59 protein-coding genes, 1 tRNA gene and 2 pseudogenes (2 of these 62 running past the window's edge) are annotated in these 57,125 nt (G+C 42.8%); 55 read left to right on the top strand and 7 right to left on the bottom strand.

The genetic code is table 11. The annotated features are described in order from the left end of the window. The 4 genes from SM122_RS02500 to SM122_RS02485 form a co-directional block, all read right to left on the bottom strand. Window positions 1–98 carry the 5' end (the start) of a hypothetical protein gene (locus SM122_RS02500; protein ID WP_229042362.1) on the bottom strand. Its footprint begins 667 nt before the window's first position, so 98 of the gene's 765 nt are visible here — the first part of the coding sequence; the start codon lies at window positions 96–98; its stop codon lies off the left edge, out of view. A 74-nt stretch (window positions 99–172) separates the two neighbouring features. Next, window positions 173–415 carry a type B 50S ribosomal protein L31 gene (locus tag SM122_RS02495; protein ID WP_023023047.1) on the bottom strand — a complete coding sequence of 81 codons (243 nt, stop codon included), beginning with the start codon at window positions 413–415 and terminating at the stop codon, window positions 173–175. Window positions 416–576: 161 nt separating this feature from the next. Then, window positions 577–1,149 (bottom strand): lantibiotic ABC transporter permease, encoded by a 573-nt coding sequence (locus SM122_RS02490; RefSeq protein ID WP_155169120.1) that lies wholly within the window; start codon window positions 1,147–1,149, stop codon window positions 577–579. A gap of 96 nt (window positions 1,150–1,245) precedes the next feature. Further along, window positions 1,246–2,190, bottom strand: coding sequence for a DHH family phosphoesterase (locus SM122_RS02485; RefSeq protein ID WP_155169122.1), 945 nt, complete (start codon window positions 2,188–2,190; stop codon window positions 1,246–1,248). Window positions 2,191–2,338: 148 nt separating this feature from the next. On the opposite strand from SM122_RS02485, the gene SM122_RS02480 reads away from it, so the two are divergent. The 17 genes and pseudogenes from SM122_RS02480 (at window position 2,339) to SM122_RS02400 (ending at window position 15,293) form a co-directional block, all read left to right on the top strand. Beyond that, window positions 2,339–2,608 carry a TIGR04197 family type VII secretion effector gene (locus tag SM122_RS02480; protein WP_173018882.1) on the top strand — a complete coding sequence of 90 codons (270 nt, stop codon included), beginning with the start codon at window positions 2,339–2,341 and terminating at the stop codon, window positions 2,606–2,608. Window positions 2,609–2,625: 17 nt separating this feature from the next. Continuing rightward, the gene (locus SM122_RS02475; RefSeq protein ID WP_155169124.1) at window positions 2,626–2,985 is read left to right on the top strand and encodes a DUF3958 family protein; all 360 of its coding nucleotides are present in this window, start codon (window positions 2,626–2,628) and stop codon (window positions 2,983–2,985) included. Further along, window positions 2,975–4,957: pseudogene (locus SM122_RS02470) on the top strand (DUF3114 domain-containing protein). The gene SM122_RS02475 and the pseudogene SM122_RS02470 overlap by 11 nt, the downstream one beginning before the upstream one ends. Continuing rightward, window positions 4,878–5,525, top strand: coding sequence for a hypothetical protein (locus SM122_RS02465; RefSeq protein ID WP_229042363.1), 648 nt, complete (start codon window positions 4,878–4,880; stop codon window positions 5,523–5,525). The pseudogene SM122_RS02470 and the gene SM122_RS02465 overlap by 80 nt, the downstream one beginning before the upstream one ends. A gap of 95 nt (window positions 5,526–5,620) precedes the next feature. Beyond that, window positions 5,621–6,298 carry a hypothetical protein gene (locus SM122_RS02460; protein ID WP_229042364.1) on the top strand — a complete coding sequence of 226 codons (678 nt, stop codon included), beginning with the start codon at window positions 5,621–5,623 and terminating at the stop codon, window positions 6,296–6,298. 97 nt (window positions 6,299–6,395) lie between these two features. Beyond that, a complete protein-coding gene (locus tag SM122_RS02455; RefSeq protein WP_229042365.1) occupies window positions 6,396–7,094 on the top strand; it encodes a hypothetical protein in 699 nt (232 codons plus the stop codon). A gap of 162 nt (window positions 7,095–7,256) precedes the next feature. Then, window positions 7,257–7,700, top strand: coding sequence for a flavodoxin (locus SM122_RS02450; protein ID WP_003007049.1), 444 nt, complete (start codon window positions 7,257–7,259; stop codon window positions 7,698–7,700). A 63-nt stretch (window positions 7,701–7,763) separates the two neighbouring features. Continuing rightward, window positions 7,764–8,036 (top strand): chorismate mutase, encoded by a 273-nt coding sequence (locus tag SM122_RS02445; RefSeq protein ID WP_155169126.1) that lies wholly within the window; start codon window positions 7,764–7,766, stop codon window positions 8,034–8,036. 46 nt (window positions 8,037–8,082) lie between these two features. Then, complete coding sequence (locus SM122_RS02440; protein WP_155169252.1) at window positions 8,083–9,246, top strand: chloride channel protein; 1,164 nt, start codon at window positions 8,083–8,085, stop codon at window positions 9,244–9,246. A 123-nt stretch (window positions 9,247–9,369) separates the two neighbouring features. Next, window positions 9,370–9,717, top strand: a complete 348-nt coding sequence (rplS, locus tag SM122_RS02435; RefSeq protein ID WP_003003254.1) for a 50S ribosomal protein L19 — start codon at window positions 9,370–9,372, stop codon at window positions 9,715–9,717. 43 nt (window positions 9,718–9,760) lie between these two features. Then, window positions 9,761–9,832: transfer RNA gene (locus SM122_RS02430), tRNA-Arg, on the top strand. Between the two features lie 459 nt (window positions 9,833–10,291). Beyond that, entirely contained in the window at window positions 10,292–10,846 is a 555-nt protein-coding gene (locus SM122_RS02425; protein ID WP_031575747.1) for a hypothetical protein, read from the top strand. A gap of 69 nt (window positions 10,847–10,915) precedes the next feature. Then, the gene (locus tag SM122_RS02420; protein WP_031575749.1) at window positions 10,916–11,338 is read left to right on the top strand and encodes a hypothetical protein; all 423 of its coding nucleotides are present in this window, start codon (window positions 10,916–10,918) and stop codon (window positions 11,336–11,338) included. Between the two features lie 174 nt (window positions 11,339–11,512). Continuing rightward, complete coding sequence (locus SM122_RS02415) at window positions 11,513–12,226, top strand: DUF6572 domain-containing protein (protein ID WP_229042370.1); 714 nt, start codon at window positions 11,513–11,515, stop codon at window positions 12,224–12,226. Window positions 12,227–12,697: 471 nt separating this feature from the next. Then, window positions 12,698–13,666 carry a DUF6287 domain-containing protein gene (locus SM122_RS02410; protein ID WP_324737766.1) on the top strand — a complete coding sequence of 323 codons (969 nt, stop codon included), beginning with the start codon at window positions 12,698–12,700 and terminating at the stop codon, window positions 13,664–13,666. 169 nt (window positions 13,667–13,835) lie between these two features. Continuing rightward, window positions 13,836–14,327, top strand: coding sequence for a hypothetical protein (locus tag SM122_RS02405; protein WP_003007074.1), 492 nt, complete (start codon window positions 13,836–13,838; stop codon window positions 14,325–14,327). A gap of 153 nt (window positions 14,328–14,480) precedes the next feature. After that, on the top strand, window positions 14,481–15,293 hold the full coding sequence (locus tag SM122_RS02400) for a PrsW family glutamic-type intramembrane protease (protein WP_070589127.1): 813 nt from the start codon (window positions 14,481–14,483) through the stop codon (window positions 15,291–15,293). Window positions 15,294–15,332: 39 nt separating this feature from the next. On the opposite strand, the gene mnmE is transcribed toward SM122_RS02400, so the two are convergent. After that, a complete protein-coding gene (mnmE, locus tag SM122_RS02395) occupies window positions 15,333–16,706 on the bottom strand; it encodes a tRNA uridine-5-carboxymethylaminomethyl(34) synthesis GTPase MnmE (protein ID WP_037607860.1) in 1,374 nt (457 codons plus the stop codon). Window positions 16,707–16,868: 162 nt separating this feature from the next. Between mnmE and rpiA the strand changes: the two genes are divergently transcribed. The 9 genes from rpiA to SM122_RS02350 all read left to right on the top strand — a co-directional run bounded on the left by rpiA (window position 16,869) and on the right by SM122_RS02350 (window position 24,886). Beyond that, window positions 16,869–17,540, top strand: a complete 672-nt coding sequence (gene rpiA, locus SM122_RS02390; RefSeq protein ID WP_070589125.1) for a ribose-5-phosphate isomerase RpiA — start codon at window positions 16,869–16,871, stop codon at window positions 17,538–17,540. A gap of 248 nt (window positions 17,541–17,788) precedes the next feature. Continuing rightward, a complete protein-coding gene (locus SM122_RS02385) occupies window positions 17,789–19,000 on the top strand; it encodes a phosphopentomutase (protein ID WP_003003757.1) in 1,212 nt (403 codons plus the stop codon). Between the two features lies 1 nt (window position 19,001). Further along, window positions 19,002–19,547 carry a DUF1697 domain-containing protein gene (locus SM122_RS02380; RefSeq protein WP_024056193.1) on the top strand — a complete coding sequence of 182 codons (546 nt, stop codon included), beginning with the start codon at window positions 19,002–19,004 and terminating at the stop codon, window positions 19,545–19,547. A gap of 12 nt (window positions 19,548–19,559) precedes the next feature. After that, window positions 19,560–20,369, top strand: coding sequence for a purine-nucleoside phosphorylase (locus SM122_RS02375; RefSeq protein WP_070589124.1), 810 nt, complete (start codon window positions 19,560–19,562; stop codon window positions 20,367–20,369). A gap of 4 nt (window positions 20,370–20,373) precedes the next feature. Beyond that, on the top strand, window positions 20,374–21,606 hold the full coding sequence (locus tag SM122_RS02370; RefSeq protein WP_241672468.1) for a chloride channel protein: 1,233 nt from the start codon (window positions 20,374–20,376) through the stop codon (window positions 21,604–21,606). Beyond that, window positions 21,603–22,316: a type 1 glutamine amidotransferase gene (locus tag SM122_RS02365; protein WP_324737765.1), complete on the top strand. Its 714-nt coding sequence runs from the start codon at window positions 21,603–21,605 to the stop codon at window positions 22,314–22,316. The genes SM122_RS02370 and SM122_RS02365 overlap by 4 nt, the downstream gene beginning before the upstream one ends. Window positions 22,317–22,676: 360 nt before the next feature. Continuing rightward, a complete protein-coding gene (gene deoD / locus SM122_RS02360) occupies window positions 22,677–23,387 on the top strand; it encodes a purine-nucleoside phosphorylase (protein WP_003007097.1) in 711 nt (236 codons plus the stop codon). Beyond that, complete coding sequence (locus SM122_RS02355) at window positions 23,387–24,154, top strand: hypothetical protein (RefSeq protein ID WP_031575783.1); 768 nt, start codon at window positions 23,387–23,389, stop codon at window positions 24,152–24,154. Before deoD ends, SM122_RS02355 begins: the two co-directional genes overlap by 1 nt. Then, window positions 24,155–24,886, top strand: a complete 732-nt coding sequence (locus tag SM122_RS02350) for an NAD-dependent protein deacylase (RefSeq protein WP_023917976.1) — start codon at window positions 24,155–24,157, stop codon at window positions 24,884–24,886. A gap of 38 nt (window positions 24,887–24,924) precedes the next feature. Here the strand turns inward: SM122_RS02350 and SM122_RS02345 are convergent, their stop codons facing one another. After that, window positions 24,925–25,833, bottom strand: coding sequence for a LysR family transcriptional regulator (locus SM122_RS02345; protein ID WP_003003594.1), 909 nt, complete (start codon window positions 25,831–25,833; stop codon window positions 24,925–24,927). 241 nt (window positions 25,834–26,074) lie between these two features. On the opposite strand from SM122_RS02345, the gene SM122_RS02340 reads away from it, so the two are divergent. The 25 genes and pseudogenes from SM122_RS02340 to SM122_RS02220 all read left to right on the top strand — a co-directional run bounded on the left by SM122_RS02340 (window position 26,075) and on the right by SM122_RS02220 (window position 49,627). Continuing rightward, window positions 26,075–27,511, top strand: coding sequence for a DUF6688 domain-containing protein (locus SM122_RS02340; RefSeq protein ID WP_049506512.1), 1,437 nt, complete (start codon window positions 26,075–26,077; stop codon window positions 27,509–27,511). Between the two features lie 185 nt (window positions 27,512–27,696). Then, window positions 27,697–28,503, top strand: coding sequence for a dihydroorotate dehydrogenase electron transfer subunit (locus tag SM122_RS02335; protein ID WP_324737764.1), 807 nt, complete (start codon window positions 27,697–27,699; stop codon window positions 28,501–28,503). A 10-nt stretch (window positions 28,504–28,513) separates the two neighbouring features. After that, window positions 28,514–29,452 carry a dihydroorotate dehydrogenase gene (locus SM122_RS02330; protein ID WP_155169144.1) on the top strand — a complete coding sequence of 313 codons (939 nt, stop codon included), beginning with the start codon at window positions 28,514–28,516 and terminating at the stop codon, window positions 29,450–29,452. Window positions 29,453–29,628: 176 nt separating this feature from the next. After that, window positions 29,629–30,321, top strand: a complete 693-nt coding sequence (gene pyrF / locus SM122_RS02325; protein ID WP_155169146.1) for an orotidine-5'-phosphate decarboxylase — start codon at window positions 29,629–29,631, stop codon at window positions 30,319–30,321. 391 nt (window positions 30,322–30,712) lie between these two features. Then, window positions 30,713–31,345: an orotate phosphoribosyltransferase gene (gene pyrE, locus SM122_RS02320; protein ID WP_003007111.1), complete on the top strand. Its 633-nt coding sequence runs from the start codon at window positions 30,713–30,715 to the stop codon at window positions 31,343–31,345. Between the two features lie 142 nt (window positions 31,346–31,487). After that, the gene (locus tag SM122_RS02315) at window positions 31,488–32,087 is read left to right on the top strand and encodes a hypothetical protein (RefSeq protein ID WP_155169148.1); all 600 of its coding nucleotides are present in this window, start codon (window positions 31,488–31,490) and stop codon (window positions 32,085–32,087) included. A 55-nt stretch (window positions 32,088–32,142) separates the two neighbouring features. After that, complete coding sequence (locus tag SM122_RS02310) at window positions 32,143–32,634, top strand: DUF3592 domain-containing protein (protein ID WP_023917987.1); 492 nt, start codon at window positions 32,143–32,145, stop codon at window positions 32,632–32,634. 148 nt (window positions 32,635–32,782) lie between these two features. Beyond that, window positions 32,783–34,285: a glycosyltransferase family 39 protein gene (locus SM122_RS02305; protein ID WP_155169150.1), complete on the top strand. Its 1,503-nt coding sequence runs from the start codon at window positions 32,783–32,785 to the stop codon at window positions 34,283–34,285. 130 nt (window positions 34,286–34,415) lie between these two features. Continuing rightward, window positions 34,416–35,069 (top strand): uracil-DNA glycosylase, encoded by a 654-nt coding sequence (locus SM122_RS02300; protein ID WP_021153111.1) that lies wholly within the window; start codon window positions 34,416–34,418, stop codon window positions 35,067–35,069. A 9-nt stretch (window positions 35,070–35,078) separates the two neighbouring features. After that, window positions 35,079–35,543 carry an NUDIX hydrolase gene (locus SM122_RS02295; RefSeq protein WP_003003493.1) on the top strand — a complete coding sequence of 155 codons (465 nt, stop codon included), beginning with the start codon at window positions 35,079–35,081 and terminating at the stop codon, window positions 35,541–35,543. Window positions 35,544–35,554: 11 nt separating this feature from the next. Beyond that, window positions 35,555–36,823 carry a dihydroorotase gene (locus tag SM122_RS02290; protein WP_195327119.1) on the top strand — a complete coding sequence of 423 codons (1,269 nt, stop codon included), beginning with the start codon at window positions 35,555–35,557 and terminating at the stop codon, window positions 36,821–36,823. 14 nt (window positions 36,824–36,837) lie between these two features. Beyond that, a pseudogene (locus SM122_RS02285) lies at window positions 36,838–37,624 on the top strand (GDSL-type esterase/lipase family protein). Next, entirely contained in the window at window positions 37,593–38,225 is a 633-nt protein-coding gene (locus tag SM122_RS02280) for a YpmS family protein (RefSeq protein WP_324737763.1), read from the top strand. The pseudogene SM122_RS02285 and the gene SM122_RS02280 overlap by 32 nt, the downstream one beginning before the upstream one ends. 508 nt (window positions 38,226–38,733) lie before the next feature. Beyond that, on the top strand, window positions 38,734–40,296 hold the full coding sequence (locus tag SM122_RS02275) for a 2-isopropylmalate synthase (protein ID WP_324737762.1): 1,563 nt from the start codon (window positions 38,734–38,736) through the stop codon (window positions 40,294–40,296). A 12-nt stretch (window positions 40,297–40,308) separates the two neighbouring features. After that, window positions 40,309–41,346 carry a 3-isopropylmalate dehydrogenase gene (leuB, locus tag SM122_RS02270; protein WP_155169158.1) on the top strand — a complete coding sequence of 346 codons (1,038 nt, stop codon included), beginning with the start codon at window positions 40,309–40,311 and terminating at the stop codon, window positions 41,344–41,346. Window position 41,347: 1 nt separating this feature from the next. Further along, a complete protein-coding gene (locus tag SM122_RS02265) occupies window positions 41,348–41,626 on the top strand; it encodes a DUF1294 domain-containing protein (protein WP_155169160.1) in 279 nt (92 codons plus the stop codon). Window positions 41,627–41,650: 24 nt separating this feature from the next. Then, window positions 41,651–43,033 carry a 3-isopropylmalate dehydratase large subunit gene (leuC, locus tag SM122_RS02260; protein WP_155199560.1) on the top strand — a complete coding sequence of 461 codons (1,383 nt, stop codon included), beginning with the start codon at window positions 41,651–41,653 and terminating at the stop codon, window positions 43,031–43,033. 11 nt (window positions 43,034–43,044) lie between these two features. After that, the gene (gene leuD / locus SM122_RS02255; protein ID WP_070665884.1) at window positions 43,045–43,635 is read left to right on the top strand and encodes a 3-isopropylmalate dehydratase small subunit; all 591 of its coding nucleotides are present in this window, start codon (window positions 43,045–43,047) and stop codon (window positions 43,633–43,635) included. Window positions 43,636–43,733: 98 nt separating this feature from the next. Then, the gene (locus SM122_RS02250; protein ID WP_155169164.1) at window positions 43,734–44,519 is read left to right on the top strand and encodes an L-threonylcarbamoyladenylate synthase; all 786 of its coding nucleotides are present in this window, start codon (window positions 43,734–43,736) and stop codon (window positions 44,517–44,519) included. A 99-nt stretch (window positions 44,520–44,618) separates the two neighbouring features. Continuing rightward, window positions 44,619–44,984, top strand: a complete 366-nt coding sequence (locus SM122_RS02245; RefSeq protein ID WP_257738659.1) for a hypothetical protein — start codon at window positions 44,619–44,621, stop codon at window positions 44,982–44,984. Window positions 44,985–45,040: 56 nt separating this feature from the next. After that, window positions 45,041–45,451, top strand: a complete 411-nt coding sequence (locus tag SM122_RS02240) for a hypothetical protein (protein ID WP_272106621.1) — start codon at window positions 45,041–45,043, stop codon at window positions 45,449–45,451. Window positions 45,452–45,819: 368 nt separating this feature from the next. Next, window positions 45,820–46,593, top strand: coding sequence for an SDR family NAD(P)-dependent oxidoreductase (locus SM122_RS02235; RefSeq protein ID WP_272106622.1), 774 nt, complete (start codon window positions 45,820–45,822; stop codon window positions 46,591–46,593). After that, window positions 46,593–47,735 carry a glycosyltransferase gene (locus SM122_RS02230; protein WP_272106623.1) on the top strand — a complete coding sequence of 381 codons (1,143 nt, stop codon included), beginning with the start codon at window positions 46,593–46,595 and terminating at the stop codon, window positions 47,733–47,735. Before SM122_RS02235 ends, SM122_RS02230 begins: the two co-directional genes overlap by 1 nt. Next, on the top strand, window positions 47,728–48,384 hold the full coding sequence (locus tag SM122_RS02225; protein ID WP_272106624.1) for a hypothetical protein: 657 nt from the start codon (window positions 47,728–47,730) through the stop codon (window positions 48,382–48,384). Before SM122_RS02230 ends, SM122_RS02225 begins: the two co-directional genes overlap by 8 nt. Beyond that, a complete protein-coding gene (locus SM122_RS02220; protein WP_272106626.1) occupies window positions 48,344–49,627 on the top strand; it encodes a glycosyltransferase in 1,284 nt (427 codons plus the stop codon). Before SM122_RS02225 ends, SM122_RS02220 begins: the two co-directional genes overlap by 41 nt. 82 nt (window positions 49,628–49,709) lie before the next feature. Here the strand turns inward: SM122_RS02220 and plsY are convergent, their stop codons facing one another. Then, entirely contained in the window at window positions 49,710–50,354 is a 645-nt protein-coding gene (gene plsY / locus SM122_RS02215; protein WP_031576989.1) for a glycerol-3-phosphate 1-O-acyltransferase PlsY, read from the bottom strand. Between the two features lie 187 nt (window positions 50,355–50,541). Between plsY and parE the strand changes: the two genes are divergently transcribed. The 4 genes from parE to SM122_RS02195 form a co-directional block, all read left to right on the top strand. After that, window positions 50,542–52,491 carry a DNA topoisomerase IV subunit B gene (gene parE / locus SM122_RS02210; RefSeq protein WP_003007156.1) on the top strand — a complete coding sequence of 650 codons (1,950 nt, stop codon included), beginning with the start codon at window positions 50,542–50,544 and terminating at the stop codon, window positions 52,489–52,491. Between the two features lie 56 nt (window positions 52,492–52,547). Further along, a complete protein-coding gene (locus SM122_RS02205; protein WP_201090139.1) occupies window positions 52,548–53,366 on the top strand; it encodes an aminoglycoside 6-adenylyltransferase in 819 nt (272 codons plus the stop codon). A 174-nt stretch (window positions 53,367–53,540) separates the two neighbouring features. Beyond that, window positions 53,541–55,994 (top strand): DNA topoisomerase IV subunit A, encoded by a 2,454-nt coding sequence (parC, locus tag SM122_RS02200; RefSeq protein ID WP_324737761.1) that lies wholly within the window; start codon window positions 53,541–53,543, stop codon window positions 55,992–55,994. 175 nt (window positions 55,995–56,169) lie between these two features. Beyond that, window positions 56,170–57,125, top strand: the 5' portion of a protein-coding gene (locus tag SM122_RS02195; RefSeq protein WP_118095110.1) for a branched-chain amino acid aminotransferase. It continues 67 nt past the right edge of the window; the window shows 956 of its 1,023 coding nt (coding positions 1–956); the start codon lies at window positions 56,170–56,172; its stop codon lies off the right edge, out of view.

Genomic DNA, 57,125 nt, shown 5'->3' with positions numbered 1-57,125 from the left:
GCTGTTTCCTTCTCAAAACGAACCAACGGAATGGAAGAATAATGGTGGTAGGGTTTTAAGGAAAGATAAGTCCCCAATGTTTCTGTGATATAGTGCATTTCTCTATTGTAAGATAAGAAAGGAAGAACTCAAAAAAACCACTCCCGAAAGGGAAGTGGTTCTGTGTTGGTTCTTATTTGAGACCGTATTTTTTGTTGAAACGATCCACACGTCCATCTGCTTGAGTGAACTTTTGACGTCCAGTGTAGAATGGGTGTGAGTCTGATGAAATTTCAACACGGATCAATGGGTAAGTTTCACCTTCGAATTCAACTGTTTCGTTAGAGTACTTAGTTGAACCGCTGAGGAACTTGTAACCAGTAGTAGTGTCCATGAAGACAACAGGGCGATATTCTGGATGGATATCTTTTTTCATTTTGCAATATTTCCTTTCTGCCATGGTCTCTTTCCGAGCCATAGATTGTTACTAAGCTAGTTTACCAAATTTCCAGGATCTTGACAAGTATTTTCACTAATTTTATTTAAATTAATGATCAAAAAAATCACCCTGGCTAAGCCAAGGCGATGATGATCTTATTATTGTTCAGATTGATTTGGATCTTTTGGTGCTTCAACTGGTTGATCAGCTTGTCCCTCAGTGTGTTCGTGTGATTCTTTTTTGATTTCATTTACAGCAGTTTTTACAGTAGAAGTTGTCACGCGTCCAACTGATTGGGCAAATCCTTTACCAGATTCGGCAAGTTCTTCGAATGTTCCTTTAGTGATTTTACCACCTGACATCGCCAAGAGACCAGTTACAACAATAGCGATGCTTGCAATCAAAGTAAGGATTAACCCAAAGCCGATTGAAACCAATCCACCTAACTCAGAGGTAAACTCACTTCCATTGAAGGTTGCAAACAATGAAACCAATGTAGAAATAAAACCTGCAACAATGATGATAGTTGAAAAAGTTTTATTTAAAGGGGTATTGATGTTATTCAAGCAGGCAAGAACGATAGAGCCAATAGAAAGGACGATTACAATCCATCCGCTATTTTGGATTCCAGAAATGCTAATAACTCCAAAGACAGTGGTATACCATGGCAAGAAAGTACCAAGAATTGCTACCGCAGCAGAGATAATGATAAACAATCTATTTTTTTCCATAATAGGTCTCCTTAAAAATTGTATTAGCTTTATTTTACCATAAGAAAGATCAAATGAAAACCCCGTGACCAAGATAAAAAGGCTGAGAAATCGTTCTCAGCCTTCGTTCGTGCGAGCCACTTCTTGTAGCTCTTTGTAGATTTGGTCGTTTTCTTCGAGGGAGTAGGAGTTGGCTCCACTAGCTAGTGGATGGCCACCACCATTATGACGTTTGGCAATCTCGTTGATCACTTTTCGTTTGCTACGCATCCGGACACGGAAGTGACCGTCGGCCTGCTCGACAAAGATAGCCCAAACAGACACGGTATCGATGCGTCCAGGAGCTCCGACAATTGCAGCAGTCTCTGAATCCCGTAGATCGAATTTCTTTAAGAGCTCTTGTGTCAAGGTAACACGCGCAGCACCATGTTCATCGATCTCAAGATGGTCATAGACATAGCCTTGAAGCTTAGCAGTTTTGAGATTGATCGTATCCATCTGACGAGCAAGTGCTGTAAAATCAAAGGGAATGCTTCGAAGAGTTGCAGCGATCTCAAAAGTCCGAGTCGAAGTAGCAGGATAAAGGAAGCGACCTGTATCGCCAACAATCCCAGCATAGAGGAGACGCGCAGCACTAACCGGGAGTTCGAGATCCAATTCTTTAGCAAAAAGTGCAATCAGCTCACTGGTAGAGCTTGAGTCTGTATCAACCCAGAGCAGATCGCCATATGCATCGTCATTTGGATGGTGGTCGATCTTGATCAGGAAATCACCAGTCATATAGCGTTTGTCATCGATTCGGGGAGTATTGGCTGTATCACAGACAATCACTAAAGCCCCCTCATAATCCTCATCCTTGACCTCATCCATCTCAGCAAGCCAAGTCAAGGTCGGTTCATCATAGCCAGTTGCCAAGACCCGCTTTTGAGAGAAGTGCGCACGCAGGAGATCTCGCAAGCCCACTTGGCTCCCAATCGCATCCGGATCCGGATTCTGGTGACGGTGGATAATAATTGTGTCATAAGCTTGAATCTTTTCAAGAATGTCATTCATTACGTTCATACATTACCTCGTTTTCTTAGTCAATTTTAACATAAGAAAGGCCCATCCAGCAAGCGTTTATCACTATGTAGGAACTATGGAAGCGGTTTTACAGAAGTTCAATATTTTGGTAGAATGGATGAATAGATTGAGTATGGGAGGGACTAGGATGATTGAAATTAAAAGTAATGCTGATACGGCGCAAGAGTTAGCGGCTTCTTTAAAAAGTAGTGGGAATGCACTTTCGGGAGTTGCATCAGCTTCAAAAGATGAACAAACCAAACTATCCGGTAATGATGCTGCCCATCAAGCCATTGATACTGCTAAAACCAAAGCAGAAGAAATTGCAGCAGCGATTGAATCAATCGGGACCAACCTACAAAGTGTTTCAACTGGATTTACAGAAGTGGATCAAGCGACTGCTGCGAGCATGCAATAGGTTGAAAGAGTAGGAAGATGGATTACGATCAACGACTGTCAGAATTAAGAAAAAAAGAAGACCAACTTTTCCAGAAAGAAAGGGCCATTATAAAAGAAACAAGAAAGTTGGAAGAGGATTTGAACCGCTTTGAAGCGTATAGCTATGATGCACACCGTTTTTTATGGAATGTATTTGAATCTTATCCTTCCTCTAGAAATTTTTTTGACCACCTTCAGGAGGAAGCCCTTCATGAATCGCAAAAAATTTCAACTAGTTATTTGGAAGAAATAGATGAATTAGCTATCCAAAAAAGAACAATCGAAGATGATTTAAATGATATTTATCACGAACGAAAAAAACTAAACTTTGAAAAGGAGTGTGACGATGGGAATTGAAGTTTATCGAGGTAGTTTGGATAGTCAGGCTACTAGCACAGGGACGATGGTTGAGCAGCAACTGAAAGCCTATGAGGCACTAGAAAGATCATTAACCCAAATAGAAAACTCAGCCTCACGCTTGTCTGGACAAGCTTACGACTCTTTTAGAACCTTTGTGACAAGTGTTGTCAAGCCATTGAAAGAGGCCGGGATAGCTTTAGCGGATGCGACACAAGAAAGTGTGAAAAAGCTCCCAAAATCCTATCGCTCTGAGGTGGCTGATGAGGACTTATAGGAAGAAAAGTTGGTTTCTGATATTGAACAGTGTGATCGGATGATTGCTATGTTTCATGCGGAGATTAATGAAATTGCAGCTAGTAAATCGACTAGTGCTGGAGATTTTCAACGCTTGCAGAGATTACAGCGACTTCAAGGCTTAAACGTATTAGATGGTATTGTAAAAGCTGCTAGAAATAAACTACAAGAAAAATTAAACAAACTAAGAGCGTTTAATGCAACGTCACCAAGCATCTTCTGGGAAATTGATGTTTTAGCCCAAGCTATTCAAATAGCTGTCAATCAAATTAACGTAGCGTGGGATCCAAATACGGGAATGTATTCTATTCCAAAGGATTTATCCTGGTCTGATCTCGTAAATGAAACGATTAAGAATAAAGAGTTTGAAAATGAATATTTGCCAACGAAACCAAAGGATGTATCAGCGTTCGAATATAACCAATTTCTCACGGGATTACGTGAACAATCAGTGAACCTTAAAGAAATAGATGGTTGGGATAAGGATGCCATCAAAGGTTATGTCAAAGGCGTTTCAAAAAGAACAGCAGATATCAAGACAGGTAGCGAGTTAAATGCAAGGAGAGATGCTTTATATGCGGAAACCAAGGAGATTGGATCTGATATTTATACAGAGATGTATGCTAGTAGTAAACTTGATTCGAAAGCAAAAATAGAACTTGTTCTTAAGCAATTAGGTGCAGAAACGGATGGTAATCAGTTTATGCATTTGACAAGCAAGACTCATAAAATTTCAGAGAACCTACCACCACACGGTGATTTCAACATGTATTTCAGACGTGATGTTGTAAAAGCATTCGGTGATAAACATCTTAATTCATTGAAAGATAAAAAACTTACTGATGAAGAACGCAATAATGAACTAAAGAAAATTAGTCAAAAAGAAATTGCATTGCGGCAGCAAGTCCATTTCTTCCGTTATTACTTGGATCGTCAAGCGATTTACTATATTCGCAGTCATTACGAAGGAGCAAATGATTACGAAAAACTGTTAGCATATGGTAAAGAAAATAATATTGAATTTGATTATACAACTGGCTCTAACTACCATAACCGCTTCACTCCAAAAGATGGCTTCAAACATCCCTATAATATGAAGGTTCAAGTACCCAAAGGCAATTCATCTAAAGGGAATGATTTAAACAATGCTCGGATGGTGGAGTTTATTGTGAATATGGATACCGGCGAGTTTGATAGCCAATGGGATGCCTATGACAAGCACAAACTTCCAAATGGTCGCTATGATTCCAACCCAGATCATTATTCTGAAGAAGAATTAAGAGAAATTGCAAATACGGAGTCCTTTAACTATGGTCCTTCAAAAGGTGATAATTCTGATGTTACTAAGTTTTACGAAGGTAAACATGGAATGCTCGATGTGGATGGCACTCCTGAGCCAGCTACTCGAACTGAAGCAAAAAAACTATTTCGCTATGAAGATGATTTGGGTAAAACAGATGAAAAAACTGGTCATGTAGGTCAATTCGCGGATATTGTAAAAGGAGGAGGACATGAAGATTATGAAGCATGGCAACGTAATACAAAAGGAATGTCAGAAAAAGAAAAAATGGAAGAGTATAATAAATATAAAAGTTATGCTAGTGGCATTAAGCCTAGCGATCGCGGGTATAATAAGTATACTCGTAGCCCTGAGTACATCAAAGAGCATAAGTGATACTCATTCAATATTAATAAATAAACGTTATATTGAGACTCAAAGTATTTCAGATAATGATAAAAAATTATCAATCAGTGCGGGTTTTGATTTAAAAGATAAAGAATTTTTTTATTACCATGGAGCTGCAATAAAAAATAGTAAATTGTATGGTGGTAGTCAGGAATATAGTGCTGCGGAGTATTATAAAAGAGCTTTGGATATTGAGCTCACTTCAGCACTTTTAAATCACCACATTAATATTGAAGATATAAAAGATTCCAACTATCAAATCACTCGTTCAACTGATTCATTCATCAATAAAAAATTATTAGATGAAAAACATCCGCCAGAATTTGAAGGTAGATATTCTATCAAGGATAGTCAATTTTCCAAAGTTCGTATCACCTACAACAAAGAGTTTCTACCTACTAAAATTGAGTGGTACTATAAGGGTGAAGAAGGGCTAAAATGGTACACTTGGCGCACGTATTCATACCCATTTAAGAATAAGGCTGAATTTAATAAGAAGCTTGATGAAGAAATCGAAACTATTAAAGAAATTCAAGAAGAAAATGAGGGTGATTGACCTGTTATTGAAATAAAGCTGAGCTTATTTAGGGCCCAGCTTTATTGTTAGGAAGACACTTCCTTTTAGGTATATATTTTGTTAGAATGAGAGAGATGAAACACATTAAAAGATTAACAAGCAAATGGGAATTATTGTTTCATTTGCCAAAAATAATGATGGCAATTCTTGCCCTGTTTTTTATAAGTAGTTGCAGTAACAATCGATCAGCATTGAATGTTTTAAAGAAAAAGCAATTTGTTATGATCAAAATGGGAGATCCTACCGAAGAGCATTTTGAGGTTGGGTTGGATCTTGATAAAAAGGAATATTACTATAATGATGAAACGGCAGTGAAAGACGATACAGTTTATGGCGGTTATAAAGCAGACTGGGATCGTAAACAGTATTACAAATCTGCGATAAATGAAGAACTCTCATCGGTATTATTGAGCAACAAAATTACTACTGATGAAATAAAGAAATCTAACTATCAAATTACGAGCTCACCAAAAAGGTTTGTGGACGATAAATTGATGAAAGAAGAGTATCACTCAGAATTTGAGGCGATTTATTTAAATAAAAAACGTCAATTCACCAAAGTTCGTATCACCTACAACAAAGAATTTTTACCAACCAAAATCGAGTGGTACTATAAGGGTGAAAAAGGTCTGAAATGGTACACTTGGCGCACGTATTCATACCCATTTAAGAATAAAGCTGAATTTAATAAGAAGCTTGATGAAGAAATCAAAACTATTAAAGAAATTCAAAAAGAAAATGAGGGTGATTGACCTGTTTTTGAAATAAATCTTAGCTTATTTAGGGCTCAACTATTTTGTTAGGAAGACATTTCCTTTGGATTAGATATGTTGTTAGAATGATGTGGAAATGATGAAAGAAGTTAAAAAGAGACGATTCAGTTTAAAAGTTTTTCTAGTTGCTTTGATTCTTGTAGTTGTTGCTGGAATTTTCATAGTTGTTCAAAGAGGTAAGATTCAAGAAGATTCAAAATCGATATTAGAACAACAGCGGTTTATTGTTGTGGATAGCTCGATAAATGGAAATTTATATAAATATAATTTTGAAAACGGATATGATCTAAAGAATAATAATTTTTATAGTATCACACAAGTCGTAGTAAAAAATGGTAAAAAATATGGCAGTTATTCGGACGAAAAACCATCTGATAGGTATCATAGAAACTTATACCGAAATGTCACTTCCGCAATTCTGAATTTAAAGGTTCCAAAAGAAGAGATCGAGGAGTCAAACTTTATCATTGAACGAGATCCGAAATCTCTAATCACTAAATCACAAGTGAAAGGAAAAATGACACCTGGATTTGAGGCTAAAGTTTTAGATAAAGAAGACCAATTTACCAAAGTGCGGATCACCTATAATCGAGATTATTTACCGATCAAACTTGAATGGTATTTTAAAGGGAAAAATGGGTTGAAGTGGTACACCTGGAGCCGTTTTTCATATCCATATAAGACTGAATCTGAATTTAATAAAAAACTAGATGAAGAAATCCAGCGTATTAAAGATATTAAAGAGGAGTACGAGTTGGAGAAGAAAAACGGATAATAATTGAACGATTAAAGCAATTCAAGAAGAAAACGAGGGTGATTAGGTTGAATCGGTCCAAATTCTTGAAACGTGTCCCTTCTTTCACCTTATCGGGAAAGGTTTCGTGCAAAATGCTTGAAAAAGTGGTATAATACGGGAAATAGATTTTGGGAGGAAATTATGACTGTAGCGAAGATTGTTTTTGCTAGTATGACCGGAAATACTGAAGAAATTGCTGATATCGTAGCGGACAAATTCCGTGATCTTGGTGTCGAAGTAGATGTGGATGAGTGTACAACTGTGGATGCGGAGGACTTCCTTGATGCGGATATCGCAGTGGTAGCGACTTATACATACGGTGATGGAGAACTTCCAGATGAGATCCAAGATTTCTACGAAGATTTGGCTGGCCTTGATCTCAAAGGCAAACTTTACGGTGTTGTAGGATCAGGTGATACCTTCTACGATGAATTCTGTAAAGCAGTTGATGATTTCGACCGTTGCTTCGCTGCGACTGGTGCTGAAAAAGGTTCTGAGTGTGTCAAAGTTGATTTGTCTGCAGAAGACGAAGACATTGAAAAATTAGAAGCCTTTGCAGAAGAACTCGTAGCAAAAGCAAATTAATGACAAAGAGGCTGGATAGATGGATTACAGCCTCGATTTATATCCAAAATAAAGAGGAGACACATGGATTTAGATCAGATTCGTAAGGACATTGACCAGATCGATCAAGAGCTTGTAGCCTTGCTGGAAAAACGGATGGTTTGTGTCAGTCAGATTGTAGAATATAAGGAGCAGCAGGGCCTACCTGTGCTCGATCAGGGAAGGGAAAGAGAGGTGCTAGAGAAAGTCGGCTCTCTTGTGACGGATGATCAGTATCGCACGACTATTCAATCCCAGTTCCAAGATATGATGAAGCGCTCGAGAGACTTCCAAGAGGAGGTGAGGGTGCGTGACTAGTCTATCTATCAAGCAAAAAGCACAACAGTATGTGGTCCTAACAGGGATGGCTCTTTTCATTGGTCTCTTGGTCGGTGCCATTGACATGATTTTTGGTCAAGGTCTTCTCCTGATCGGGGATTTCCGAAGCCAGCATTGGCCCTTGATTCTTTTTCTGGCCTTAGCGGGGCTTGTCATCGTTTATCTTTATAAACGTTTTGGTGGCAAGGCTTCAAAAGGAATGGGCCTCATCTTTGATGTCGGACACGTGCGTGAGGAGAAAATCCCCTTGGTCTTGGTGCCTTTGATCATGCTGACGACCTGGATGAGCCACCTCTTTGGTGGTTCGGTCGGTCGGGAAGGTGTAGCGGTCCAGATCGGAGCGACCCTTTCGCATCGTTTTGCCCGTCATATCAAGATTCCAGATGCTTCGCGTATTTTTCTCATGACCGGGATGGCAGCTGGTTTTGCGGGGCTCTTTCAGACGCCACTCGCAGCAACCTTCTTTGCTCTCGAAGTCTTGACAGTTGGGGAGTTGCAGTTGATGGCTCTCTATCCTGCGCTCATCGCCTCAATAGTGGCTAGCTTCACCTCTCATGCCCTTGGTTTGGAGAAATTTGCTGTGCCACTGAGAGAAACGCTGAGCTGGACACCAGAGACCTTGATCAAAGTTGCCCTTCTTGGATTAGCTTTTGGACTCGCTGGGAAACTCTTTGCAGTTAGCCTTTCCTGGTTGAAGAAAACAGTCGCGAAAGTACTGCCTAATCCTTATATTCGGATTGCCCTTATAGGGGCTGGACTTAGCTTGGTCCTCTTGACCCTCCAGTTCACCAAGGTCGGCACTTATAGTGGACTTGGAACCAATCTGATTGATGTGGCTTTTCATCAGGGTAGTGCGCAGAGTTATGACTGGATCTTGAAGCTCCTCTTTACCGTGGTGACGATTTCAGCTGGTTACCAAGGAGGAGAAGTGACCCCGCTCTTTGCGATCGGAGCTACGCTTGGAGTCTTTCTTGCTCCTATGCTGGGCTTACCAGTCTTAGTCGTGGCTGCTATCGGATATGCTAGTGTCTTTGGCAGTGCGACGACGACCTTGCTCGCACCGATCTTAATCGGAGGAGAAGTCTTTGGCTATGCCAACCTGCCATTCTTCGTCATTGCTTGCGCTATCGCCTATTGCCTGCCAAAAGAGTGGAGCATTTATTCCGGTCAAAAAGTTGCGAAAAAGTAGAGAAAAGAGCTTTACAAACCTGAAATTATCTGATATGATAGTTTCTGTGCGTAATGGAAGCACAAAAATACAGTTTATCCGCTGAGGGAGGTCCCTCAAGATTGACGAAGATAGGAGAATAAAATGAATCCATTAATCCAAAGCTTGACTGAAGGTCAACTTCGTACTGATATCCCTGCATTCCGTCCTGGTGACACTGTTCGTGTACACGCGAAAGTTGTCGAAGGATCTCGTGAACGTATCCAGATCTTTGAAGGCGTTGTTATCGCTCGTAAAGGTCAAGGACACACTGAAATGTACACTGTTCGTAAAATCTCTAATGGTGTCGGTGTTGAACGTACATTCCCAGTACACACTCCACGTGTAGAAAAGATTGAAGTTGTACGTTACGGTAAAGTACGTCGTGCGAAATTGTACTACCTTCGTGCATTGCAAGGTAAAGCAGCTCGTATTAAAGAAATCCGTCGTTAAGACGAACAAGGAGGCGGGAGTGATCTCGCTTCTTTTTTTATCGGTCCCCTTAGTTCAATGGATATAACAACTCCCTCCTAAGGAGTAGTTGCTGGTTCGATTCCGGCAGGGGACATAAATAGAAAAGAACACTGAATCTTCAGTGTTTTTTTGTTGGTTTATGCAAGGATGGTTCTTGGGGAAAGTTCTTGTATGGTATAATAGTGGAAAACGTAACATTGTCTTTTAAGGTAATTCTATCATGTTGGAATACCAAATTAAGAAGATTATGAGTGCTCTGCAAGTTTAGTCTAAAAGGGATATAAGAAAAGGAAGGAAAATGAAAATTTCTAGTCCAAGGTCTATCATCACTTTTGATTATGAAAATGGTAATGTTTTAAAAGCAAAAGGGAGAATTGTTGATTGATGGAAGTTTTACTGTATATAGGTCAAGTATACAGAATTGTGAGGCATCATTCAACCACATTCGTATCACACAGAACGAGATTGATAAACTTGTCGAGGAAGTGCAGTCCATGATGACTGAGCAAACAATGCATCTCGAATTTATCTGAGTTAGAGTAGGAGAAGGATGATGAAAATCGATTACGGTGAACGGATGGTCATATGGGAGTGGGATGGTTGTGTAATAAAGATAGAACAACCAGATATCATTCATGCGGAATATAATAAAGATGAGAACATTGTTATCGTCTATAGTGGAGAAAACTTTGTAAGCAAAATCATTTTCTACTTTAGTTTAGAAGGAAAATTGTTAGGGCAACAAAATATACTAGAAGGAACCCTAGATTGGAATCATAATGGGAAGCATCAGATTAGTTTTCATCATTTACATTATCTTCGCTTTAGCCCTAAATATCAGCGAATCTTCAGTATATTTCGCTCATCCAGCGATTTTGACGTTCCATCAGAACTAGAGGTTTATAATTTAGAAGGTGAGAAAATCGACCAAATTGAATCTCCTGCAGGATTTACTATGCTATATATTTCTGAGATAAGTAAGAAGAAACTGGGAATTGTATGCGAGGCTCTTAAAGAGGATTGTTTTGATAAATCTGGTCGAAGAGATTTCTATTTTAATTTGGAGTTAGAAACTAGAAAATGGGTAAAAGATGGCATCGCCTATTGAGGATGAGAAAAAGAAGCCTGATTTTATGATATTCTGGTTGAGAAAATAACTTGCACTAGGAGAATACAAATGAAACCAACAAAACTAGAATGGGAAGATGTTACCAAGTTTGAAGAGGTAAAAGGATACGGTCAGCATATATGGAGAGATGAGGACAAGTATTATTTGGTTTTAGAAGAAGGAACCGTAGTTTCTTGGTTAGTTGTCTATGAATTACCAAATGAGCTGTTTGCCTTATTAGATAGTGGGGAAAGAACGCTAAGCGAAGTATCTTGGAAGATTAAACACGATTCTTGGCCACCGTCAGAAGAAGAAAAGAACGAAATTAGAAAAGATAGAGCTAGAAAAAAGCCAATTGTGCTGATTTCTAACCGTAAAAATCAGTTGCTTTTTAGTAACAAAGAACTTGAAATACTTATTCCCAAAGCGGAACAACAATGGATAGAATCAATGGGTAAACTTCCAGATGATTATGTATCACCATTGAAATAGACAAAAAGAAATAGTATGACAACAGAAATTCAACAATACAAAAATTGTACGATATTAAAAAACAAGAATGATTATCAGATCCTGTGGAGTAGAGGGAAAGAAGTGCTTAACTTTCCCATTAGCCAAAAATTAGCAGAACGTGTTTCAAAATCAGAAAAAGATGCTTTAGAAGTAATGTTTTATTGTGAACATCATCGTTGGCCAAAGGCAGATGAGTTAGATGATTATAATCATTCCAATACGATTGTACATAGAGGCGATGGATTTGTTGTATATGAAACAGATGGTTATTACGAAATTAGCTTCTTTAAAGAAGTTGGAGGAGCTATGGGCCCAGAAGTATGCTATCCCATTACTAAGGAACTAATGGATAAAGCATTTCAATCTTCTAGGGAAGCATATGAGGTGATGATTTATGCCGAAACAGGGCACTGGCCCTTAAGTAAGCAAGATGATATTGATAGAAACTATATACGTAATCATCCTGAAACTATGCTACCAAATATAGAAGATCAACGTGAGTTGTTTGATGTTGAAGAGTTTAAAGCTCTTGTAAAAAAAACTATTGTTTCAGAACTAGAACCTAGCGAACTTGACGCTATTGGTATAGTTGATAATCATTTAGAGCTTCTTCTGGTGGATTCAGTCGGCTGGCAGGAAGAGATAGAAGCAGTCCATCTGGAAATTCTGCAAGAAAAACTCAATAACTATATCTACTTCCTCGAAAGCAAGCAATATGTGGATAGATATGGCGATAGCTTTGATAAAAAAGTCATTCATATCACCTTCCAATGTTCTCCATCGGATAATGGACTATCCTTTCTCACCGCTGTTCAGAAAGTATTGCAACCGACAGATATGAGCTTGAAGGTAGAATTACCGGAGTAAAGAACAACTAAGAAGAATAAAATTAATCAATTTATGAGGGATAAATAATATTAAAGCGAAGGTCAGTCAAAAAATAAGATGGCTAAAAAGTAGACCAAAAGTAGACCAAAAGTAGACCAAAATTTTCTAAAAGCCTATTTTATATTTCGGCAGGGGACAGAGATAGAAAAGAAAACACTGGCAGTTGAACTGCATCCCAAAAGTTAGATTTTTTCTGTCTAACTTTTGGGGAGTAGTTCACTTATGACAGAGTGTTGACGTTTTAGAGCTGTGTTATTTCGAATGATCCCAAAGAAAGAAAAACAAGAAATGATGGTCTAGGAGCTCGATATATTGAGCTTCTTTTTCTTTAGAAATTCAAATAATAATTTTACAGACTTTTATGTCATTAATTTATTTTCCCCCTCCGCTTTTTCTTTGACTCTCCTTTCTTATTTTTCTAAAATAATAGGTATGTGAAGGGAGATTGATATGAAAAAAGGTTTGGTAATTGTGCTTTCTGCTTTGGTCTTGGCTTCGTGTGGTCGTCCCCAGAGGACGGTGTCGCCTAAGAGTTCGGATACCAAGCAGACCAGCACTTCGGAAAAGAAACAGTCTGGTATGGATTTGAAAGCCATTAAGGCTAAGGACTACTCGAGTATCAAGGGGACTTGGATCGATGGTCGTGGCAATGAGCTGGTTTTTGATGACAAGGGCTTGGTCAGCGAGGATGTTGAGCTTGATGCATCGAGCTTTAAGCAGAAGGACCAGATCGCTGAGATGACGGTTAGTGCCAAGTCGGGTGTTGGTGGCTACGGTCTCTTGCTCCTTCCAAAAGGTCAGAAAGCGGGCAAAGACGATGCTTCGGATAAGTCTAAGGATCGGATCTGGGCTGGTCAGTCACCGGCTTATGGCGATGATGACAATTTCTACTATCGCAAGAAAGAGCAACCGAAAGATCGGGAGCAAGTAGATACAGACGATAGCAGTAGTACGTCTAAGACGAGTAAGGCCAAAAAGTGGAATACTCGATCGGATAGCGAGGTTAAATCTTCGAAGAAGGCAGACCAAAATGATTATCCAGGCTACACTGATGCTCAGGTCGAAGCTGCGCGTGTCTGGGCTTATGTGATCAAGTCTGTACCAACAGAATTGAGTATTAATGAGAAGAGTGCTGGTACAAAAATTTACTTTGGTGGGCTAGGAGTGGATTATCCAAAAGATGTGCGTCAGTTGTTTACTCCTATTTCTGCAGAAGGTCATGTGACTTATGCATCCAACGGTGATGGAACAGTGACGATCTATCCTGTTCCGAGTCATTGGCAACAGTCTGCAGATGAACTCAATAGTGAAGAGTTTATGACGCAATTTACCCAAGGGATCTTGGATCATGCGGAAACAGTGACATTGCCAGATGGGGATCCAGATATGATTCGCCAGATTCTAGCAGTACTTAAGTAAGAGAGATTATGGTAGAATAATATTAGATAATAATTTTTTAAACTATTAAAGTTCTAATGACCTATTAGGTTATAAGATTAAAGGTTTGGAATATCTTTTACAGGAAGCTTATGCAATTTTGGTCAATTACAGGTCGTTTTCTACTTGTAAAAATAAAAGGAGAAAATCTATGAAAAAAACTATGTTTGCAACAATGACCATTCTCTCGCTATTTCTGTCATCGTGCGCGCAAAAAGAAGTGAAGAATGAAGACAAAAAAGAGCAGTCTACTGAACAGAATGTAAAAGATTCTACAAAGGAAAGTAAAGAATCAGTGGTCAAAGGGATGAATCAAGCCCCTACCTCATTGGTTGGAAATGAAAAACCTAATGTAGTATTTGCTTATATGCTTCAAAATCAAATCAATGGCGAAATTGAGATGGCGAAAGTGTATTATAATGAAGAGTATGTGATCCTTGTCTTCTCTGTATCAGAAAATATGCTATCTTTAGCAAATATAAATCCAAAAGATTATTGTAAGACGCTTTTTGATTTAAAAGAAGAGATAGTAAAGCAATACAATGCAACTCAAAACAAACCGAGCAGTATAAAACTTAAAATATATGATAAAGATGAGAAGCTCTTGGCGACGGAGGAAAATGGAGCGTTGGTGATTAAGTAACTAAATTTAGTCAACCATTTGTCGCCATCTACGTTTTATATTTTTCTCACTAATCCACATTTATTGTTTTTTTAAGCTGATCCTGTTACAATGATAGTACTCGGAAAAGACTGGGCTTCCAGCCTTTTTCATTTCACTTTAGAAAGGTCTTTTATGAAACGCAAATCGATTTTGTTTCTCTATTTACTCTTGCTAGCGATTGGCTTGGCTTATGAGACCCAGTCACTGACAGAAGGCTGGATGTCTGGTAGCCAGTACGGGATTGTGGGACTTTCAACCTTGATCCTTTTGGTCTATGCAATTCCTGCTGTCTGGGCTCTCTTTCATTTTGCTAAGAAGTGGAAGTTATCTTGGGTACCGGTTCTCTTTTCTTTATTAGGTGGGGGCTTTGTTGCCGGTTGGTTGTCTAGCTTTGCCAATACCTATTTCCATGACATGATTCAAGCGATCGCTCCAAATAGCGACTTTTGGAACCAGTACGAGAGTGCCATCGCTGCGCCACTCTTTGAGGAACCCTTTAAGTTGATTCCTATCTTCTTTGTCCTCTATTTGTTCAGTGTTCGTCGCCTCAAGTCGATCTTCCTCTTGGCGATTGCCTCTGGTCTTGGTTTCCAGATCGTCGAGGACTTTGCCTATATTCGTCAGGACCTGCCGGAAGGTTTCTCTTACACGGTGTCAGGGATTCTCGGCCGTGTGGCCAATGCACCCATGTCTCACTGGGTCTACACAGGTCTTGTCATGCTAGGGCTCTTCCTAATTGTCCAAGCAAGCAGAGGACGCAAGGATTTACGTCTAGCAGGCTGGGGATACTTAGTAGCTGGGTTTGGACTTCATTTTGTAGGGAATTCACCATTCTCACAAATCGTGACCGAGTTGCCGATTGCGATTCCAGTCTTGAATGCTACTGGGCTCTTCCTAATCTACCAAGCTTATCAAACCGTCGAGCGATTAGAACAAGCAAAATAAAACAAAAAATGCGTATGTGTGGAAACATACGCATTTTTGTTATTTTCCAAGACAGAACTGGCTGAAGAGTTGGGTGATGAGCTCATCTGGAGCAGCATCCCCTGTGATTTCTCCGAGGATTTCCCAGGTGCGGGTGAGGTCGACTTGAAGCAGGTCGACCGGCATACCGAGAGCCAAGCCCTCGTTGACCGCTTGCAGGCTTTCAACAGCTTTTTCGATGAGGGAGATGTGACGAGCGTTAGAAAGATAAGTCGCATCTTGCTCAACCAGCCCAGCATTTTCGAAGAAGAGGGCGTTGATCCGGTCTTCGATTTGATCGATGTTTTGATTTTTCAGAACGGAAATCTTGATATGATCTTCCGGCAGTTGGTCGATTTCGATCTTCTCTGGAAGGTCAACCTTGTTGAGGAGGATGATGCGGTTGCTATCTTGAGAGATCTCAAGGAGCTGGCGATCTTGATCGGTCAGGGGTTCGCTAGCATTGAGGACCAGGAGGACCAGATCAGCTTCCTTGAGGGCTTTTTTCGAACGTTCGACACCGATTTGCTCGACGATGTCTTCAGTCTCCCGAATCCCAGCCGTATCGACCAGTTTGAGGGGAACCCCATTGATGTTGACGTATTCCTCGATGACGTCCCGGGTGGTTCCTTCGATATCGGTCACGATGGCTTTTTCCTCGCGAAGAAGATTATTGAGGAGGCTAGACTTGCCGACGTTTGGACGACCGATGATAGCAGTAGAGATCCCTTCACGCAAGATCTTACCGCGACGGGCAGTCTTGAGGAGATTGGTCAAGAGGGCTTCAAATTCACTGGTCTTTTCACGGATGATCTCAGTGGTTGCTTCTTCGACATCATCGTACTCCGGATAGTCGATATTGACTTCGACCTGGGCCAGGGTATTGAGGATCTCTTGGCGCGTGTTGTTAATGAGGTCAGACAGGGAACCATCTAGTTGCTTCACGGCGATGTTCATGGCCTTGTCGGTCTTAGCGCGGATAATGTCCATGACGGCTTCGGCTTGGGTCAAATCGACCCGACCGTTCAGAAAGGCCCGCTTGGTAAATTCACCAGGTTCAGCTAATCGAGCTCCTTCGCGGATGACCAATTGTAGTATTTCATTGGTTACGGCAATCCCGCCGTGGGTATTGATCTCGATGATGTCCTCACGGGTGAAGGTTTTCGGCGAGCGCATGGCCCCCACCATGACTTCGTCGAGAATCTCGTCCTTATCTGGATCCACGATATGACCGTAGTTGAGCGTGTGGCTCGCTACCTTGCTTAAATCTTTCCCCTTGAAGATCTTTTGTGCAATGGCAAAGCTGTCTGTCCCGCTCAAGCGGACGATCCCGATAGCCCCCTCACCAAGAGGGGTCGAGATGGCAGCAATAGTATCAAATTCTTTAGTAATCATGTCATTTCTCTTTTCCTGTAGATTCATCTCTATTCTATCGTAAAGTCAGCGGACGGGCAAGGTTTTGCTTTTAGAACTAAAACTTGGAAAGGTTTTCAAATAATTAGTGAAATCTATTACAGAATATGCTATACTGTAATAGAATATAAAAGGAGGTCTATGATGGTAAACCTAAAAGAACAGGTAGGAATTAAAGCGGCTGAGTTTGTCAAAGACGGCATGATTGTCGGTCTTGGTACAGGGTCAACTGCTTATTATTTTGTGGCTGAATTGGGTCGTCGCATCAAAGAAGAAGGCTTGCAGATCACAGCTGTCACAACGTCGAGTGTGACCTATGATCAGGCTGAAAGTTTAGGCATCCCGCTCAAGGCTATCGACGATGTCGAAGTGGTCGATGTGACAGTGGATGGCGCAGATGAAGTGGATCCTCAATTGAATGGGATCAAAGGTGGCGGTGGTGCTCTCCTCATGGAAAAGATCGTCGCAACCAATTCTAAAGACTGCATTTGGATCGTGGATGAATCTAAACAAGTTGCAACTCTTGGAGCTTTCAAGCTTCCAGTGGAAGTAGTGCAATACGGGGCTGAAAATCTCTTCCGTCACTTTGAGCAAAAAGGTTACCTTCCTGCTTTCCGTCTCGCGGATGATCAACGATTCGTCACTGACCAAGGCAACTTCATCATTGACTTGGACCTCAAGGTGATAGAGGATACAGAAGCTCTGGCAAATGAACTGGATCACACCGTAGGCGTCGTAGAGCACGGTTTATTCTTGAACATGATTTCAAAAGTGATTGTAGGGACACCAGATGGCCCAGTCATCATCGAAAAATAGAGAGTGGGACAGAAATCGGTAATTCGTTAGAATTCGATTTCGTCGTCCCACCTCCGCACAGTTGAGTAGGGCTGTAAAAGCTGATGAAATTAGCGTAGTAGAGCCCACTCAACCACTGCGTCTTGCTCGACAATCCAAAAATAATTGAGAGGCTAAGACTTTTGTCCCAGCCTCGGATCAAACAACGGCTCTCTTCTTATAGGGATATGGTATAATATAGCTAGTTTAATAAAGGAAAGAGGCAGTATATGTCAAAATTTAAACGCATGCACTTAGTTGTGCTGGATTCAGTTGGGATCGGTGCTGCACCAGATGCCAATAACTTTGTCAATGCAGGAGTTCCAGATGGAGCATCTGATACTTTGGGACACATCTCTAAAACCGTCGGCTTGAATGTACCAAACATGGCGAAAATCGGTCTTGGAAATATTCCTCGTGAAGTACCATTGAAGACTGTGCCAGCTGAAAGCAACCCAACTGGCTATGCGACAAAATTGCAAGAAGTCTCTCTTGGGAAAGACACCATGACTGGTCACTGGGAAATCATGGGGCTCAACATTACAGAACCTTTTGATACCTTCTGGAATGGTTTCCCTGAAGAAATCTTGACTAAAATTGAAGAATTCTCAGGACGTAAGGTCATCCGTGAAGCCAACAAGCCTTATTCTGGTACAGCGGTCATCGATGACTTTGGACCACGTCAAATGGAAACTGGTGAATTGATCATTTATACATCAGCAGATCCTGTCCTTCAAATTGCAGCTCACGAAGACATCATTCCTTTGGATGAACTCTACCGTATCTGTGAATACGCTCGTTCCATCACTTTGGAACGTCCAGCTCTTCTTGGTCGAATCATTGCCCGCCCTTATGTTGGAGAACCTGGAAACTTTACACGTACAGCCAACCGTCGTGACTTGGCTGTTTCACCATTTGCGCCAACTGTTTTGGACAAGTTGAACGAAGCGGGTATCGATACTTATGCAGTTGGTAAGATCAACGATATCTTCAACGGAGCTGGTATCAACCACGATATGGGCCACAACAAATCAAATAGCCACGGTATGGATACCTTGATTAAGACCATGGGACTTCCTGAGTTCCAAGAAGGCTTCTCATTTACCAACTTGGTAGACTTTGATGCTCTTTACGGTCACCGTCGCAATGCTCATGGTTATCGCGATTGCTTGCATGAGTTTGACGAACGCTTGCCAGAAATCATCGCTGCGATGCGTGAAGATGACCTCTTGATGATCACGGCAGACCACGGAAATGACCCAACTTACGCTGGTACAGACCATACGCGTGAATACATTCCATTCTTGGCTTATAGCCCATCCTTCAAGGGCAATGGTGTGATTCCAGTTGGACATTTCTCTGATATCTCTGCGACAATTGCAGAGAACTTTGGTGTTGAAAAAGCCATGATCGGTGAAAGCTTCTTAGACAAATTGAACTAAGATGACACGCTTCGCTCTCCTCGTAAGAGGGATCAATGTTGGCGGGAAAAACAAGGTCGTGATGGCAGAGCTTCGAGAGGAGCTCCAAACGATCGAGCTGGATGGGGTAGAGACCTACATCAATAGTGGCAATATCTTCTTTGAATCTGCTGGTTCTAAAGCAGAATTGGTGGATTTGCTGGGACATTTCTTTTGTGATCACTATCCCTTTATCCAGTCTTTTTCTCTCTTTTCAGCTGAGGACTATGCGCAAGATCTCGCTGCTTTACCAGCCTGGTGGCAGGAGGATCTGGCCCGCAAGGATGTTCTCTTTTACACAGAAGGCCTCAATCAGGATGCTATCTGGGAGCTGGTCTCCTCTTTTTCGCTCGGTGATGAAATCATCCATCGTGGGAATCTAGGGATTTACTGGGGCAAATACTCAGAAGAGACCTACACAAAGACCGCTTACCACAGACAAGTCCTCAAGATGCCGGATTACCGCCTGTTGACCATTCGCAATGCCAATACATTTGACAAAATTGGCCAATTTTTAAGGAAATCATAAAGGAGATATGCAATGACATTATTAGCAAAAATCAATGAAACAGCTGCTTTTTTGAAAGGCAAAGGAATGGAAGCACCTGAGTTTGGCTTGATCCTTGGATCAGGTCTTGGAGAACTGGCTGAAGAAATCGAAAATGCCGTCGTAGTAGACTACTCTGAAATTCCAAACTGGGGTCGTTCAACGGTTGTCGGCCATGCTGGTAAATTGGTCTACGGTGATCTTGCTGGACGTAAAGTCTTGGCCCTTCAAGGTCGTTTCCACTTCTACGAAGGAAACCCACTAGAAGTGGTGACTTTCCCAGTTCGTGTCATGAAAGTATTGGGTTGTGAAGGGGTTCTTGTCACCAACGCTGCCGGTGGTATTGGCTTTGGTCCTGGTACTTTGATGGCTATCACTGACCACATCAATATGACAGGTCAAAACCCATTGATCGGTGAAAACTTGGATGACTTTGGTCCACGTTTCCCAGATATGTCTAAAGCTTACACACCTGAATACCGTGAGACAGCTCATCAAGTAGCAGACAAATTGGGTATCAAATTGGATGATGGGGTTTATATCGGTGTGACTGGTCCAACTTATGAAACTCCAGCTGAAATCCGTGCGTATAAGACACTTGGCGCAGATGCTGTCGGAATGTCAACCGTTCCTGAAGTCATCATTGCAGCGCATTCTGGCTTGAAGGTTCTTGGTATTTCATGTATTACCAACTTTGCGGCTGGTTTCCAAGAAGAGCTCAACCACGAAGAAGTAGTAGAAGTGACAGAGCGCATCAAAGGCGACTTCAAAGGATTGCTGAAAGCGATTCTTGCTGAACTCTAATCCAATGAAAGTACGACTCCAAAGGCTGCCCTACGGACTGAGGTTGCTTCTAGCCACCTTATCATTAGGGATCGGGACAGGTCTGGTCGGAATTGCCTGCCATTATCTGCTAGAAGGGGTGCAAGGGCTGGCCTTTGGCCAAGCTAGTTCGGATTTGCTCCAACAATTTCAAGAAGCTGGAGGTCTCCGTAGATTTTTGGTCTTATGTGTGACTGGGTGCTTGGCAACTGGCTTCTGGTATGTCCTGCAAAGGCGTTATCAGATCCTGTCTATTCGTCAGCAAATGGACTTAGCTGGAGACAGGGAACCAGCGCCCTTCCCCCACCTCCTTCATGCAGGGATGCAGGTGGCAATTGTTGGAGCAGGCGCATCGGTCGGAAAAGAAGGAGCCCCACGAGAGGTCGGGGCTCTTCTAGCTGGTCGTTTGGCGAAGGGGTTCTCACTTGCTCTCAAAGAGCGAAAAGTCTTGATCGCCTGTGGGGCCGGAGCTGGTTTGGCTGCGGTCTATCAGGTCCCCTTTGCCAGTAGCTTGTTCGTCTTTGAGACCTTAGGACTCACCTACAGTTGGCAGAATCTTCTACTGGTTTTGACCAGTACTTATCTGGCCACCTGGGTCGCTCAGCCCATCGTTGGTCAGGGAGCCGTTTATCACCTGTCCGCAGTTTCATGGTCGGCTAGCGGCTTCTTACAGGCTATTGTGATTGCTTTCTTAGTCACTCCCTTGGCTCTGGTCTTTGCTTTCCTCGCCAAGCGGGCTAGTCACAAACGGCGGAAGGATTGGACGATTCTTTGGGCTCTTCCTCTAGCCTTTCTAGTGCTGGGGAGCCTAGTAGCTTTTTTCCCTATCTTTATGGGAAATGGCCAGGTACTAGCGCAAGCCCTCTTGTCTAGTCAGCCGATTCCTTATCTTCCACTGAGTCTTGCAGTGAAGGGGCTTCTGGTTTATCTCCTCTTGCGCAATGGTGCTTATGGGGGTACCTTGACACCATCATTTGCCCTTGGGATTGGTTCTGGCTACCTAGTGACCTTGCTTTTGACAGTCCTTGGGATTCATCTGGATCCTGCTCTAGGGATGTTACTAGGAGCGACAGTCTTTTTAGGGACGACCCTAGAAGCTCCTCTGACAGCCATTGCCCTGAGCCTTGGATTTACAGGCCAAACTTGGAATTTGACTATTCCGCTTGTACTTGCGGCTGGTCTGTCATACGTGATTCGAAAGAGATGGGAGAAGAAATGATGAAGGTACATTTTGTACTGCATGAAACCTTTGAAGTGCCGGGCGCTTATCTAAAATGGGCACAGGAGCGTGGCCATCAAGTGACCACGACTAAAGTCTATGAGAATGAAACCTTACCAGAGTCAGTGGATGAGATTGACTTTTTGATCGTCATGGGAGGACCTCAATCACCGGATGAAAATCGGGAAGCTTTTCCATACTACGATCCTCAGGCAGAGATTGAGCTGATTCAAAAAGCCATCAAGGCTGATCGTTATATTGTTGGCGTCTGTCTTGGTGCCCAGCTACTGTCTGTCGCCTATGGAGCGAAGTATGAGCACAGTCCAGAACGTGAGATTGGGGTTTATCCAGTGACCTTGACGCCTGAAGGACTCACAGATCCACATGTCGGTGAGTTTGGAGCAACTCTTGAAACTGGCCACTGGCATGGCGATATGCCCGGATTGACAGAAGATGCTGTCGTTCTTGCGACTAGTCAAGGGTGTCCACGTCAGATGATTCGCTTCAGTCCTAAACATTATGCCTTCCAAGCTCACTTGGAATTTGATCCAGAAGCAGTCAATCTCTTGATTGCTGCTGACGGTGAAGCTGTTTTGGAAGAACAAAGTCAAAAATTGACTTTTGTTCAAAAACCTGAAGCCATTCGTGCTTACGATTATCGAGAAATGAATGCCAAACTCTTTGCGTTTTTGGATTCATTAACAAAATAAATAAAAAAAGAAAGGATGGGTTTACCGTATTCGCTGAACTGAATACGGGCGGAGAACTGTGTAAAAAAGATAAATCCTTCTAGATGCGGTGCATCTTTGTCGGATTTCCTATTTTTACTTTGCCTCTTTCACGCCTATTCTAAAAAAATAAAAAAGAAAGGTAGAGCATGTGTTCTAATTTGAACACGAGCGGAAAGCTCTCCTAATTACTCAATAAAAAAAGAAAGGATGGGTTAACCGTATTCGCTGAACTGAATACGGGCGGAGAACTGTGTAAAAAAGATAAACTGTCTAGCATCTGCGATGCGTCGTCAGTTTCCTATTTTTACTTTGTTCTCTGTCGCCCTTTATATCTTAATTATGTCTATCCATATTGCTGCTAAGCAAGGTGAAATTGCTGATAAAATTCTCCTTCCTGGAGATCCTCTTCGTGCGAAATTTATCGCTGAGAATTTCCTTGAGGATGCTGTATGTTTTAACGAAGTCCGTAACATGTTTGGTTACACGGGTACTTATAAAGGTCACCGTGTTTCTGTCATGGGTACTGGAATGGGGATGCCATCGATCTCTATTTATGCGCGTGAGTTGATTGTCGACTACGGCGTGAAGAAATTGATCCGTGTGGGAACGGCTGGTTCTTTGAATGAGGATGTGCATGTTCGTGAATTGGTCTTGGCACAAGCTGCTGCAACCAACTCAAACATCATCCGTAACGACTGGCCTCAATACGATTTCCCACAAATCGCTAGCTTTGATCTTTTAGACAAGGCCTACCACATTGCCAAAGACCTTGGCATGACGACTCACGTCGGCAATGTCTTGTCATCAGATGTTTTCTATTCAAACTATGGTGAAAAGAATATCGAGCTTGGTAAATGGGGTGTCAAAGCTGTAGAAATGGAAGCAGCAGCTCTTTATTATCTTGCTGCTCAACACCATGTCGATGCGCTTGCGATCATGACTATTTCAGACAGTTTGGTCAATCCAGATGAGGACACAACTGCTGAAGAACGTCAAAATACTTTCACAGACATGATGAAAGTCGGTCTTGAGACCTTGATTGCAGACTAATGGCAAAATTCCTTCATGATGAATGGCTCTACGATCTCCAAAATTATCACTACAGCCGGGCTCTGCGCTCTATCAAGCAGCAGGAAGAAGTACCGGATTTGTTGGTGAGCTTACTGCAGTTAATGGCGGAGCGTCGAGAGCTCAATATCCAACCCGTCATGAATCAAAAGTTGAGAACCGAGTTGCTAGAAGCGACTGGTTTTCAGCTTTTTTGGCATGAAAATCCAGAAAATGAACAGTTGGCCAACTACCTTTATGATCTCGAAGCGAAGTTGAGAAATGAACAGATTATCGACTTTGTTCGTGCCGTTAGCCCAGCCATCTACCGGATTTTTATGCGATTGATTCAGTTGAAAATTCCTGATATTACAAACTATATTCATAACTCCAAAGAGTCCAGTTATGACCGTTGGAAGTTTGAGAGCCTGCATGCGTCCGACAATCCTATCCTGCAGCAATTCCACAGCGAAAGTGTGGTCAATTCGTCCAGTTTGACGGAGTTGATTGTGCAGTTGGATTTGCCAGATAGCGTCAAAGTTGCGGCCCAACAATTGCGGGAGTTAGAAAAATCAGTTCGCAACCCCCTGGCTCACTTGATCAAGCCCTTTGATGAAGAAGAGCTCCATCGGACGACGGGTTTCTCTTCTCAGGATTTTATGAAGAATTTGATTGACCTTGCAAGCTACACAGGAATTCATTATGATCAAGCTAACTTTTATTTTGATCAGGCCAATGCTGTGATGGAAGAGCTACTAAAGGAGAAGTAGATGGATAAGATTGCTCAATTACAGGAGATGATTGACCAGAGTCAACGGATCGTTTTTTTCGGTGGTGCAGGAGTTTCCACGGAGTCAAATATTCCAGATTTTCGAAGCTCAGACGGTGTCTATAGCGTTCAGGTAGGGCGGCATTTGACAGCTGAGCAATTGGTCTCCCATACCATGTTTGAGCGCTATCCAGAGGACTTTTTCGACTTTTACAAGAAATACCTACTCTACCCAGATGCCAAGCCCAATGCTGCCCATCAGTATCTGGCTCGGCTTGAAGAGACCGGTAAGCTCAAGGCAGTGGTGACACAAAATATCGATAGTCTCCATGAAATGGCTGGTTCTAAAAAAGTTTTGAAGCTTCATGGCAGTGCCGACCGCAATTACTGTACGGGTTGCCAGCGATTTTATGATTTGGAGGCCTTTCTAGCTTTGGAAGGCCCGGTTCCACACTGTCTGGACTGCGGCAAGGTTGTCAAACCTGATGTGACCCTCTACGAGGAGCCTCTCGATATGGAGGTCTTTAGCCAAGCAGCCCAAGCCATCCAAGAGGCTGATCTCCTGATTATCGGCGGAACCTCTCTCGTGGTCTACCCAGCAGCTAGCTTGATCCAGTATTTCCAAGGGAAGAAGCTGGTTGTCATCAATAAGACCAGTATCCCACAAGACAAGCAAGCAGACCTAGTTATCGAAGGAAAAATTGGAGAAGTATTTTCTCAATTAAGACCATAAAAAATATCTGAGTGAACATGGATCACTCAGATATTTTTTTACTTATCAAACTTCACTTCCTCAAGCAAGTATTCGATGAATTTTTCTCCCATTTTTGAGAGGGCTGTTTTTTCATGTTTGATGTAGACCAGCTCGATCGGGTCTTCGATATCAAGGGGAATGGAGACGATGTTATTTCCGTTGAGATTGCTGTTGAGGATCCCGGTCGCAATGGTGTAGCCATCTAGACCAATCAAGAGATTAAAGAGGGTCGCCCGGTCACTAACGACGATGGATTTCTTATGATGCTCTTGAGAGAGGATCTCTTCTGAGAAGTAGAAGGAGTTGTGGGTTCCTTGGTCATAGCTAAGGTATGGGAAATCTTCCAGATCTGACAAGTGGACGATCTCTTTCTTGGCAAGAGGATTGGTCTTGCTGACAAAGATATGAGGTTGCGCTGTAAAGAGGTGGGTGGCAATCAGGTGATTATCATCCAGCATCTTAGAGAGGACATCGCGGTTGTAGCTATTCAAAAAGAGTACGCCAACCTCGCTGCGGAAGTTCTTGACGTCATCGATGATCTCCCAAGTCCGCGTCTCCCGTAGGAAGAGCTCGTATTTTTCCATGTCGCTTTTCTTCAATAGTGAAACGAAGGCCTCAACCACGAAGGCGTAGTGCTGTGAAGAGACGCTGAAAAGCTCACGAGAGCCCACAGGATTTTTATAGCGCTCGGACAAGAGGTCAATCTGCTCCACCACCTGGCGGGCATAAGAGAGGAACTCCATCCCATCGCGGGTCAAAGTGATCCCTTTGGGATTTCGGATAAAGATTTCAATTCCCATCTCATTTTCCAAGTCCTTGACAGCATTGGAAAGGCTAGGTTGAGTGATGAAGAGTTGTTTTGCGGCCTCATTCATAGAGCCGGTTTCGACGATTTTGATAATGTATTGTAATTGTTGTATTCTCATGCTTTTATTTTAACATAAAAAAGCGCGTTTTTCCCGTAAAATGTGGTCTTTCAAGGACTGTATGAGAATAAGACAGGCTGAGGTATGTAATAGGAAGTAGGCTAGATCAAATAGTTAAAAAATAGAAGATTGGAAACAAAATCTACATCTGGGGACTGATTTTGATGGAAAAATACAGTTTTGCCTTGCTGAAGGTAAGATCTGATTGATAGAATGGTAAAAAATTGATTGAGGAGATCTTATGAAAAAACTCGTTTCCTGGTATAAGAAAAAGGATAAGGAATTGGAAACCCATTTCACAGCTGGTCTGTTGCAGATCAATTTTGTGACCAATGCTCTGATTCTATTGGCCTTTTACATCTATTTGGTTATTAGTCAGTCGCTCTACGCAATTAAGGATCCATTCATTCAATTTAGTTTTCTTGCTATAGTATCCTTTACGATGGAGGTCTTGCCCTATGGTGTGACCTTAGCCCTTTTTGTTCCCAATATTTTTGTCATTATCTATGGGATCGGTCGGTGGTCTAGCCTCCAGTTCAAAGAAGCTGAAGAAGAAGCTCTCAAAGATCCGGATTTGTTTGAAGATAGGGTGCCAAAGGAAGGAAAAGGGACAAGAGAAGATGACGCATCTCTTATGAAGGAAAAGCAAGAATCACCTAATCCTAAGCCTGTCAAAAAGAAAAAGCAACAGCCTACAATTGTTCTTTGGTTTGGTCTCTTTGGTTGCTTTCTCGAAGCGATTTTCATTTACATCGTCAAGGAGATGACCTTTTACGAATGGAATGAGCCCTTGATCAATTCTCAGAAACATGCCTTGATCTGGTCTGGCGCCTATCCGACCTTCTTTACACTGGCAGCTCTTACTTTACTAGCCTTGATTATCTATTCCTACCGGGATGCGAATTCACTTTCGCCGTTAGCAAATGTCTTCTGTATTAGTGGCATTCTAGGAGGAGTGGTTCTCCTCTTAGTTTTTGATAATCAACTGCAGGTAGCAAGTTTTCACACCTTTTTCTTACTGATCTATTCCATCCATCTCTTATGGGTTCGCATTAAGGAGTGGCAGGAAGATCGAACAGAGATAAGCTATGAGAATCGTCTACTTCAATGGCTCCATCAGCTCTTAAACAAGTCGCGCAACTGGCCATGGCTAGCGGTCCTTATCGCTATTCCAACCCTTGCCCTTGTTGTCCTTGTTCTCATGCTCTTTGGGCAGCAGCCGGATTCCATGATCAAGGCATGGACCAATACAGCTGATTGGGCCTTCTCACAGAAGATCCCTCCTCAGAATCTTATCATTGATGAGCACTATCTCTGTACGGTTGCGGCTGGTGGGCATGAAAAAGTTGTCAAGCCCCAGCGGATGGGCATCCGCCACGGTCATCCAGTCGTTGTCAATCGCCAGCTTTGTATTGCCAATGCCTTTGAACAGGTACTAGAAGAAAAGACGCCGCGATTCCATCGCTTCTTGCGTCGCAATTACGACCGCTATGGCTATCCCTTTGCTAAACACATCAAGAAGAAATGGGCTATGGACCTGATTTACTACCTAATGAAACCCTTGGAATGGCTCTTTTTACTTGTTCTTTATCTAGTTGATCGTAAGCCTGAAAATCGAATTGCCATGCAATACATCAAACCGATCCCAGAAGATTTTGACCCCAAGAAAGCTTCGTAAGCTACCGATTTCTACTTGACAAGCGAGAAGGAGCGCGATATAATGAGACAAATTTAACCTTTAAGAGGTCCAGAGAGGCCTGCAAGGAAAGACGGAATAAAGATCAGCGGACGGAGTCTAGCTGACCATTTGTGGGACCTTGCTTTTGCGAGGTCTTTTTTGCTGAAAGAAAGAAGAGGAAACCAATGGTCAGTGACAGTTGTAAAAAACGCTTTGGCAAAATCATGATGGAGGAGATGGAGCTCGTCGCTCAAGAAGAAATCGCTCCCCGCATCTATTCTATGATCTTGAAGGGGGAAATGGTGGCGCAGATGCTGCCAGGTCAATTCCTTCATATCCGCGTCCCTGATGGGGCCAAGCTCCTTCGCCGTCCGATTTCAATTTCTGAGATTGATCCTGAGACACAGACGTGTCGCTTGATCTACCGCATCGAAGGTGGGGGGACAGCTATCTTTTCCCAATTGCCAATCGGTAGCAAACTCAGTGTCATGGGGCCTCAGGGAAATGGCTTTGATCTCACTAATCTCGGTCAAGGTCAGAAAGCCTTGATCATTGGTGGCGGGATAGGTGTTCCTCCCTTGGTCCAAGTGGCTAAACAACTACATGAGCAAGGAGTAGAAGTCCATTCTGTCCTGGGATTTGCCAATAAAGAAGCGGTGATCCTCGAAGAAGAATTGAAGCAGTATGGGCAAGTCACTATTACAACTGACGATGGATCTTATGGCACAAAGGGATATGTCTCCACCATCGTTGACCAGATGGACCAGGAGTTTGATGCCATCTATTCTTGTGGGGCTCCTGGCATGCTCAAATATGTCAATACCAAATTCCATGACCATCCTCGCGCCTACATTTCCATGGAATCGCGTATGGCTTGTGGGATGGGGGCTTGCTATGCCTGTGTAGTGCATCTGGAAAATGAAAGCCAAGCAGCCAATAAGCGCGTGTGCGAAGACGGACCGGTCTTTGAAACTGGTACAATTGTGATGTAGGGAGGAAAGTATGACAAGCAATCGATTAGCTATATCCTTACCAGGATTAGACTTGAAAAATCCCATTATTCCAGCTTCTGGCTGTTTTGGCTTTGGCCAAGAATATGCCAAATACTATGACTTGGACTTATTAGGATCTATTATGATCAAGGCGACGACTGCTGAGGCTCGCTTCGGAAATCCGACACCACGTGTTGCGGAGACTCCTGCAGGCATGCTTAATGCCATTGGTCTCCAAAATCCAGGCGTAGACGTTGTCTTAGCAGAGAAACTCCCTTGGTTGGCCCAGCATTATCCAGATTTACCGATTATCGCCAACGTAGCTGGTTTCTCCAATGAAGAGTATGCGACGGTTTCTAGAAAAATCTCGCAAGCACCAAATGTCAAAGCGATTGAACTCAATATCTCTTGTCCAAACGTAGACCATGGGAACAACGGCCTCTTAATCGGGCAGGTTCCCGAGTTGGCCTATGATGCAGTAAAAGCAGCAGTGGAAGCTTCCTCCGTCCCTGTCTATGTTAAGTTGACTCCTAGTGTGGCAGACATCACCCAGGTCGCAAAAGCGGCAGAAGACGCAGGGGCCACCGGCTTAACCATGATCAATACCTTGGTCGGGATGCGCTTTGACCTCAAGACTGGCAAACCGATCATTGCAAATGGTACGGGAGGGATGTCAGGACCAGCTATCTTCCCAGTAGCCTTGAAACTCATCCGCCAAGTAGCCCAATCCACTAGCCTGCCCATCATTGGAATGGGAGGTGTCGATTCAGCAGAAGCAGCCATTGAAATGATGATTGCTGGTGCTTCAGCGATTGGGGTCGGGACGGTCAATTTTACCGATCCTTATGCTTGTCCAACTATTATCGAAGACCTGCCACAGGTCATGGATCGAAATGGCATTGACACGCTTGAGAATTTTCGGAAACATGTACGGGAATATTTACTGTAAATCTTTGACTTTTCCCAAATATTGTACTACAATAAATAAAAACCTTTAAAGCAGTCCAGAGAGGCTCCTAAGGTCTAGACGGTGAATCAGGGTAGAAACTACCTAATTTTCGTGTAACCTTGCCTCGGGCAAGGTTTTTTTGTGGAAAAAATGTCACCCATCAAAAGGAGAAAATCATGCGTGAAGAACGTCCTATTATTGCCCTTGACTTCCCAGCTTTCGAGGATGTCAAACACTTTTTAGAGCATTTTCCAGAAGATGAAAAACTATTTGTAAAAATCGGTATGGAATTTTTCTATGCAGTTGGTCCTGAAATTGTACACTACCTAAAAGGGCTTGGACACAGTATCTTCCTTGATTTAAAATTGCACGATATCCCAAATACAGTCAAATCAGCTATGTCTGTATTGGGTACTTTCGGAGTGGATATGGTGACGGTTCACGCAGCCGGTGGTATAGAGATGATGCGCGAAGCCAAAGCAGCTCTTGGTGAAGGAGCTAAGTTGGTAGCCGTAACCCAGTTGACTTCGACCAGTGAAGAAGACATGCGTGATTGCCAAAACATTCAAACAACGGTCCAAGAATCAGTCGTTAATTATGCTCGCAAGGCCCAAGAAGCTGGCTTGGACGGCGTGGTCTGTTCAGCCCATGAAGTAGCCTTGATCAAAGATGCCACTTCATCAGACTTTGTCTGTGTCACACCAGGGATTCGTCCTGCTGGAGCTGAAATCGGCGACCAAAAACGGGTTATGACACCACAGGAAGCCCATAAAATTGGATCGGACTATATTGTTGTTGGACGCCCAATTATTCAAGCAGAAAACCCATGGGACGCTTACCATGAAATTAAGAGACAGTGGAATAGTTAAGAACGTCTAAGAAGCTGCGCTTCAAGACGTTCTACGGGAAGCCCGATAGGGCCTTCCCTAAACTATTCACTAACTTAGTTGAAAGAAAAATATCGTTTCTTTCAACTAAGTGTCGGAATACGTTCGCTACTAAAAGTGGAATTTTTGTAGCTCTACGGGAAGTCTCCTATGGGACCTTCCCTAACTCATTCACTAGATTTAGAGGATAAAAATAATCGTTCTATCCTCTAAATCGTCGGAATAATAATCGCAAGTAAAAGTGGAACTTTTGTGGCTCTACGGGAAGTCCGATGGGACCTTTCCTAACTTACTCACTATCCTGTAAAGTTGTTCTTTAAATCTATTTTGGATTTAATTCGTATATGATTAAAATCGTAAAAAAGGAGTTATCATGTCATTAGCTAAAGATATTGCCAGCCATCTTCTAAAAATTGAAGCTGTTTATTTGAAACCGGAGGAGCCTTTTACTTGGGCTTCTGGAATCAAGTCCCCTATTTACACAGATAACCGCGTGACCCTTGCTTATCCAGAAACTCGTACCTTGATTGAGAATGGATTCGTGGATAAAATCAAGGAAGCTTTCCCTGAAGTAGAAGTGATTGCAGGAACTGCAACTGCAGGGATTCCTCATGGAGCAATTATTGCGGACAAAATGAACCTTCCTTTTGCTTACATCCGTAGCAAACCAAAAGATCATGGTGCTGGAAACCAAATCGAAGGCCGTGTACCACAAGGTCAAAAGATGGTGGTAGTGGAAGACCTGATTTCTACTGGTGGTTCTGTTTTGGATGCTGTCGCAGCTGCGAAACGTGAAGGAGCAGACGTACTTGGTGTGGTGGCGATCTTTACCTACCAATTGGAAAAAGCTGATAAGAAGTTTGCGGAAGCTGGCGTTCAACTCGAAACCTTGTCAAACTACACAGAATTGATTCATTTGGCTGAAGAACAAGGTTATATTACCTCTGAAGGCTTAGATTTGTTACGCCGTTTTAAGGAAAACCAAGAAACTTGGCAAGACAAATAATATAACTGAAGCGTTTCTAACGCTTCTTTTTTATACACTTTTCACTAGTTGGTGGTTAACTTGAAACCCAAAGTAAAATCCTGTATGATAGTAGTAATTGTTTTTATTAGAGGAAGATAAAAACTAATTTAAGGGAGAAAGAATGACAAAAGAACATTATTTGCAATTGAAAAAGGAATTTAAAATTAGATTTACAATTAATGTCGTCCTAGCTATAATCGCTAGTGTATTTTATATTAAGATATTACTCAGCAACTCTCGTGAAGTTCCATATTTTATAATTTGTATTGGTACTCTCATCTTAACCAATCAGTCATTGATTGCACCTGCCTTTTATAAGAAAAAAGCAGCTGAGGAGGAACATCCAGAATGGAAGAATTTATCAACAAAGGGAGTAGAAATTCCTCAGGAAGAAATTCAAAAACGAAATGGGATATCGATCCTAGCTTTCATTATTGTAATTGTTGGATTCTTCATGTTATACCGACCAGCTCCAAAAACGGATGCAGGAACTGAAGTAATCAAAACCGATCGCGAGATTCAGACTGTTCCAGATAGTTCAACAGACAAAGAATCTAGCACGGTCTCTGATTTAACTCCTCAGGATGTTCAAACCTTACAAGAATTGAAGGAAGAGATCGAATCCAATGCCCCATCAGATTCAAACTCATTAGATATCAACAAAGCAAAAGATTTTGCAGAAAAAGCGCAGCAACAGAATTGGTTGAAAAGGGGAGAATAAAAATTTTTCAAGGGATTTGAAACCAACTAGTTTATGTGAAAGGGTAAAAAAATCAATGACAGTAACAATATTCTGGCTTAGCTTGGGCATTCTGAGCCTTGTTTTCTTGATCATGCTGCTCATCTTTTACACCTTGTATCGTCGTGAAATAAAAGTGAAAACAGAATCAACCGCAAAAGTTCTGGGAGAAGTAGTTGCTTTTGATTCCAAAAATCAACTGCTTATTTCCCTGCCTGTGGTGGAGTATCAAGTTGGGGGCGAAAGATACCAAAAGACCTTTACCTACGCTTATTTCAGAGAGACTTCTTCTAAGTCAAGACAAACCAATGTTTTCGATAGAACCTATGTTCTTGGAGCCGGCAAAAATCTGGATTTGCGGATGATATTCCCAATCGGGTCTCCTATGACAGTCTTTTATAATCCAGTCGACCCACAGATCGGTTTTGTCGAACGATATGCTGGCTTAGTCGGTTTCTATAAAATCGGAATGATTCTAACGGTTGGAATTTATCTTGTATTATTATGTATTTTAATTCTAGTATTTTAGGTCTGTTAGTTAAGGTTAAGAGTTAAAAATTGCTTCGATAAAATGAGTATGTTTATAAATTACATTTTAGAACAACTTTTCTTTTCACTTTACAGTTGATAGTCAGTCCAAAACAGCAGAAATGCTGTTTTTTTGATATAATGGAGCTATGTTATCGAAAAGTAAACGTATTCTATTTGGGATGCTTCATGTTGTCATGTTGCTAGTGATGGTCCACTGGTTCTTGATCAGTGTGACCTATCTGAGAGAGATTTCATGGCTAGCCATTTTAGGTGCTGGGTTGCTATTTCTGCTAGCCTGGCTGAAACGCGATGGGCTAAAGAGTGCCTTTGCTTGGTTGACTCGGCATAAAAAAGGCTTCTTGCTTGGAGCGGTTGTCTTTCAGTTGATCGTTATGGTCTGTGCGGAGCTCTTGATCCGTCGGGATGCTGCGGTTGTTTTCAAAGGGGCTTTTGATCTTCTTAAGCAATCCTCTATCACTAACTACCTCAGTCGCAATCCCAATAACATTCCGCTCTTTCTTTACGAGAAGTTTTTCTATGTCTTATTTGGCTCTAGCGGTCTGTGGGTCATGCAGGCTCTCAATATCCTCTATGTCAATCTGGGTGCAGTCCTCTTGTACAAGCTGTCCCAGAAGCATTTCAATCAAAAAACGGCTGATCTGGTCTATCTCTTCTATGTGAGCTTGATCTGTTACTCGCCTTATTTCTATTCCATGTATACGGACATTCCGCCACTTCCTTTGATCGCTCTTCAGTTATGGTGGGCTTTGGATCTATTAAAGGAAGATCAAGCAGTCTCCTGGAAGAAGATTGTTGGCTTGGGGATCTTATCTGGCGTATCCATGTTGATCCGTCCAACGACGATTATTGTCATGATTGCCTTTTGGGCTGTGCTCTTTTTCAGAGGAAATTGGAAGGCCTTTGGAAAGATTGCTACGGTGACGGTCTTGACGACGGGCTTTGTCTTTGCAGGATTGAATACAGCGGTCAATCATCAAACAGTTGTGCCGATTCTGAAAGAAGAAGGACTTGCCAAAGGACCACTCTTGTTTATCAATCTGGGCTTGACGGATATGGGGCATAACCAAGAAGATATGAAAGAAGGCTTGCTAGCCTATATTGATGAGGATAAGCGCTCGGATTACAACAATGGCCTCTTTAAAAAAGAAAATGTGATCAAAGAAATCAAACGCCGTCTCAAGGAATACGGACCGTTCGGTTTGATCGGGCATATCTACTACAAGCAATCCTTGACGGTAGCAGAAGGGACCCTCGGTTGGCTTTACCGAGATGTAGAGTATGAGAAGACGCCTTTTATCAATCCTCTCTATGCACCTCTGACTAAAAATAATGGTTTGGCAAAATGGGTGCGGACCTATTTCCTCAGCATTGATCGACCGCAGTACAAGTATTATGAATTTGTCAAGCAGCTGATCTGGATCGTCCTATCGGCTGGTTTGGTTGGAGCTTATCTCAAACGTCGAGATACAGATGATTTTAACTTCCTTTCCTTAGCGGTCTTTGGTGGTTTGCTCTTCTTAACCATCTTTGAAGGTGGGAAAACCCGCTACCTCATCCAATTCTTACCGCAAATTTTACTAGTCGCTTCGATCGGTCTAGCAGGATTTACCAAGAAAGAAAATACATAAAAGCTCTAGCTTGTTTGACAGGCAGAAAAAGAGGTTGGACAAAATTGTCCAGCCTCTTTTTTATCCAGTGGATCTGCGCCAAATGTGGTATAATGGAAGGTAAGAATTTATTGGATAGCGGAGAGTTTCCATGCAGCATTCACCCTGGCATGAAGCCATCAAGTCCCATCTTCCAGAAGGGTATTTTCACCAGATCAATGACTTTATGAATGAAGTCTATAGCAAAGGAGTGGTTTATCCACCGCGTGACAAGGTCTTTAAGGCCTTGCAGACGACAGAGATGGATCAAGTCAAGGTTTTGATCTTAGGCCAAGATCCCTACCATGGACCGGATCAAGCGCAGGGCTTAAGTTTTTCTGTTCCGGATCATGTACCAGCGCCACCTTCTTTGCAAAATATTCTCAAAGAATTGCGCTCAGATATTGGAGAGAAGCGTTCCCATGATCTGACCTCTTGGGCAGAGCAAGGAGTGCTCTTGCTCAATGCCTGCTTGACAGTGCCAGCTGGTCAGGCCAATGGCCATGCAGGACAAATTTGGGAGCCTTTCACAGATGCTGTGATCAAGGTGGTTAATGAGTTGGAGGAGCCTGTTGTCTTTATCCTCTGGGGATCTTATGCCCGTAAGAAAAAGCCGCTGATTACACAAGATCGACATTTGGTCCTTGAATCAGCTCACCCAAGTCCCTTATCGGCCTACCGAGGATTCTTTGGTTCCCAACCCTTTTCAAAAACCAATCAATTTTTGAAAGAGGCGGGACGCGAGCCGATTGATTGGTTAAGATAGGAGAAAGAAATGCCACAATTAGCAACGATTTGTTACATTGACAATGGGAAAGAATTTCTCATGTTGCATCGCAATAAAAAGCCCAATGATGTCCATGAAGGTAAATGGATCGGAGTTGGTGGAAAATTAGAACGCGGGGAAACCCCACAGGAGTGTGCGGCGCGTGAAATTTTTGAGGAGACCGGCCTTAGAGCCAAGCCAGTTTTGAAAGGGATTATTACCTTTCCGGAGTTTACTCCAGATTTGGACTGGTACACCTATGTCTTCAAGGTAACAGATTTTGAGGGAGAACTGATCGAGTGTAACGAAGGGACCTTGGAGTGGGTACCTTATGATCAAGTCCTCTCAAAACCAACCTGGGAAGGGGACCACACCTTTGTTGAGTGGTTGTTGGAGGATAAACCCTTCTTTTCAGCAATGTTTCGCTATGACGGCGACCGCTTGTTAGAGTCGCATGTTGATTTTTATGAATAAAGGAGAATGCAATGGTTGTCATTAAAAATGGTCGCGTAATGGATCCCAAGACTGGCTTGGATCAAGTCTGTGATCTTCGCATTGAAGGAAAGAAAATTGTAGAGATCGCTGAGAACCTCCGAACGGATGGACAAGAGGTCCTTGATGCCTCAGGTCTAGTGGTAGCTCCTGGTTTGATCGATGTACACGTGCATTTTCGTGAACCTGGCCAAACCCATAAAGAAGATATCCATACGGGTGCTTTAGCAGCAGCTGCGGGTGGGTTTACCCGAGTGGTTATGATGGCCAATACCAATCCGACCATTTCAGATATTCCTACCTTAGAGGAAGTCTTAGCTTCTGCAGCCAAGGAAAATCTCCACATTCATACAGTTGCGACGGTGACCAAAAATTTTGACGGTCAAAACTTGACAGATTTTGGAGGCCTGCTTAAGGCTGGTGCGGTAGGATTTTCAGATGATGGAATTCCCCTTCAAAGCACCAAGGTTGTCCGTGAAGCTTTGGAAGAAGCTAAGCGTCTAGGAACCTTTATTAGTCTGCATGAAGAAGACCCTGAGTTGAATGGTATTCTTGGCTTGAATGAAAACATTGCTAAGGAACACTTCCATGTCTGTGGAGCGACGGGTGTAGCTGAATACTCAATGGCTGCGCGGGATGCCATGATTGCCCATGCGACAGGTGCTCACCTTCATATCCAACACCTTTCTAAGGAAGAAAGTGTCAAGGTTGTGGAATTTGCCCAAGGATTAGGAGCTCATGTGACAGCAGAAGTAGCGCCCCAACACTTTTCAAAAACAGAAAGTCTCCTCTTAACCAAGGGAAGCAATGCCAAGATGAATCCACCCCTTCGCTTGGAATCAGACCGTCTAGCAGTGATTGAAGGCTTGAAGTCAGGCGTCATCTCCGTGATTGCGACGGACCACGCGCCTCACCATGAGGATGAGAAGAATGTTCCTGATATTACCAAGGCACCATCTGGAATGACCGGTCTTGAAACCTCGCTTTCTCTTGGTTTGACCTACTTGGTCCATGCAGGACATTTGAGCCTCATGCAATTGCTAGAAAAGATGGCCTATAATCCAGCACGTCTTTATGATTTTGATGCCGGCTATATTGCTGTGGATGGACCGGCAGATTTGACCCTCTTTGATCCGGAAGCAGATCGCCTGGTATCGGATCATTTCGCGTCAAAAGCTGGAAATTCCCCATTTGTGGGTGAAACATTAAAAGGGAAAGTTGCTTATACTATCTGTGATGGACAAGTGATTTTTCAAGGATAAGCGATCGTATTCATATGAATCTTAAAAAAATGATGCAAGGCTTGGTTTTCTTTTTAACCAGCCTTCTTGTCTTTGTCTTTCTATTTCGTGCTTTGCTACCAACTGCGTCTCCTCGTATGACCAAGCCCAAAACGGCTGCGAAAGAAATTACCTATACTTATGTAGCTCTAGGAGATTCACTGACCAAAGGTGTGGGTGATAGCACCAAACAAGGGGGCTTCGTGCCTATTCTTGCCCAAAGTCTGTCCAATGAAAATGACGGCCAGTACCAGCCTGTCAACTATGGTGTAGCTGGAAATACAAGTGCTCAGATTTTAGATCGACTCAAGAAGCAAACAAACCTTCAGAAGGATCTCAAGAAGGCGCATGTCATGACCTTAACGGTTGGCGGAAATGATCTACGCAAAGTCGTTGTCGATCATCTGAGTGATTTTTCTCTATCAGATATCCGAAAACCGCTCAAGAATTATACAGCTAACCTCAAAGAAATTATCACCAAGGCAAGAAAGGACAATCCTCATCTTCCTATTTCAGACGGCTGTAGATCGTTGGAATGAGACGACGGAAGAAACCATCGCGCAATTTGATCAGGTCTATTTCGTTCCTATCAATGATCTGCTATATAAAGGAATTGATGGCAAAATGGGCGTGTCAGAAATTAGTGACGGGAAGACAACCGTTATCAATGATGCTCTGTATGAAGAGGATAGTTTTCACCCCAACAATACGGGCTATGAAAAGATGAAACAAGCAATATTGGAGAAAATCAATGCCACGAAGAAAACCTGGAGTCAAAAATAATCCTATAAAAGAGAAGATCCCCTTCCTTCAAAAAATCAATATTTGGAAATGGTTGTTTTTAGGCTTGGTCAGCCTTCTCTTAGCTTTTGCTTTCGTCGTGCAAGGACGCTTAGCGACGCCAAGAGAAGATGTTAGCCAGCTTCATCAAGCAGTTGGCACCAAAGATGTCAAAGTTGGAACTATGACAACGACTCGTGATCAACTCAATGATACCATCAAATCGCTTCTGAAAAAATATAAGTTGTCCGACTACAAGGTCTATGCGGATGATCAGCAAATCCTCTTAGAGGGACAGTTGAGTCTCTTAGGAAAGGACTATCCCTTATATATCTACTTTCAACCATCCAAGTTGGAAAATGGGAATATTCTCTTAACAGTGAAGGATTTTTCAGTCGGAACCTTTCAAATTCCACAAAGGATGGTTTTGCAGCTCTTGAGCAAGAATAAAACTATTCCAGAATTTATCCAAATTTCACCAAAGCAGTCTACCATCACCATTGTATTACCAGAAATTGACAATGACTTTGGAATCTATGTCAAGGCCAATACCATTGACCTCTATAACGATAAGATCGTTTTTGATTTGTATCAGAAGAAGTAGGGTGGAAGAGGCTATTCAAATTGAATTCAAAGTCATCTTAAAAACTTTCCTTAGGCTCAATAATTCTGAGTGCTAGAAACAACCGTGTTTCTAGCACTTTTCTCATGACAAAAAGTTTCATTATATGATGTGTTTAAATGATCCTAATTGTTTATATCATTATAATTTTTTTAAGAGCATCTCGGTTTTCTTATGTAAAAACAGGATGTCTATAGACTAAGTAGAATCAAAAGCTTTATTTTGTTCTATTCAAAAAATTCAGAATATTGTAGAAAATTCTTGACATTGCTTTTTCCCTATGCTAAAATACTAAACAAGACATTGAACAAAGGAGAAAGTCAAACATGAAAACAGCTAAGTTTATTCAATTTGCTTTGTTGTTGAGGTATAAGGGCTAGTGCAGAAGCATTAGTCCTGTTTGGCTTACCAAGCGGGCAAAAACATCTCGCTTGGTTAACCGAGTGAGATGTTTTTCTTTATATCCACTACATAGAAATGAGGAGACCCTATGCGTAAAGTTGAATTTTTAGATACCAGCCTTCGGGATGGCGAACAGACTCCAGGAGTTAATTTTTCTATCAAAGAAAAGATTGCCATTGCTAAACAATTGGAAAAGTGGGGCATTTCTGCTATTGAAGCAGGTTTTCCTGCAGCTAGTCCTGACTCCTTCACAGCTGTTCAAGAGATTGCCAAGGTCTTGACCAAGACAGCCGTGACAGGTTTGGCCCGTTCTGTCAAATCAGATATTGATGCTTGTTATGAAGCCTTGAAGGATGCTAAGTATCCACAAATTCACGTCTTTATCGCAACCAGTCCGATTCACCGGGAGTTTAAACTCAACAAGACAAAGGAAGAAATCCTTGAAACGATCAAAGAGCACGTTTCTTACGCTCGCTCAAAATTTGAGATTGTGGAGTTCTCTCCCGAAGATGCGACCCGGACAGAATTGGATTTTCTCTTGCAAGTTGTCCAGACTGCAGTCGATGCTGGTGCTAGCTACATCAATATTCCTGATACAGTCGGTTTCACGACACCAGCAGAGTACGGAGCCATTTTCAAATACTTGATCGACCATGTCAAGACAGACCGCGAGATTATCTATTCCCCTCATTGCCATGATGACCTAGGTATGGCCGTGGCAAATAGTCTCGCTGCTGTTAAAAATGGTGCCCGTCGTGTCGAAGGAACCATTAATGGGATCGGGGAGCGGGCCGGCAATGCGGCGCTTGAAGAAGTAGCGGTTGCTCTCAATATCCGTGAAGACTATTACCAGGTGGAAAGTCCAATTGTCCTTAATGAAACTATCAATACTTCTGAGTTGGTCTCTCGTTACTCTGGTATTCCAATTCCTAAAAACAAGGCGGTTGTTGGTGGCAATGCCTTCTCACACGAGTCTGGGATCCACCAAGATGGAGTTCTTAAAAATCCTCTTACCTATGAAATCATCACGCCTGAGTTGGTGGGTGTTAAGAGCAATAGTCTCCCTCTTGGAAAATTGTCTGGTCGCCATGCCTTTGTCGAAAAACTGCATGAGTTGGGACTGGATTTCACAGAAGAAGATATCAAGCCATTGTTTGCTAAGTTCAAATCTCTGGCAGACAAGAAACACGAGATCACAGATGCCGATATCCGCGCCCTTGTTGCCGGTACAGCAGTGGAAAATCCAGAAGGATTCCAATTTAATGATCTACGCTTAACCACCAATGCAGACGAAACGATTACAGCAGCGGTTAGCCTCCGCAATGAAGAAGGGGAAGTGCTTGAGTTCCTTGCCAATGGTCAAGGGTCGGTTGAAGCCATCTTTAATGCGATTGATAAATTCTTCAACCAAACTGTTCGCTTGACCTCATACAATATCGATGCAGTTACAGATGGGATCGATGCCCAAGCCCGTGTCTTGGTATCCGTGGAAAATGTCGATACAGATACGATTTTCAATGCCTCTGGTTTGGACTTCGACGTATTGAAAGCCTCTGCCATCGCTTATATCAATGCCAACACGCTGGTTCAAAAAGAGAATGCGGGTGAGATGGGACGAGCTGTCTCCTACCGTGATCTTCCACAAGCCTAAGAGGAAATGAACATGACAAAGAAAATTGTAACACTTGCAGGAGATGGGATTGGCCCTGAGATCATGGCAGCTGGACTAGAGGTCCTCGCAGCCGTTGCTCCCAAAATTGGCTTTGATTATAGTCTAGAAGACAAACCTTTTGGGGGTGCTGGGATTGATGCCGCTGGCCACCCACTTCCCCAAGATACTCTAAAAGCAGCTAAAGGAGCGGATGCTATTCTTCTCGCAGCCATCGGAAGTCCTGAGTATGACAATGCTCCTGTTCGTCCCGAACAAGGCCTGCTCGCTATTCGCAAGGAATTAAATCTCTTTGCCAATATTCGTCCTGTACGGATTTTTGACGCCTTGAAACACTTGTCTCCTTTGAAACCAGAGCGTATCGAGGGTGTCGACTTCGTGGTCGTGCGTGAATTGACAGGTGGGATTTATTTTGGAGAGCATATCTTGAAAGAAGATACAGCGCGCGATATCAATGATTACAGTGCGGAAGAAATTCGTCGGATTATGTACCAAGGCTTCAAGATCGCCCAAGGACGTGGCAAGAAAGTGACCAGTATCGATAAGCAAAATGTCCTAGCAACTTCTAAATTGTGGCGCCAAGTGGCAGAAGAAGTTGCCAAAGAATTTCCAGATGTGACCTTAGAGCACCAGCTTGTCGATAGTGCGGCCATGATCATGATTACCAATCCAGCCCGCTTTGATGTCGTAGTGACAGAGAATCTATTCGGAGATATCTTATCTGACGAATCGAGCGTCCTTCCTGGAACACTAGGCGTGATGCCGTCTGCCAGTCATTCTGACCAAGGACCAAGCATGTACGAACCGATTCACGGTTCAGCACCTGATATTGCTGGTCAAGGCATTGCCAATCCGATTTCCATGATCCTGTCCGTTGCCATGATGCTCCGAGACAGTTTTGGAGAAACAGCAGGTGCAGAAATGATCCAAGAAGCTGTCAATCAAACCTTGAATCAAGGAATCTTGACGCGAGATCTAGGTGGTCAGGCTTCTACTGCTGAGATGACTGCAGCCATTATTGGGAATCTCTAAGATGACTTGGAGAGATCGCTGTTTAGTTGTTATTGCTATTTGGAATAGTATCGTATTTCTGACCTATGGTTTAGATAAACGAAAAGCTATCCAAAACAGGTGGCGGATTCCTGAAAAGGTCCTGTTACTCGAGAGCTGGCTGCTTAGTGGATTTGGAGCTCTACTAGGTGGATATCTTTTTCACCACAAGGTGCGGAAATGGTATTTTCAAGCCACCTGGTGGGGCAGTAGCCTTCTTTTAGCAGGTGTCCTCTTTCTAATCCTTCAATGGATTTCCTAACAAGAAGATAAATGGAGAAAGATGATGAGTGGAAAATCTATCTTTGATAAACTTTGGGACCGCCACGTGATTACAGGAGTGGAAGGGCAACCCCAACTCATGTATGTGGACCAACACTATATCCACGAAGTGACGAGTCCGCAAGCCTTTCAAGGATTACGGGATGCAGGACGCAAGGTTCGACGACCCGATTTAACCTTTGGAACCTTTGATCACAATGTTCCAACGGTCAATATTTTTGATATTCGAGATGTGATTTCAAAAGCCCAGATTGATAAATTAGCTGAGAATGTGGTGGACTTTGGGATTGATCATGCTGCCCATGGTTCTGCTAAGCAAGGAATCGTTCATATGGTGGGCCCTGAAACCGGTCGGACCCAGCCTGGGAAATTTATTGTCTGTGGAGACAGCCATACCGCAACCCACGGAGCCTTTGGTGCCATTGCCTTTGGGATTGGAACCAGTGAAGTGGAGCATGTCTTTGCTACCCAAACCATCTGGCAAGTCAAACCAAAGAAAATGTTGGTTGAATTCACCGGAACCCCACAAAAAGGGATCTATTCAAAGGATTACATCCTAGCTTTGATCGCGCGCTACGGTGTTGCTTGTGGAGTTGGCTATGTCGTAGAGTATCGGGGTGAAGCAATTGATCGCTTGACCATGGAAGAACGCATGACCATCTGCAATATGTCGATCGAGTTCGGGTCCAAAATGGGGATCATGAATCCAGATGAGACGACCTTTGACTACCTCCGGGGACGCGAATGTGTGCCAGATGATTTTGAGGCCGCAGTAGCTGATTGGAAGACTCTGGTTAGTGATGACGATGCCGTTTATGATAAGGTCATCCGTATGGATGTATCCGATCTTGCTCCGATGGTGACTTGGGGGACCAATCCTTCTATGGGAGTGGACTTCGAGACTCCTTTTCCAGAGATTCGAGACATGAATGATGAACGGGCTTATCATTATATGGATCTAGAACCTGGCCAAAAACCAGCAGACATTGAATTGGGCTATATCTTTATCGGTTCTTGTACCAATGCGCGTCTCAGTGATTTGGAGGTGGCAGCCAAGTTTGTGAAAGGCAAAAAAATTGCACCAAACTTAACTGCTATTGTGGTCCCTGGCTCTCGTCCGGTTAAGCAAGCCGCCGAAAAGTTGGGTTTGGATAAAATCTTTATGGATGCAGGCTTTGAATGGCGTGATCCAGGATGCTCCATGTGTCTAGGAATGAATCCGGACAAGGTTCCAGATGGCGTCCACTGTGCCTCTACTAGCAACCGGAACTTTGAAGACCGCCAAGGATTTGGGGCTAAAACCCATCTCTGTAGCCCAGCAATGGCCGCTGCAGCAGCAATCGCTGGTCGCTTTGTCGATGTGCGCCAAATGCCAGAAGTCGAGTAAAAGGAGGAAGCATGGAGAAATTTACCAGTTATACGGGAACTACAGTTCCTTTGATGAACGATAATATTGATACTGACCAAATCCTCCCCAAGCAATTCTTAAAGTTAATTGATAAAAAAGGTTTTGGGAAATACCTCATGTATGCTTGGCGCTATTTGGATGACCAATATACTGAGGATCCAGATTTTATCTTTAACAAGCCAGAATACCGCAAGGCAACCATTTTGATCACTGGTGACAATTTTGGGGCTGGTTCCTCTCGGGAACACGCAGCCTGGGCTTTAGCTGATTATGGCTTTAAAGTCGTTATCGCCGGATCCTTCGGAGATATCCATTACAATAATGAGCTCAATAATGGCATGCTGCCGATTGTCCAACCGCTAGAGGTTCGTCAAAAATTGGCAAGTTTGAAGCCGGCAGATCCAGTGACGGTAGATTTGGAAGAGCAGAAGATCCTCTCGCCTGTTGGAGAGTTTCGCTTTGAGATCGATCAAGATTGGAAGCACAAATTGCTCAACGGGTTGGATGATATCGGGATTACACTTCAGTATGAAGACTTGATCGCAGCTTATGAGAAGAACAGGCCAGCTTACTGGCAATGATAAAATTGTATACTGAATTACGAATTTTCTGAAAATATATTGAATTTGAGACTGTTTTTTGATACAATACTAAAAAGAATAGAAAAGGAAAGAGACTTATGACAAAACACATTCAATGGGACGGACAACTTTCACAAGAAGGATTTGATATTCTAAAAGGAGAGGGTGGCTGTATCGTCTGCCCTACCAAAGTTGGCTATATCATCATGACCAGTGACAAGGCTGGCTTGGAACGTAAATTCGAAGCCAAAGAACGCAACCGCAACAAACCAGGTGTGGTTCTTTGCGGAAGCATGGACGAACTTCGTGCCCTTGCGCAATTGAATCCTGAAATCGAAGCCTTCTACCAAAAACATTGGGATGAAGATATCTTGCTTGGTTGTATCCTTCCTTGGCGTGAAGATGCCTATACAAAATTGCAAGCCTTCGGAGATGGACGTGAAGAACTCATGACAGACGTTCGTGGAACTTCATGCTTTGTCATCAAATTTGGTAAAGCTGGTGAGCAAATTGCCAAAGAAATGTGGGAAAAAGAAGGTAAGATGGTTTACGCTTCTTCAGCCAACCCTTCCGGTAAAGGAAACCGCGGGAAGGTCGAAGGAATTGGTGAGCGCATCGAAGGTGCCGTGGACTTGATCATCGAAGCAGATGATTATGTAGCTTCTATCCAACCAGACAAGACCATTGAAACTCGCTATGAACAAGGTGTGATGGTCTCTATGGTTGATGCCGAAGGAAAACTGATTCCAGAACAAGGAGCAGGTAGCCGTTCTGTCAATACTTGTCCAGTTGTGATCCGTAAAGGATTGGATATCGATAAGATCATGATGCACTTATCTGATCATTTCAACTCTTGGAACTACCGCCAAGGGGAATACTATTAAGAAACAGAAAAAAGCATTCCATTTGGGATGCTGTTTTTGTGAAAGGTTAAAAGATGGTATAATAGAGTCAAACGATGTTCCATTAGAAGAGGAGTTAGTATGGTCTCCAGAAAAGCATTTATCGACAAAGCCAATCAGGAAGGTTTTTCCTTCAACATCCAAATCCCATGGTGGACGTACAATAACTTCAAGTCATTAGTTTGGAGAAAAAGGCTCTCTGAGGAGCAAGTCTATCAGATCTTTCTTTTACTTTGTAGAGAGGTAGAAGACCGGCAAATGCAGGCAGTAGCGGATAAGAGAAAGTATCAGACCGGATTTTATATAGTCGCATGCAATGGTCGCGAATTTCGCTTTGAGTTTGCTTTTAAAAAGAACCAACAACTAAGAGTTTATAATCTCTTTGAGACCGTCAATGGTCGTAAGAAACTCACCCTGATGGATCTGCTTGACTACATAATGGATTGAATGTGTATAGAAACAATAAGGGTTCACTAAAGATTGATAAAAGAAAGAGTAGTTCTATGATTTCAAGAGATGCATTTTTAGAAAGAATCAATCAGGAGGGATTTTCATTTAGTATTGACATCCCGCGCAGAAATTTTTCGGATTTTACATCATTAGTTCGGAGAAGAAGAATTTCAGAAGAAGACCTCTATCAGCTGTTTTATAACTATTGTCAGGAGCTAGAAAACTGTTTGAAAGAAGCAGGGGAGACACGACGCTTACTCTTCAATAAATTTCCAGTTAGCCCCGTTCATGATAAATATAAAACGAAATTTGATACAGTGGCACCCAACGGACGGGAGTTCCGCTTTGAGTTTGTCTTTAGCAATGACAATCGTTTAAAAGTTTATCATCTTATCGAAACGGTTAATGGTCGTAGGAAAAAAACACCTATGGAAATACTGACGGACCTAGTCGATGCTTTATAGTGGATACTGATCTAAGAGAAATCTTATGAGATACCTATTTCTTCTTGATTCCATTGAGCCTAGTGACTATAATGAGTGAGTTTAATAAAGCTACAGGTAGACTCTTGTTCCTCTGCTTGTTTGCTCTTACTTTTTCATGTTGGTACTATTTGTAATCATCACAGCTCCAGTAGTTTTATTAAACCGACCTTTCCTATTTGATCGCCTAATAGCTAGTAGTTATTGAAGTACGGTTGGGAAATAGACAAAAGACAAAAAGGACTCTATTTTTACGTTAGAGACCTTTTTGACAAGTAGGGGTTGAACTGTAAAGCTGGAGAATGGTAGTAAGAGTTTTCTAACTGGTTGAAATTTGGTACACTAGAGTTATGAAGATGGAAGATACAATTAAAAAAGGGATCATTATAGGAGCTACAGGAGGGATTGGTGGTCAATTAGCGAAAGAATTGGCACAACGTTTGGAGCATCTGATTTTAGTGAGTCGAGATGCTGACAAACTCTCCCAAGTCCAAAAGGAACTAACTGGGAGTAAGGCGCAGCTTTCAATCCTAACATTAGATATGCTAGATCAAGTGGCTCTAGAAGCTTTTGTAGAGAGTCTAGATGCTGATCTTCTCGTCAATTGTGCGGGACTAGCCTATTTTTCCCTAGGATGTGACCTTGATTCAGCTAGTGAGCAAGACCTCTGGCAGGTCAACTACCATAGTCCAGTCCAGCTAATCAAGCAGGTGGTGCAAAAGAATCAGAAGATCCAGCTGGTCCAGCTGTCTTCGTTGGCAGCTCTTTTTCCTCATCCCTATCTAGCAGCCTACAGTGCTAGCAAGGCTGCCTTGCAGACCTACACTCTTGCTCTCCAGGAGGAACTGAGGCAATCAGATTCCCCGATTCAGCTAGGTCTCTATATTCTTGGACCAGTCCAAACAGCTATTTTTCCCCAAAAACTAGTAGAAGCATTGGGTGGCAGTCGCTTGCAGATGAAGCCTGAGAAAGTCGCTCAGCAGTTGATCCGATTCATAGAAGGGGATACTTCCTATGAGATTATCGGCCTTCGCTATCGCTTGCTAGTTTGGCTAGGTCGACTGCTTCCCCAAAGATGGCTCATTCGTGTCCTTGCCAGGTATTTACGAAAGGGACTTAATTGATGAAATTCATATTTATATTTTTAGGCCTTGCTTATCTTCTCTTATTTCTCATCCGTTGGTTGCTGTCCTTTACTTATTATAAAAGAGGTCAGGCTCATATTGCGGACTTCCCAGAAGAGCTTTTTACGGTGGTTCAACCCATCCTTTCTGGGGATCCTCGTTTAGAGAGTGATTTGCGGGCCAATCTCCAGCAAACTGAAGCAGTAGAATTTTACTGGTTGATTGATCAGTCTGATATAGAAGCCCAACGAGTAGCAGATCAGATTTGCCAAGAGGCTTCCTTTGCCCAACGCATTCGAATTTTTCTCATTGAAGACGTCCCTCAGGGGATTAATCCCAAGAGTTACAAGATTGAGCAGGTTGTAGAGGAGCTGACCCGGCCTTATCTGATTGTTTTGGACGATGATAGTGTGATTGATTTTTCTAAAATGGGTGAGCTGACCGCCTATTTGGGTCAAGAGGTCATTCTGACAGGTATTCCTTATAACCAGGAGAGAAGCAATTTCTGGTCCAAGCTGGTCGCAGCATTCGTTAATGGCAATTCCTTTATTACCTATTTTACCATGGCAGAAGTTGAGGCGAATCATTCCATCAACGGGATGTTCTATATTCTACCGGTAGAACTTGCAAAAGACCAGGGGCTTTTCACAGCGATTAAGAATTATCTATGTGATGATTTAGCTGTAGCCGATTTTTTAAGGAGTAAAGGAATATCCATTATCCAAACACGGGTCACCTGTAATGTTCGAACGACTATCAAGGATGCCAAGCAATATTTGCTCCAGATGAAGCGTTGGCTTCTCTTTAGCTCTATCTACCTCAAAGAACACCTGGACTGGAAGGTCTTTTTCCTCATAGGTTTACCGAGTTTTCTGCCTCTTCCAACTTTGATCTTAAGCCTCATTTTAGGATGGCCTTATCTTCTTCTAGCCTTAAGCTTACTAGTATTCAAGGCAGTATGGATGCTCCTCTATCGACAAAGCATCCTATCCAATCGCCTACACTTGGATGAAGTCATCTACGAAGTGCTGAATGATCTCCTGCTTCCTTGGCTGTTTGTCTATGTTCTGATGACTCCTCCTGTGATTAATTGGCGGGGGCGGAAGATTCGTGTGACGGACGGAAAGATTCGTTATGAGTAAGATGAAGTCCTATCTAGACCGTTTGTCTGCTTTATCTCTTGATTATACCATGCTAAACTCTAATCGCTTGGTTCTCTTTCTCAGTGGGAGCAGTGATGTCACTTGTGCCGGGCTGACAGCTGGGCAGCTAGACCTCCTCCATGCGATTTGTCCATCAGGTTATAGAGTAGTAGAGAGTAATTTTCCCTTCAATCAAGATTTTGAACATATAAAATTTCCTCAAGTATCCCTAATGTCGGCTTCTGTATCCAATATCATCTACTATTGGCATACGATTTTGAACTCTCGCTTTCAAAAGCTCTTACAACAACACTTGTCTCCCTTACTGGAAGTGCAGGAGGTGGTTCTTGTTTGTAAGAGTTCAGGGGTTAATATGCTGACGCAGTGGCTTAGAAATGTAGGGAAGGAGGTATCCTTGCCAAGGTTGCGCGTGATAGCGCTTGGACCTGTTTCCCAGCTTCTCTTACGTCAAAAGGAGGTAGAGGTATTGGTTATCAAAGGCAAAAAAGATCCTTATTCACGAATTTTGGACCGCCATTCAGCGGATATCCAAGTGGATACGAATCATTATAGCTATGAATACAGAGAAGATGTGAAAGGAATCATCTATGACTGGATTAGACAAAGTGATAAAAATCGATGTGATTAGCGTCCCCTTTAGTGGTCATTTATTTCCGACTTTGACTTTGGTCAAGCCCTTGCTGGAGGATCCTCGTTTTCAGGTTCGAGTCATCACAGGTTTTCAGAAAAAGGCATTGGTTGAGCAGATTGGTTTTGACTGCCTTGCCTTGTTTCCTGACCGTCCGACAGTCATGGAAGATATAGCCAATACAGCCAAGCAAGCAAATCTCTTTATCATGTACCAACAATTAGGGGCTAATAGCAAACTGATTCCTGAAGTTTTCAACGAGATAAATCGAATTTGGGACTCTGAAGGACAACCAGACTTGATTATTGCAGATTTTGTAGCCGCTCCTGCTGGAGTTTTAGCAGATCGTTTGGGCATTCCCTGGATTACGACCATTCCAAGTCCAGTAGCGATTGAAAGTCGCACGACAACGCCTGCTTATCTAGGTGGCTGGAAACCGCATCAGGGAATCCTCTACAAGTGGAGAGATGCTCTGGGCAGACAAGTTATCCGTCTGGCAAAGAAGGTTGGATTAGCGCTGGTTAAGAAGAATCTCGATACCCTTCAGGATTTCAAATTGTACCGTGAAGATGGGACAGAAGCGATCTATTCTCCCTATTCAATCTTGGCTCTAGGCATGAAAGAGTTGGAGTTTCGAGACGATTTTCCATCCCAACTCAAATGGATCGGTTATCGCTGTCTCTCTTTTGACCACCTTCCTCAAGAACAGAAACAGTATTTTACGAGTTCTAAAAAGCGGGTCCTCGTTACCTGTGGGACCCATTTAAAGTGGGAAAAAGAGCGGATGATAGAGTTGGCAAAGCTTTTGAGCCAAGAACATCCTGACTATGTCTTTTACGTAACCTTAGGCGCCCCTAATGGTTTGGAGAATCCACCCAAGATGTTGTCGGAGAATCTTTTGATCTTTGATTACCTCCCCTATTCAGATGTTCTGGATCAAATGGACTTTGCTATTCATCATGCAGGTGCTGGGATTTTGATGGGGTGTATCGAAGAGGGGATTCCTAGTCTGATTTTGCCCCAGGACTATGACCAGTTTGACAATGCGGTTCGGGCTGAGTTATTCCAAGTAGGATTGGTTTCTCGTAAAAAGACAGATTCCGAAGTTTTGCGCTTATTTAATGAATTGGTTTCTCGGGAAGATTGGTCGCACCTAAAGGCTCTGGCTCAGAAAAGCAAAGCCTACCAGCCAACAAAGATTCTTTATCAAGAAATTGAGAGACTCCTGAAAGTGAAGTTATAGAAGAAAGAGGAGGGAGAGACTCCTACTTGCTTTCTTCCATAGATCTTCTATTTAATGAACATAAAAAACTAGAGCGCTTGCTCTAGTTTTTTGGTTGTTGATGGGTGATATTCTTTCCCCAAGGGATGAGATTTTCTTTTTTCTCTTTGATCCGTTGGATATTGTCCTTGTGACGAAGAATGATCAAGGTCGCTAGTGCCAAGACAATGATTGTAAAAAGTGGATCATAGCTGTGCAAGATCCATCCAGTCAAAGGAAGAAGGAGGACCGAAAGAATGGCGAGTAGCGCAACGGTAACACTCGAAAACGAAATCATACTGGTTAAATACAGGCTGGCTACAAAATAAACTGCTAAAATGAGTAGCAGGATAGGCGAGAAACCAAGTAAGACACCAGCACTCGTCGCCACTGCCTTTCCACCCTTGAATCCAGCAAAAATTGGGAAAGTATGCCCCAATACAGCTAAGAGGCCAAAGACCATTGGCGAGATCCCCTGAATTCCAAAGAAAGTCGGAAGGAGAACGGCCAAAGTTCCTTTCAAGAAATCAATCGCAAAGACAATGATTCCAGCTTTCTTCCCTAGAATCCGAAAGGTATTGGTCGTTCCTGTATTGCCCGAGCCATGTTCCCGTAAATTAATATGGAAAAAGATTTTCCCAATCCATAATCCCGAAGGAATGGAGCCTAACAGATAGGCTAAAATTAAAACACTTATTTCTTTTATCATACTTTCATTATATCAAAAAGCCAACGATAGAAAAAGCAATTTCTGGAGTTCAAGTGTGACATCTGAAGAAAGTGTCCAGCCAGCTTTTTTTACTGAGATATAGAAATCTCCATATAAAGAGAAAAAATTTTGCAAAATTTCCTAAAAAACTGTAATATAGAAAAGATGAACAAACAGGAGGTTCCTTGTGGCAAAAAAGGAAATCAATATTAATAATTATAATGACGATGCCATTCAGGTACTAGAAGGGTTGGATGCAGTCCGTAAACGTCCAGGGATGTATATCGGATCGACCGACGGAAATGGCTTGCATCACATGGTCTGGGAGATCGTGGATAATGCGGTCGATGAAGCCTTGTCTGGCTTTGGCTCACAAATCGATGTAACGATTAATAAAGATGGTTCGCTATCGGTAGAAGACCAGGGACGTGGAATGCCGACCGGGATGCATGCTATGGGCAAACCAACCGTTGAGGTCATCTTTACCGTCCTCCATGCTGGAGGGAAGTTTGGTCAAGGAGGCTATAAGACATCTGGAGGTCTTCACGGAGTGGGATCTTCTGTCGTCAATGCCCTTTCTAGCTGGCTAGAGGTAGAAATTACTCGTGATGGAGCTGTCTATAAGCAACGTTTTGAAGATGGGGGAAAACCAGTTACAACCCTTGAAAAGATCGGCTCTGCTCCCAAGTCTAAGACAGGGACTAAGGTTACCTTCATGCCAGATCCAACCATCTTTTCAACGACAGATTTTAAATTCAATACCATTGCTGAGCGAATCAAAGAATCAGCCTTCTTGCTGAAGGACGTGACGCTGACGCTGACCGATCTCCGTAAGGAAGAAGATAACCATGTGGCCTTTCATTATGAAAATGGTGTCCAAGATTTCGTAGAGTACTTGAACGAAGACAAGGAAACTTTGACACCGGTTCTCTACTTTAGTGGCGAATCAGATGGCTTTCAGGTAGAAGTGGCCATGCAATACAATGATGGCTACTCAGATAATATCTTGTCCTTCGTTAATAATGTCCGCACTAAAGATGGGGGAACCCACGAGACGGGTCTGAAGACAGCCATTACCAAGGCTATGAACGACTATGCAAGAAAGACAGGGCTCCTCAAAGAAAAAGACAAGAATCTGGAAGGATCAGACTACCGCGAAGGTTTGTCTGCTGTTCTTTCGATCTTGGTTCCAGAAGCTCATTTGCAGTTTGAAGGGCAAACCAAAGACAAATTAGGAAGTCCCTTGGCTCGTCCAGTTGTCGATAGCATTGTTTCTGATAAATTGACCTTCTTCCTCATGGAAAATGGGGAGTTGGCTTCTAATCTCATTCGTAAGGCTATTAAAGCCCGGGATGCGCGTGAAGCCGCTCGTAAAGCGCGGGATGAAAGCCGAAATGGCAAGAAGAGTAAAAAGGACAAGGGACTTTTGTCTGGGAAATTGACACCAGCCCAGTCTAAAAATCCTAAGAAAAACGAACTCTATCTAGTCGAAGGAGACTCAGCCGGCGGTTCTGCCAAACAAGGGCGGGACCGTAAGTTCCAAGCGATTCTTCCACTTCGTGGGAAGGTTCTTAATACTGAGAAGGCCAATATGAGTGATATCCTCAAAAACGAGGAGATCAACACCATGATCTACACCATCGGTGCTGGCGTTGGGGCAGATTTCTCAGTGGAAGACGCCAACTACGATAAGATCATTATCATGACCGACGCAGATACGGATGGTGCCCACATTCAAACCCTCCTCTTAACCTTCTTCTATCGCTATATGCGCCCTTTGGTAGAAGCAGGTCATGTCTACATTGCACTTCCTCCTCTTTATAAGATGTCGAAAGGCAAAGGCAAGAAAGAAGAAGTAGCCTATGCTTGGACAGATAGCGAATTAGAAGAGTTGCGTCGGACCTTTGGCCGTGGAGCAACCCTTCAACGTTACAAAGGGTTGGGGGAAATGAATGCGGATCAGCTTTGGGAAACCACCATGAACCCAGAAACTCGTACCCTGATCCGTGTCACCATTGATGATTTAGCGCGTGCAGAACGCCGTGTTTCCGTCCTTATGGGTGATAAGGCTGCACCACGTCGTCAATGGATTGAAGATAACGTTAAGTTTACCTTAGAAGAAAATACAGTTTTTTAATCACTTTCTACTTATAAATTAAATAAGCTGGGATGTAGAAATGGTAAGGAATCGACATGAGTACTGATACAGAAATGATGAATCTGATTTTGCAGATAGCTGAGTCCTTGCAAGTGGAAGCAGTGGCCTTATCCGGTTCGCGAGCCAATCCTCGGGCACCCAAAGACGAGTTTCAAGATTATGATGTGGTCTATATCGTTGATGATCTAGAAGACCTGATTTCAGATTTATCCTGGTTGGATCAGTACGGAAACCGATTCATCGAACAGCACAACCGACTGGGACACCGTCGTCTGTATCTCATGCTCTTTGAAGATGGGAATCGCATCGATTTAACCCTCTGTCCCAAGGAGTCTATCCAAGAGTGGGTGGATAGCGAGGCTGGTTTCAAAGTCTTAAAAGATGACAAAGGTTTGTTTGACTCTTACATTCCTAGTCCGAAGCGCTACTGGACCGCTCCGCCTACCGAAGAAGATTTTGCAGCCTCCTGCAATGAATTTTGGTGGGTATCGGCTTATGTCGTCAAGGCCATTCGAAGAAAGCAACTCATCTATGCGACTGATCATCTCTATAGCATTTGTCAGCAAGAACTCCTCAAGGTCTTAGCTTGGCAGGTGACAAGCTATAGGGGAGTAGTTGACATCGGAAAGAACTACAAGTACCTCTTCCACTATCTACCAGCTGAGCAAGAGAAGGAGTTCTCAGCTTTGCTTGATTTATCTAGTTTCGATAAAATCACTCATTCTTTATTTGCTACCATGGGGCTATTCAATCGAGAAGCTCAAATTCTGGCTCAAAAGATGGGATTTACTTACGATATGGAAGTTGCAGAGAAAATGATTTCTTATGCTAAAGAGAAACTTTCTAATCATTAATGAATCTATTTTAAACATCAGAAAGGAACGTTTGGTTACTTGGTGTGACTGAATTCCTTTTTCTACAAAAGACTACTCAACATTCTTTGAAAGGAGTTGAACACGCCCTGAGTGCTGTGTGAAAAAGATAAATTTCTAATTTTCACTTTGTATTTTACGGGCTTTGTATCTTATATGAGTAATATCCAGAATATGTCCTTGGAGGACATCATGGGGGAGCGCTTTGGTCGCTACTCCAAATACATTATTCAAGAACGGGCTCTTCCTGATATTCGGGATGGCTTGAAACCTGTTCAACGGCGGATTCTTTATTCTATGAATAAGGACGGCAATACCCATGACAAGGGCTACCGTAAGTCTGCCAAGTCTGTCGGGAACATCATGGGGAATTTTCACCCTCACGGGGACAGTTCCATCTATGATGCCATGGTCCGCATGTCTCAAGACTGGAAGAACCGCGAGATCCTAGTTGAAATGCATGGAAACAATGGTTCCATGGACGGTGATCCGCCAGCGGCCATGCGTTATACCGAGGCGCGTTTGTCTGAAATTGCTGGCTATCTTTTGCAAGATATCGAAAAGAACACAGTGCCATTTGCCTGGAACTTTGACGATACAGAAAAAGAGCCAACTGTTTTGCCGGCAGCTTTTCCAAACCTTTTGGTCAATGGAGCTACAGGGATTTCAGCTGGTTACGCAACAGATATTCCACCACATAACCTCGCTGAAGTCATCGATGCAGTGGTCTACATGATTGACCATCCATCTGCCAAGGTAGACAAACTCATGGAGTTTTTACCTGGACCTGATTTTCCAACGGGTGCCATTATCCAAGGACGGGATGAGATCAAGAAAGCCTATGAAACCGGTAAGGGCCGTGTGGTTGTCCGCTCTAAAACTGAGATTGAGCAGCTCAAAGGCGGTAAGCAGCAAATCGTGGTTACCGAGATCCCTTATGAGATCAACAAGGCAGTCTTGGTCAAGAAGATCGACGATGTCCGTGTTAACAACAAGGTGGCCGGTATTGCGGAAGTCCGGGATGAGTCTGACCGAGATGGTCTTCGCATTGCCATTGAGCTCAAAAAAGATGCCAATGCAGACTTGATCTTGAATTACTTGTTCAAGTATACAGACCTGCAGGTCAATTACAACTTCAATATGGTGGCGATTGACAATTATACCCCTCGTCAAGTGGGGATCGTACCGATTCTCTCTAGCTACATTGCTCACCGTCGGGATATTATTGTCGCTCGCTCGCGCTTTGATAAGGAAAAGGCAGAACGACGCCTCCACATCGTAGAGGGCTTGATCCGCGTCATTTCTATCCTCGATGAAGTCATCGCCTTGATCCGTGCTTCTGATAATAAGGCAGATGCTAAAGAAAACCTCAAGGTCAGCTACGATTTCACGGAAGAACAAGCAGAAGCTATTGTTACCTTGCAATTGTACCGCTTGACCAATACGGATATCGTCACCTTGGAAGAAGAGCATGCCAGTCTCAAGGAGCAAATCGCGACTTTGGCAGCCATCATTGGGGATGAACGGACCATGTTCAACCTCATGAAGAAGGAGTTGCGTGAAGTCAAGAAGCTCTTTGGTAATCCGCGTCGTAGTGAATTGCAAGACACTGCTAAAACGATCGAGAGTGATACAGCCAGTCTCATTGTTGAAGAGGAAACCTTCGTCAGTGTAACCCGTGCGGGTTACATTAAACGGACCTCGCCTCGTTCTTTCAATGCCTCAACACTGGAAGAAGTCGGTAAGCGAGACGATGACGAGTTGATTTTCGTAGAGCCTGCTAAGACCACTCAGCATCTCTTACTTTTTACCAACTTGGGGAATGCCATTTATCGACCAATTCACGAATTGACAGATACCAAGTGGAAGGATATCGGAGAGCACCTCAGTCAGACCTTGATCAATTTTGAGCAAGAGGAAGAAATTCTCTTTGCGGAGATTGTGGATCGGTTTGAGGGAGTAACCTACTTTGCGGCAACTCAACAAGGACAAATCAAGCGCTTTGAACGCAAGGAATTGAGCCCATGGCGGACTTATCGTTCTAAATCGACTAAGTATGCTAAGCTAAAAGACCAAGACGACCGTATCGTAGCAGTTGCGCCAGTTGTCCTTGAAGACATCATGATTATTACCAAAAATGGGTATGGGTTGCGCTTCAATATTGAGGAGGTCCCTGTCGTAGGAGCCAAAGCAGCAGGGGTCAAAGCCATTAACCTGAAAGACGGAGATCAAGTTGCTGCCGCCTTTAAGTCAACGACTCCAAGCATGTACATTCTGACTCAACGAGGCAGTCTCAAACGGATGTTACAAGACGATATTCCTGTGACCAGTCGGGCCAAACGGGGACTACAGGTCTTGCGTGAGTTGAAAAATAAACCACACCGCGTCTTCAAGGCAGGTCCAGTTTTCACGGACCAGGGAGATTTTGATCTCTTTACGAGCCAAGAAGAAGTGGCAGAACAAGATCAAATCCTTCAGATCACTTCCACAACAGGTCAGGTGACAGAAGTTGATTTGACACAATTAAGCATTTCTGAAAGAACAAGCAATGGATCCTTTGTCAACGATACCATTTCGGATCAAGAAGTTTTTTCAGCTACTATCAAATAAGAGAAAGCGTCGGTCCATTCTAGGACTGACTTTCTTTGAAAATAAATTTTCTGAAAATTGAAAATTTCGCTTGAAATTCTCATGAAATGGTGTACAATAGTGTACATAGATTGAGAAACTGAATCGACCTGCATCAGATCGACAAGGAATAGAAAAAATTAAAAGGAGCACTATCATGACAGTATCACTTGATTGGGAAAACCTTGGCTTTTCATATATGAAATTACCTTATCGCTATTTGGCACATTATCGCAATGGAGCTTGGGAAAAAGGGGAATTGACAGAAGATGCGACTTTGCATTTGTCCGAATCTTCTCCAAGTTTGCATTACGGTCAGCAAGCCTTTGAAGGGTTGAAAGCCTACCGTACAAAAGACGGAAGTATCCAATTGTTCCGTCCAGATCAAAATGCTAAACGTTTGCAACGCACAGCAGATCGTTTGTTGATGCCTCAAGTTCCAACGGATATGTTTGTGGATGCTTGTAAGGCAGTTGTAAAAGCAAATGAAGAGTATGTTCCACCGTATGGTACAGGAGCTACCCTTTACCTTCGTCCTCTTTTGATCGGTATTGGAGATATTATTGGCGTAAAACCAGCAGATGAGTATATCTTTACTATCTTTGCCATGCCTGTCGGTAACTACTTTAAAGGTGGTTTGGTTCCAACGAACTTCTTGATTCAAGATGAGTATGACCGTGCTGCACCACATGGTACTGGGGCTGCAAAAGTTGGTGGGAACTACGCAGCTAGTATGTTGCCAGGTAAGATTGCGCATGATCGTAACTTCTCTGACGTGATTTATCTCGATCCAGCGACGCACACCAAGATTGAAGAAGTTGGTTCTGCAAACTTTTTTGGAATCACTGCTAATAACGAATTTGTGACGCCATTGAGTCCTTCTATCTTGCCATCGATTACCAAGTATTCTTTGCTTTACTTGGCAGAACACCGTCTTGGTATGACACCAATTGAAGGGGATGTCTTTATCAATGACTTGGATCGCTTTGTAGAAGCAGGAGCTTGTGGTACCGCAGCTGTCATCTCTCCAATCGGAGGTGTTCAACACGGGGATGACTTCCATGTTTTCTATTCTGAAACAGAAGTAGGACCTGTCACACGGAAACTCTATGA

This window comes from Streptococcus gingivalis, from assembly GCF_035544715.1.
In the GTDB taxonomy this organism is placed as follows: Bacteria; Bacillota; Bacilli; order Lactobacillales; family Streptococcaceae; genus Streptococcus; species Streptococcus gingivalis.
Note: the sequence above shows the minus strand (reverse complement) of the source record. Positions and strands in the feature narration are given on the sequence as shown.

Excerpts from the sequence above, each read along its gene's own strand:
- SM122_RS02380 (WP_024056193.1), top strand. The coding sequence starts at position 19,002 with ATGACACGCTTCGCTCTCCTCGTAAGAGGGATCAATGTTGGCGGGAAA.
- SM122_RS02240 (WP_272106621.1), top strand. The coding sequence starts at position 45,041 with ATGATTTCAAGAGATGCATTTTTAGAAAGAATCAATCAGGAGGGATTT.
- SM122_RS02310 (WP_023917987.1), top strand. The coding sequence starts at position 32,143 with ATGACAGTAACAATATTCTGGCTTAGCTTGGGCATTCTGAGCCTTGTT.
- SM122_RS02230 (WP_272106623.1), top strand. The coding sequence starts at position 46,593 with ATGAAATTCATATTTATATTTTTAGGCCTTGCTTATCTTCTCTTATTT.
- SM122_RS02375 (WP_070589124.1), top strand. The coding sequence starts at position 19,560 with ATGACATTATTAGCAAAAATCAATGAAACAGCTGCTTTTTTGAAAGGC.
- SM122_RS02385 (WP_003003757.1), top strand. The coding sequence starts at position 17,789 with ATGTCAAAATTTAAACGCATGCACTTAGTTGTGCTGGATTCAGTTGGG.
- SM122_RS02455 (WP_229042365.1), top strand. The coding sequence starts at position 6,396 with ATGATGAAAGAAGTTAAAAAGAGACGATTCAGTTTAAAAGTTTTTCTA.
- SM122_RS02315 (WP_155169148.1), top strand. The coding sequence starts at position 31,488 with ATGACAAAAGAACATTATTTGCAATTGAAAAAGGAATTTAAAATTAGA.
- SM122_RS02290 (WP_195327119.1), top strand. The coding sequence starts at position 35,555 with ATGGTTGTCATTAAAAATGGTCGCGTAATGGATCCCAAGACTGGCTTG.
- mnmE (WP_037607860.1), bottom strand. The coding sequence starts at position 16,706 with ATGATTACTAAAGAATTTGATACTATTGCTGCCATCTCGACCCCTCTT.
- SM122_RS02295 (WP_003003493.1), top strand. The coding sequence starts at position 35,079 with ATGCCACAATTAGCAACGATTTGTTACATTGACAATGGGAAAGAATTT.
- SM122_RS02205 (WP_201090139.1), top strand. The coding sequence starts at position 52,548 with ATGAGTACTGATACAGAAATGATGAATCTGATTTTGCAGATAGCTGAG.
- SM122_RS02410 (WP_324737766.1), top strand. The coding sequence starts at position 12,698 with ATGAAAAAAGGTTTGGTAATTGTGCTTTCTGCTTTGGTCTTGGCTTCG.
- SM122_RS02350 (WP_023917976.1), top strand. The coding sequence starts at position 24,155 with ATGGATAAGATTGCTCAATTACAGGAGATGATTGACCAGAGTCAACGG.
- SM122_RS02495 (WP_023023047.1), bottom strand. The coding sequence starts at position 415 with ATGAAAAAAGATATCCATCCAGAATATCGCCCTGTTGTCTTCATGGAC.
- SM122_RS02485 (WP_155169122.1), bottom strand. The coding sequence starts at position 2,190 with ATGAACGTAATGAATGACATTCTTGAAAAGATTCAAGCTTATGACACA.
- SM122_RS02425 (WP_031575747.1), top strand. The coding sequence starts at position 10,292 with ATGAAAATCGATTACGGTGAACGGATGGTCATATGGGAGTGGGATGGT.
- leuB (WP_155169158.1), top strand. The coding sequence starts at position 40,309 with ATGACAAAGAAAATTGTAACACTTGCAGGAGATGGGATTGGCCCTGAG.
- SM122_RS02330 (WP_155169144.1), top strand. The coding sequence starts at position 28,514 with ATGACAAGCAATCGATTAGCTATATCCTTACCAGGATTAGACTTGAAA.
- SM122_RS02405 (WP_003007074.1), top strand. The coding sequence starts at position 13,836 with ATGAAAAAAACTATGTTTGCAACAATGACCATTCTCTCGCTATTTCTG.
- SM122_RS02440 (WP_155169252.1), top strand. The coding sequence starts at position 8,083 with ATGGCTCTTTTCATTGGTCTCTTGGTCGGTGCCATTGACATGATTTTT.
- plsY (WP_031576989.1), bottom strand. The coding sequence starts at position 50,354 with ATGATAAAAGAAATAAGTGTTTTAATTTTAGCCTATCTGTTAGGCTCC.
- SM122_RS02345 (WP_003003594.1), bottom strand. The coding sequence starts at position 25,833 with ATGAGAATACAACAATTACAATACATTATCAAAATCGTCGAAACCGGC.
- SM122_RS02475 (WP_155169124.1), top strand. The coding sequence starts at position 2,626 with ATGGATTACGATCAACGACTGTCAGAATTAAGAAAAAAAGAAGACCAA.
- SM122_RS02225 (WP_272106624.1), top strand. The coding sequence starts at position 47,728 with ATGAGTAAGATGAAGTCCTATCTAGACCGTTTGTCTGCTTTATCTCTT.
- SM122_RS02265 (WP_155169160.1), top strand. The coding sequence starts at position 41,348 with ATGACTTGGAGAGATCGCTGTTTAGTTGTTATTGCTATTTGGAATAGT.
- SM122_RS02465 (WP_229042363.1), top strand. The coding sequence starts at position 4,878 with ATGCTAGTGGCATTAAGCCTAGCGATCGCGGGTATAATAAGTATACTC.
- SM122_RS02300 (WP_021153111.1), top strand. The coding sequence starts at position 34,416 with ATGCAGCATTCACCCTGGCATGAAGCCATCAAGTCCCATCTTCCAGAA.
- SM122_RS02275 (WP_324737762.1), top strand. The coding sequence starts at position 38,734 with ATGCGTAAAGTTGAATTTTTAGATACCAGCCTTCGGGATGGCGAACAG.
- deoD (WP_003007097.1), top strand. The coding sequence starts at position 22,677 with ATGTCTATCCATATTGCTGCTAAGCAAGGTGAAATTGCTGATAAAATT.
- SM122_RS02460 (WP_229042364.1), top strand. The coding sequence starts at position 5,621 with ATGAAACACATTAAAAGATTAACAAGCAAATGGGAATTATTGTTTCAT.
- SM122_RS02235 (WP_272106622.1), top strand. The coding sequence starts at position 45,820 with ATGAAGATGGAAGATACAATTAAAAAAGGGATCATTATAGGAGCTACA.
- pyrF (WP_155169146.1), top strand. The coding sequence starts at position 29,629 with ATGCGTGAAGAACGTCCTATTATTGCCCTTGACTTCCCAGCTTTCGAG.
- SM122_RS02400 (WP_070589127.1), top strand. The coding sequence starts at position 14,481 with ATGAAACGCAAATCGATTTTGTTTCTCTATTTACTCTTGCTAGCGATT.
- SM122_RS02445 (WP_155169126.1), top strand. The coding sequence starts at position 7,764 with ATGGATTTAGATCAGATTCGTAAGGACATTGACCAGATCGATCAAGAG.
- SM122_RS02490 (WP_155169120.1), bottom strand. The coding sequence starts at position 1,149 with ATGGAAAAAAATAGATTGTTTATCATTATCTCTGCTGCGGTAGCAATT.
- leuD (WP_070665884.1), top strand. The coding sequence starts at position 43,045 with ATGGAGAAATTTACCAGTTATACGGGAACTACAGTTCCTTTGATGAAC.
- rpiA (WP_070589125.1), top strand. The coding sequence starts at position 16,869 with ATGGTAAACCTAAAAGAACAGGTAGGAATTAAAGCGGCTGAGTTTGTC.
- SM122_RS02340 (WP_049506512.1), top strand. The coding sequence starts at position 26,075 with ATGAAAAAACTCGTTTCCTGGTATAAGAAAAAGGATAAGGAATTGGAA.
- SM122_RS02250 (WP_155169164.1), top strand. The coding sequence starts at position 43,734 with ATGACAAAACACATTCAATGGGACGGACAACTTTCACAAGAAGGATTT.
- SM122_RS02245 (WP_257738659.1), top strand. The coding sequence starts at position 44,619 with ATGGTCTCCAGAAAAGCATTTATCGACAAAGCCAATCAGGAAGGTTTT.
- SM122_RS02220 (WP_272106626.1), top strand. The coding sequence starts at position 48,344 with ATGACTGGATTAGACAAAGTGATAAAAATCGATGTGATTAGCGTCCCC.
- SM122_RS02415 (WP_229042370.1), top strand. The coding sequence starts at position 11,513 with ATGTTTTATTGTGAACATCATCGTTGGCCAAAGGCAGATGAGTTAGAT.
- SM122_RS02280 (WP_324737763.1), top strand. The coding sequence starts at position 37,593 with ATGCCACGAAGAAAACCTGGAGTCAAAAATAATCCTATAAAAGAGAAG.
- SM122_RS02305 (WP_155169150.1), top strand. The coding sequence starts at position 32,783 with ATGTTATCGAAAAGTAAACGTATTCTATTTGGGATGCTTCATGTTGTC.
- SM122_RS02480 (WP_173018882.1), top strand. The coding sequence starts at position 2,339 with ATGATTGAAATTAAAAGTAATGCTGATACGGCGCAAGAGTTAGCGGCT.
- parC (WP_324737761.1), top strand. The coding sequence starts at position 53,541 with ATGAGTAATATCCAGAATATGTCCTTGGAGGACATCATGGGGGAGCGC.
- SM122_RS02450 (WP_003007049.1), top strand. The coding sequence starts at position 7,257 with ATGACTGTAGCGAAGATTGTTTTTGCTAGTATGACCGGAAATACTGAA.
- rplS (WP_003003254.1), top strand. The coding sequence starts at position 9,370 with ATGAATCCATTAATCCAAAGCTTGACTGAAGGTCAACTTCGTACTGAT.
- SM122_RS02335 (WP_324737764.1), top strand. The coding sequence starts at position 27,697 with ATGGTCAGTGACAGTTGTAAAAAACGCTTTGGCAAAATCATGATGGAG.
- SM122_RS02370 (WP_241672468.1), top strand. The coding sequence starts at position 20,374 with ATGAAAGTACGACTCCAAAGGCTGCCCTACGGACTGAGGTTGCTTCTA.
- SM122_RS02355 (WP_031575783.1), top strand. The coding sequence starts at position 23,387 with ATGGCAAAATTCCTTCATGATGAATGGCTCTACGATCTCCAAAATTAT.
- leuC (WP_155199560.1), top strand. The coding sequence starts at position 41,651 with ATGAGTGGAAAATCTATCTTTGATAAACTTTGGGACCGCCACGTGATT.
- pyrE (WP_003007111.1), top strand. The coding sequence starts at position 30,713 with ATGTCATTAGCTAAAGATATTGCCAGCCATCTTCTAAAAATTGAAGCT.
- SM122_RS02365 (WP_324737765.1), top strand. The coding sequence starts at position 21,603 with ATGATGAAGGTACATTTTGTACTGCATGAAACCTTTGAAGTGCCGGGC.
- SM122_RS02420 (WP_031575749.1), top strand. The coding sequence starts at position 10,916 with ATGAAACCAACAAAACTAGAATGGGAAGATGTTACCAAGTTTGAAGAG.